Annotated in this window: 50 protein-coding genes and 1 tRNA gene; 13 read left to right on the top strand and 38 right to left on the bottom strand. The window is 59.8% G+C overall.

The window, feature by feature from the left end; genetic code table 11:
* Positions 1 to 158: 158 nt before the first annotated feature.
* Positions 159 to 929, top strand: a complete 771-nt coding sequence (locus JMN22_RS23690) for a phytanoyl-CoA dioxygenase family protein (RefSeq protein WP_198797973.1) — start codon at positions 159 to 161, stop codon at positions 927 to 929.
* Here JMN22_RS23690 and JMN22_RS23685 read toward each other — a convergent pair.
* From JMN22_RS23685 to JMN22_RS23675, 3 genes are all read right to left on the bottom strand, one after another.
* Positions 817 to 1,440, bottom strand: a complete 624-nt coding sequence (locus tag JMN22_RS23685) for an SMI1/KNR4 family protein (RefSeq protein ID WP_030137780.1) — start codon at positions 1,438 to 1,440, stop codon at positions 817 to 819. The two genes, JMN22_RS23690 and JMN22_RS23685, sit on opposite strands and share 113 nt — an antisense overlap.
* A complete protein-coding gene (locus JMN22_RS23680; protein WP_198797961.1) occupies positions 1,433 to 2,476 on the bottom strand; it encodes a sterol desaturase family protein in 1,044 nt (347 codons plus the stop codon). The genes JMN22_RS23685 and JMN22_RS23680 overlap by 8 nt, the downstream gene beginning before the upstream one ends.
* 122 nt (positions 2,477 to 2,598) lie before the next feature.
* On the bottom strand, positions 2,599 to 3,087 hold the full coding sequence (locus JMN22_RS23675; protein ID WP_030137778.1) for a GNAT family N-acetyltransferase: 489 nt from the start codon (positions 3,085 to 3,087) through the stop codon (positions 2,599 to 2,601).
* Between the two features lie 97 nt (positions 3,088 to 3,184).
* Between JMN22_RS23675 and JMN22_RS23670 the strand changes: the two genes are divergently transcribed.
* On the top strand, positions 3,185 to 3,760 hold the full coding sequence (locus tag JMN22_RS23670; protein ID WP_198797960.1) for a nucleotidyltransferase family protein: 576 nt from the start codon (positions 3,185 to 3,187) through the stop codon (positions 3,758 to 3,760).
* Positions 3,761 to 3,985: 225 nt separating this feature from the next.
* Here the strand turns inward: JMN22_RS23670 and JMN22_RS23665 are convergent, their stop codons facing one another.
* From JMN22_RS23665 to JMN22_RS23630, 8 genes are all read right to left on the bottom strand, one after another.
* Positions 3,986 to 4,564 (bottom strand): GNAT family N-acetyltransferase, encoded by a 579-nt coding sequence (locus tag JMN22_RS23665; protein WP_198797959.1) that lies wholly within the window; start codon positions 4,562 to 4,564, stop codon positions 3,986 to 3,988.
* Positions 4,565 to 4,611: 47 nt separating this feature from the next.
* A complete protein-coding gene (locus JMN22_RS23660) occupies positions 4,612 to 5,193 on the bottom strand; it encodes a hypothetical protein (protein WP_198797958.1) in 582 nt (193 codons plus the stop codon).
* 261 nt (positions 5,194 to 5,454) lie between these two features.
* Complete coding sequence (locus JMN22_RS23655) at positions 5,455 to 6,096, bottom strand: helix-turn-helix domain-containing protein (protein ID WP_198797957.1); 642 nt, start codon at positions 6,094 to 6,096, stop codon at positions 5,455 to 5,457.
* Positions 6,093 to 6,425, bottom strand: a complete 333-nt coding sequence (locus tag JMN22_RS23650) for a type II toxin-antitoxin system HigB family toxin (protein WP_030137773.1) — start codon at positions 6,423 to 6,425, stop codon at positions 6,093 to 6,095. The genes JMN22_RS23655 and JMN22_RS23650 overlap by 4 nt, the downstream gene beginning before the upstream one ends.
* Positions 6,426 to 6,643: 218 nt before the next feature.
* Positions 6,644 to 7,600 (bottom strand): 2-hydroxyacid dehydrogenase, encoded by a 957-nt coding sequence (locus JMN22_RS23645; protein WP_030137772.1) that lies wholly within the window; start codon positions 7,598 to 7,600, stop codon positions 6,644 to 6,646.
* A 30-nt stretch (positions 7,601 to 7,630) separates the two neighbouring features.
* Positions 7,631 to 8,389: an SDR family oxidoreductase gene (locus tag JMN22_RS23640; protein WP_030137771.1), complete on the bottom strand. Its 759-nt coding sequence runs from the start codon at positions 8,387 to 8,389 to the stop codon at positions 7,631 to 7,633.
* Positions 8,390 to 8,431: 42 nt separating this feature from the next.
* Complete coding sequence (locus JMN22_RS23635; RefSeq protein ID WP_030137770.1) at positions 8,432 to 9,127, bottom strand: fumarylacetoacetate hydrolase family protein; 696 nt, start codon at positions 9,125 to 9,127, stop codon at positions 8,432 to 8,434.
* Between the two features lie 102 nt (positions 9,128 to 9,229).
* On the bottom strand, positions 9,230 to 10,579 hold the full coding sequence (locus JMN22_RS23630) for an MFS transporter (protein ID WP_198797956.1): 1,350 nt from the start codon (positions 10,577 to 10,579) through the stop codon (positions 9,230 to 9,232).
* A gap of 546 nt (positions 10,580 to 11,125) precedes the next feature.
* On the opposite strand from JMN22_RS23630, the gene JMN22_RS23625 reads away from it, so the two are divergent.
* Entirely contained in the window at positions 11,126 to 12,058 is a 933-nt protein-coding gene (locus JMN22_RS23625) for a helix-turn-helix transcriptional regulator (protein ID WP_030137768.1), read from the top strand.
* 316 nt (positions 12,059 to 12,374) lie between these two features.
* A complete protein-coding gene (locus JMN22_RS23620; protein WP_030137767.1) occupies positions 12,375 to 13,289 on the top strand; it encodes a hypothetical protein in 915 nt (304 codons plus the stop codon).
* 58 nt (positions 13,290 to 13,347) lie between these two features.
* Here the strand turns inward: JMN22_RS23620 and JMN22_RS23615 are convergent, their stop codons facing one another.
* The 3 genes from JMN22_RS23615 to JMN22_RS23605 form a co-directional block, all read right to left on the bottom strand.
* The gene (locus JMN22_RS23615) at positions 13,348 to 13,845 is read right to left on the bottom strand and encodes a nuclear transport factor 2 family protein (RefSeq protein ID WP_236010397.1); all 498 of its coding nucleotides are present in this window, start codon (positions 13,843 to 13,845) and stop codon (positions 13,348 to 13,350) included.
* A gap of 119 nt (positions 13,846 to 13,964) precedes the next feature.
* Complete coding sequence (locus JMN22_RS23610; RefSeq protein ID WP_030137765.1) at positions 13,965 to 14,987, bottom strand: UV damage endonuclease UvsE; 1,023 nt, start codon at positions 14,985 to 14,987, stop codon at positions 13,965 to 13,967.
* Positions 14,988 to 15,213: 226 nt separating this feature from the next.
* Positions 15,214 to 15,303 (bottom strand) — tRNA-Ser (locus JMN22_RS23605).
* A gap of 307 nt (positions 15,304 to 15,610) precedes the next feature.
* Between JMN22_RS23605 and JMN22_RS23600 the strand changes: the two genes are divergently transcribed.
* The 3 genes from JMN22_RS23600 (at position 15,611) to JMN22_RS23590 (ending at position 18,480) form a co-directional block, all read left to right on the top strand.
* Entirely contained in the window at positions 15,611 to 16,300 is a 690-nt protein-coding gene (locus tag JMN22_RS23600) for a crotonase/enoyl-CoA hydratase family protein (protein WP_030137756.1), read from the top strand.
* A gap of 349 nt (positions 16,301 to 16,649) precedes the next feature.
* Positions 16,650 to 17,372: a lysophospholipid acyltransferase family protein gene (locus tag JMN22_RS23595; RefSeq protein WP_030137755.1), complete on the top strand. Its 723-nt coding sequence runs from the start codon at positions 16,650 to 16,652 to the stop codon at positions 17,370 to 17,372.
* Between the two features lie 136 nt (positions 17,373 to 17,508).
* Positions 17,509 to 18,480: a magnesium and cobalt transport protein CorA gene (locus JMN22_RS23590; RefSeq protein WP_030137754.1), complete on the top strand. Its 972-nt coding sequence runs from the start codon at positions 17,509 to 17,511 to the stop codon at positions 18,478 to 18,480.
* Positions 18,481 to 18,570: 90 nt separating this feature from the next.
* Here the strand turns inward: JMN22_RS23590 and JMN22_RS23585 are convergent, their stop codons facing one another.
* The 3 genes from JMN22_RS23585 to JMN22_RS23575 all read right to left on the bottom strand — a co-directional run bounded on the left by JMN22_RS23585 (position 18,571) and on the right by JMN22_RS23575 (position 22,761).
* Entirely contained in the window at positions 18,571 to 19,305 is a 735-nt protein-coding gene (locus tag JMN22_RS23585) for an amidotransferase (protein WP_030137753.1), read from the bottom strand.
* Positions 19,306 to 19,388: 83 nt separating this feature from the next.
* Positions 19,389 to 21,530 carry a 3-hydroxyacyl-CoA dehydrogenase NAD-binding domain-containing protein gene (locus JMN22_RS23580; RefSeq protein ID WP_198797955.1) on the bottom strand — a complete coding sequence of 714 codons (2,142 nt, stop codon included), beginning with the start codon at positions 21,528 to 21,530 and terminating at the stop codon, positions 19,389 to 19,391.
* Between the two features lie 25 nt (positions 21,531 to 21,555).
* Positions 21,556 to 22,761 carry an acetyl-CoA C-acetyltransferase gene (locus tag JMN22_RS23575; RefSeq protein WP_198797954.1) on the bottom strand — a complete coding sequence of 402 codons (1,206 nt, stop codon included), beginning with the start codon at positions 22,759 to 22,761 and terminating at the stop codon, positions 21,556 to 21,558.
* A 609-nt stretch (positions 22,762 to 23,370) separates the two neighbouring features.
* On the opposite strand from JMN22_RS23575, the gene JMN22_RS23570 reads away from it, so the two are divergent.
* On the top strand, positions 23,371 to 24,183 hold the full coding sequence (locus JMN22_RS23570) for a c-type cytochrome (RefSeq protein ID WP_030137750.1): 813 nt from the start codon (positions 23,371 to 23,373) through the stop codon (positions 24,181 to 24,183).
* Between the two features lie 180 nt (positions 24,184 to 24,363).
* On the opposite strand, the gene JMN22_RS23565 is transcribed toward JMN22_RS23570, so the two are convergent.
* From JMN22_RS23565 to JMN22_RS23500, 14 genes are all read right to left on the bottom strand, one after another.
* Positions 24,364 to 25,167, bottom strand: coding sequence for a transglutaminase family protein (locus JMN22_RS23565; protein WP_198797953.1), 804 nt, complete (start codon positions 25,165 to 25,167; stop codon positions 24,364 to 24,366).
* A complete protein-coding gene (locus tag JMN22_RS23560; RefSeq protein ID WP_030137748.1) occupies positions 25,164 to 26,114 on the bottom strand; it encodes an alpha-E domain-containing protein in 951 nt (316 codons plus the stop codon). Before JMN22_RS23560 ends, JMN22_RS23565 begins: the two co-directional genes overlap by 4 nt.
* A 10-nt stretch (positions 26,115 to 26,124) precedes the next feature.
* Positions 26,125 to 27,534, bottom strand: a complete 1,410-nt coding sequence (locus JMN22_RS23555; protein ID WP_030137747.1) for a circularly permuted type 2 ATP-grasp protein — start codon at positions 27,532 to 27,534, stop codon at positions 26,125 to 26,127.
* A gap of 278 nt (positions 27,535 to 27,812) precedes the next feature.
* The gene (locus JMN22_RS23550) at positions 27,813 to 28,154 is read right to left on the bottom strand and encodes a ribonuclease E inhibitor RraB (protein WP_030137746.1); all 342 of its coding nucleotides are present in this window, start codon (positions 28,152 to 28,154) and stop codon (positions 27,813 to 27,815) included.
* 202 nt (positions 28,155 to 28,356) lie between these two features.
* Entirely contained in the window at positions 28,357 to 28,593 is a 237-nt protein-coding gene (locus tag JMN22_RS23545) for a hypothetical protein (RefSeq protein ID WP_030137745.1), read from the bottom strand.
* A gap of 136 nt (positions 28,594 to 28,729) precedes the next feature.
* Positions 28,730 to 29,338 carry an START domain-containing protein gene (locus JMN22_RS23540; protein WP_030137744.1) on the bottom strand — a complete coding sequence of 203 codons (609 nt, stop codon included), beginning with the start codon at positions 29,336 to 29,338 and terminating at the stop codon, positions 28,730 to 28,732.
* Positions 29,339 to 29,393: 55 nt separating this feature from the next.
* A complete protein-coding gene (locus JMN22_RS23535; protein ID WP_030137743.1) occupies positions 29,394 to 29,648 on the bottom strand; it encodes a YkgJ family cysteine cluster protein in 255 nt (84 codons plus the stop codon).
* 147 nt (positions 29,649 to 29,795) lie between these two features.
* Entirely contained in the window at positions 29,796 to 30,269 is a 474-nt protein-coding gene (locus JMN22_RS23530) for a hypothetical protein (RefSeq protein WP_030137742.1), read from the bottom strand.
* 85 nt (positions 30,270 to 30,354) lie between these two features.
* A complete protein-coding gene (locus tag JMN22_RS23525; protein WP_181287978.1) occupies positions 30,355 to 31,797 on the bottom strand; it encodes an aminotransferase-like domain-containing protein in 1,443 nt (480 codons plus the stop codon).
* Positions 31,798 to 31,994: 197 nt separating this feature from the next.
* Complete coding sequence (locus JMN22_RS23520; RefSeq protein WP_030137740.1) at positions 31,995 to 32,804, bottom strand: OmpA family protein; 810 nt, start codon at positions 32,802 to 32,804, stop codon at positions 31,995 to 31,997.
* Positions 32,801 to 33,160, bottom strand: coding sequence for a DUF4398 domain-containing protein (locus JMN22_RS23515; RefSeq protein WP_030137739.1), 360 nt, complete (start codon positions 33,158 to 33,160; stop codon positions 32,801 to 32,803). Before JMN22_RS23515 ends, JMN22_RS23520 begins: the two co-directional genes overlap by 4 nt.
* A 9-nt stretch (positions 33,161 to 33,169) precedes the next feature.
* A complete protein-coding gene (locus JMN22_RS23510; RefSeq protein WP_030137738.1) occupies positions 33,170 to 33,994 on the bottom strand; it encodes a substrate-binding periplasmic protein in 825 nt (274 codons plus the stop codon).
* A 74-nt stretch (positions 33,995 to 34,068) separates the two neighbouring features.
* Entirely contained in the window at positions 34,069 to 34,998 is a 930-nt protein-coding gene (locus JMN22_RS23505; protein WP_198797952.1) for an electron transfer flavoprotein subunit alpha/FixB family protein, read from the bottom strand.
* Between the two features lie 2 nt (positions 34,999 to 35,000).
* Positions 35,001 to 35,750: an electron transfer flavoprotein subunit beta/FixA family protein gene (locus tag JMN22_RS23500; RefSeq protein WP_007908338.1), complete on the bottom strand. Its 750-nt coding sequence runs from the start codon at positions 35,748 to 35,750 to the stop codon at positions 35,001 to 35,003.
* Positions 35,751 to 36,295: 545 nt separating this feature from the next.
* Here JMN22_RS23500 and JMN22_RS23495 point away from each other — a divergent pair.
* Positions 36,296 to 37,960, top strand: a complete 1,665-nt coding sequence (locus tag JMN22_RS23495) for an electron transfer flavoprotein-ubiquinone oxidoreductase (RefSeq protein ID WP_030137736.1) — start codon at positions 36,296 to 36,298, stop codon at positions 37,958 to 37,960.
* Positions 37,961 to 38,144: 184 nt separating this feature from the next.
* On the opposite strand, the gene JMN22_RS23490 is transcribed toward JMN22_RS23495, so the two are convergent.
* Positions 38,145 to 39,035 (bottom strand): AraC family transcriptional regulator, encoded by an 891-nt coding sequence (locus tag JMN22_RS23490; RefSeq protein ID WP_198797951.1) that lies wholly within the window; start codon positions 39,033 to 39,035, stop codon positions 38,145 to 38,147.
* Positions 39,036 to 39,214: 179 nt separating this feature from the next.
* Here JMN22_RS23490 and JMN22_RS23485 point away from each other — a divergent pair, with 179 nt between their 5' ends.
* Positions 39,215 to 40,267 (top strand): NAD(P)-dependent alcohol dehydrogenase, encoded by a 1,053-nt coding sequence (locus JMN22_RS23485; protein ID WP_198797950.1) that lies wholly within the window; start codon positions 39,215 to 39,217, stop codon positions 40,265 to 40,267.
* A gap of 6 nt (positions 40,268 to 40,273) precedes the next feature.
* On the opposite strand, the gene JMN22_RS23480 is transcribed toward JMN22_RS23485, so the two are convergent.
* From JMN22_RS23480 to JMN22_RS23460, 5 genes are all read right to left on the bottom strand, one after another.
* A complete protein-coding gene (locus JMN22_RS23480) occupies positions 40,274 to 41,077 on the bottom strand; it encodes an IclR family transcriptional regulator (RefSeq protein WP_198797949.1) in 804 nt (267 codons plus the stop codon).
* A 60-nt stretch (positions 41,078 to 41,137) separates the two neighbouring features.
* Positions 41,138 to 42,448: an MFS transporter gene (locus JMN22_RS23475; RefSeq protein WP_030137732.1), complete on the bottom strand. Its 1,311-nt coding sequence runs from the start codon at positions 42,446 to 42,448 to the stop codon at positions 41,138 to 41,140.
* Between the two features lie 233 nt (positions 42,449 to 42,681).
* On the bottom strand, positions 42,682 to 43,830 hold the full coding sequence (gene dgoD, locus JMN22_RS23470; RefSeq protein ID WP_030137731.1) for a galactonate dehydratase: 1,149 nt from the start codon (positions 43,828 to 43,830) through the stop codon (positions 42,682 to 42,684).
* A 49-nt stretch (positions 43,831 to 43,879) separates the two neighbouring features.
* Positions 43,880 to 44,500, bottom strand: a complete 621-nt coding sequence (locus JMN22_RS23465) for a 2-dehydro-3-deoxy-6-phosphogalactonate aldolase (protein ID WP_030137730.1) — start codon at positions 44,498 to 44,500, stop codon at positions 43,880 to 43,882.
* A gap of 18 nt (positions 44,501 to 44,518) precedes the next feature.
* Positions 44,519 to 45,502 (bottom strand): 2-dehydro-3-deoxygalactonokinase, encoded by a 984-nt coding sequence (locus JMN22_RS23460; protein ID WP_198797948.1) that lies wholly within the window; start codon positions 45,500 to 45,502, stop codon positions 44,519 to 44,521.
* Between the two features lie 189 nt (positions 45,503 to 45,691).
* On the opposite strand from JMN22_RS23460, the gene JMN22_RS23455 reads away from it, so the two are divergent.
* On the top strand, positions 45,692 to 46,324 hold the full coding sequence (locus JMN22_RS23455) for a glutathione S-transferase family protein (protein WP_198797947.1): 633 nt from the start codon (positions 45,692 to 45,694) through the stop codon (positions 46,322 to 46,324).
* A gap of 3 nt (positions 46,325 to 46,327) precedes the next feature.
* Here the strand turns inward: JMN22_RS23455 and JMN22_RS23450 are convergent, their stop codons facing one another.
* Positions 46,328 to 46,810 carry a GNAT family N-acetyltransferase gene (locus JMN22_RS23450; protein WP_030137727.1) on the bottom strand — a complete coding sequence of 161 codons (483 nt, stop codon included), beginning with the start codon at positions 46,808 to 46,810 and terminating at the stop codon, positions 46,328 to 46,330.
* Between the two features lie 168 nt (positions 46,811 to 46,978).
* Between JMN22_RS23450 and JMN22_RS23445 the strand changes: the two genes are divergently transcribed.
* Together JMN22_RS23445 and JMN22_RS23440 are read left to right on the top strand one after the other, a co-directional pair.
* A complete protein-coding gene (locus tag JMN22_RS23445) occupies positions 46,979 to 47,323 on the top strand; it encodes a hypothetical protein (RefSeq protein WP_198797946.1) in 345 nt (114 codons plus the stop codon).
* Positions 47,324 to 47,353: 30 nt separating this feature from the next.
* On the top strand, positions 47,354 to 47,734 hold the full coding sequence (locus JMN22_RS23440; RefSeq protein ID WP_030137725.1) for a Rho termination factor N-terminal domain-containing protein: 381 nt from the start codon (positions 47,354 to 47,356) through the stop codon (positions 47,732 to 47,734).
* Positions 47,735 to 48,023: the final 289 nt, after the last annotated feature.

The raw sequence follows: 48,023 nt of genomic DNA, 5'->3' as shown, positions 1-48,023 counted from the left end.
GGGGGGGTGGGTGTGGGCCCCGGGGGGGGGGCGTCGGGGCCTTTTTTGGGCGCCCCCCCCCCCCCCGGGCCCCCACCCCCCCCCGCCACAGGGGTTCAGCGGTTTCCTGATCGGAATACTAACCTTCCAGATGCCCACACATGGACGTCTCGAAAACCATGCCCGACCGCAAACAACTCCACCGAGAGGGCTACGCCCTGCTCCACCAAGCCATCCCGACCGAATGGCTGGACCATCTTCGCGCCGTGTTCGATGCAGGTGTGAGGCCGTCGGAGCAATGGCCCGTGCCGCGTGACAGGGATTGGCGCTATTCGATGCTGGACGACGACCCGAAGATCCAGGCCGTGTGTCGGTTGCCCCAGCTTTTGGCGGTCGCGGGCGAGTTGATCGGCGAGCGGTTCTTCCTTTCGCAAGTGGAAGGACGCGAGCCCGTTGCCAATGGCGGCCACCAGCAGTTGCACCGCGACTTGTCGGCCCAGCGGCCAGGCGACATCGCCGTCGCCCTGGCTTTTTTTGACGATTACGGCCCCGAGAACGGCGCGACACGGCTCGTTCCTGGCAGCCATCGCCCCGTGTCGGACGCACTACCTTTCGACTTCCACGACGAGTCACGCTCCATACAGCTTTGCGGCCGTGCCGGTGACATCCTGGTATTCGATGTCGATCTGGTGCATGCGGGCAGCCTGAACCTGACCGGCAAACGCCGACGCTCCATTCTGATCAGCTATTTCTCAGAGGCATTATACGCGTCACACCTGGAAACCGTGGGGCTGCGCAATATTCGCATGGACACCCGGGATCGATTCGAACCAGGCTTCAAATCAGCCGATCCACGACCCTCGCATTCCACAACGCCCGACATCGCTCCCGCCACCCTGGACTCCCCTTGTCCAGCCACTCCAATGTCGCCTCGATGCTCTCAGGACTGATCATGAAATGATTGATGTGCTCCTCGATCCGCTCTTGCGAGAGAAACAGCGAGTCCAGGTAACCATTGAAAGAATCGGCCAGCACCACGTATTCATCACCTTGCTGACGGCGCCCAGTCCAGGCAGGCAAGCCCGCCACCATCGCCGCCACGTCCTGGCGCCCCTCCCGCAGATCCAGCAGCAAGACACTCGCGCCGCCGTCGCGACCGATCGGCAACAATCCCGTCGCGGGGAAGCCGGGCTGGGTGCGCAGTTGCTCCAGTTCAAAGGGATTGGATTCATACCCTTTGTCCGGATCCAGCCCGTACAGCGAAAAACTGAGCAATTCCTCATCGCCATTGGCCAACCTGGCCAGCACATCGTATTCCAGGTAAGCGCCGTTGCAGGTCTTGAGAAATTCGCGATAGTCGCCCGGCAAGCGGGCACCCAGGCTGGCCTCCAGTTGCGCAATGGCATGTTCGGTGGCGCCTTCACGGGTGTCGTCGAGGATGAGTCCACGGTAGTCAGTCATTAATATCTCGCAACGGTGTTGAGGACCCGCTATCAGTCGCCCTCAGCGCGCGCAGGCACTTGCGAGCAGTTTCGAAGAAAGGCGTGACAATCAGGCCATAAACCGTCAGGTACCGGTGATGATCTTGTCCTCCAATACCGAAACGCAAGGGCTCGGGCCGAGTGCTGGTGACATAGAGCGTGCCGAACATCCAATCCCACAGCGACAGGTTGACGCCGAAATTGCGGTTGAAATGACGCGGTGCATCGCTGTGGTGGATCTGGTGTTGCGCCGGGCTGTTCAGCACATGTTCCAGCGCCGGGCCGAAGGACAGCCAGACATGGGTGTGACGCAGATTCGCCGCCAGGCTATTGAAGATAAACACCAGGTACGTCACGCCGAACAACGTGTAACGGCTGACCTCACCACCACAGGCGTACCAGAAAGCACCCGCGAAGAGGCCCAGGCAGGCAGTGACGCCAAGCTTCTCGACGATCTTCTCGACAAAATGCACCCGGCTCGCCGTGGCCGGTACCAGCACGGGTGCCGAATGATGCACCTTGTGAAACGCCCAGAGCCAGCGAGAGTGAAACGCCCGGTGCCCCCAGTAATGGACGAAATCCTTCACCAGGAACACCCCCAGCCCATAGAGCAATGCAAGCGAAAGGTTTTCCCCCAGGTGCGGACGCGCGCCCCACAGATTATTGAAAAAAGCCGAATAATCTCCAGAGCGCAGGATATACGGATCGACCAAGTGGACAATGGGCAGCACCAAGGCAACCTTGAGAATCGCCTGGACGAAGTAGTACCGATAGTCCAGCAGCGCCGAGCGATGCAGATTCACTCGGCTACCACCTATGAATTGCCAGAACGAACAAGCCTCGGTCAGGCGACGGCGCTTCCTATAACGAAACAGGCTATAGGCGACGCCGTACGAGGCGCAGAGAAACAGAATTCCGAACCGGCCGTTCAGGTTGAAAATGCTGAGGAACTGCTGGGTGATGGGTGCGATTACCCATGCGCTCAGGTGGTGATACACAAGGGAAAACGCATCCACGAACGCAAGCCTCTGCCGAAGGAGCGGTATTGTAAATCAGTCGCGTTGGGCGAGCTTGAGTTTTCAGTCTTTTTCCAGAGTTGGCTGCTCAAAGCAAAATGCAGGACGCGGCAGAGAAAAAATCATGCTTGGCCCCCTCTACCACGACGCATGTGGATGAGTGCGGTCCTACGATGATCTGGAGAAACTCGCTCTTCAACAGCAAAGGGCAAGAAACCCAGCTTTGGATAAAGTAGCAGGCCTGCCGTATTTTCGTTGAAGCAGGATATGCGCACCTCAGTGGCGTCATAGTGGTCGAACGCCAAGGCTGTCATCGTGTTCACGAGGAAAGTTGCAACGCCTTGACCTCGGGCATCTTGGGCAACGATGACGTTGCCGATACAGCAGGCTCCACCTGTTTCAGCCCGATAGAAATTAGCAAAACCGACAATACGGTTCCCGACCTCGACGACCGTCGAATCGAGTCGTTGAGCGATAGCGTCAGCCAACTGAACTTCAGTCAGAGGGTATTGGGCTTTCGGGAACATATAAAACAGTTCCCGGGCATCCAGCGCAAAGCTACAGATAGTCTTGATGTCATCAGCCGTCACTGGCCTACTTTGCAATTTCATCGGGCGTCCTTGAGGTCATGTGCTGGGATTTTAGCTCAGCTGATTTTGCTCAACCGTCTCTCGGTGTGCCAGGACCAGATCGATTCCAAGGATAGATATGACATTGACCGTCGAACGCTTGGTCAGCATAGCCATGACCAATCCAATCAACGCCTGCATCACCGCGCGCCTGCCTTCGCTCGGTTTGAACCAATGCATGCTCACCGCAGGCTGCCTGTTCCAGGCCGTTTGGAATCATCAGTCGCAGCGGCCAACGGCCTGGGGCGTGAAGGATTACGATGTTTTCTACTTCGACGCCGACCTGTCCTGGGAAGCCGAGAATCAAGTGATCAACGCCGCCCAACGTCTTTTCCAGGATCTCGACGTCAACATCGAGGTCAAGAACCAGGCTCGCGTTCACCTTTGGTACGGCCAGCGGTTTGGCAAGCCCTACCCTCAACTTCAGTCGGCCAAGGACGGCGTTGATCGCTATCTGGTTGCGGGTACGTGTATTGGACTGGATGTAGGAACAGGCGAAGTTTATGCGCCTTACGGCTTGGATGACGTGGAGCAAGGCGTTCTTCGTATCAACCCAAAGAATCCACAGCCAGATTTGTTCGATGAAAAGGCGAAGAGTTATCAGGCTCGCTGGCCGTGGCTCAGGATTCTGGAGAAAGGATGCAAATCTCCATAATCCGTGGCAAGGGAGCTTGCTCCCGCTGGGTGGCGAAGCCGTCCCAAAACGTTTTTTCAGAAAAACAGCTTCAACGGTCTGCCGACGGCGACGCCGCCGAGCGGGAGCAAGCTCCCTCGCCACGGAGTGTGTATCTATTAAGACTACGCATGTACTTGCTGCCGCCTTCGCGAGCAGGCTCGCTCCCACGGCAGATCGGCGGCGGATAGCCGCTCCCACCTGGGCTCATTCGGGTAAAAACGGGCGTATCTTTTGCGCAGCTTCGTTCCTGGACCACTCCTCACGCGTCAGCTCCCAAACCTCCTTGAGCAACGACCCACAAACAAAATCCCCCTGCTGCGTCCCGATCATGCGCATCCCCTCGTGCTCCGAAATCCTGCGCGAAGCCAGGTTGCCCACCGCCTTCGGCACTCGCATGACCGGACGCTCCAGCGCTTCGAACCAATAGGCATTGATCGCCTCGCAAGCCTCGCGCATGTAGCCTTTTCCCTGCCATTGCGGCGCCAGCCAGAAGCCTCGGTTGTTACCTGGCTGGTCGTACAGGCTGATGCTGCCGATGCATTGCGCGGGATCTTCGGTAATACGGATCATCCAGTGCCACTCGCTTCCGGCGGCGACAGCAGGCAGCGCATGGTCACGCACGTAGGTCAGCGCGCCGTCATCCGGGTAAGGCCAGGGCACGCGACTGTCGAGGTAGCGGACCACTTCCCAATGTGGGAATAGCCTTTGAATTGCCGGTGCGTCCGTCAGTTCAAGGGGCGTGAGAATGAGGCGGCGGGTTTGGAACGTGGGGGTAGATTCCACGATGAAGATTCCTTTTCAATACCGATGGCTATCCTGGGGGGGGCACCCTAAAGATTGTCCGTCACCCTGCACAGTTTGCTGTTCTTCAATGATGAAGGAGGAAGCTCCTTCATCCCCGCCGAGATTTTCCTGAGGGTAACCCCGCAGGTGTAACGGCCTGCGGCGTCCAGTTGGTAATCCTTCCCTGCCTCAGGAACAAAACTGAACATGTTGTAGCATTGCGCACCGATGTAATGAAAAGCGATGGGTTGCCCGGCCGGCACCAGTAGCTCAGTCATCACCGTCGAGGCTGGGTGCTTGTCAACGGCTGGCATGCCCAGGCTTTCACCATTGCGATTGGCGTAGCCATCCCGGAACGCCACCATGACCCCGGCGCCCGGCAGCCGGAAGTCCACGCAATCGGATTTGGGTACCGCCCTGACCATGCCGTCGCTGATCACTCGCAAGCGTGCTGTCTCGCCACCGCCGGGTGTTGAGTAAGGGGTGGAGAAAGAGCGGACATCCGACAGCGCTCCGCAGCCGGCGAGCAGGGTCAGTAAGGTGAGGCTCCAAATATGTCGCAGGACGCAGAGCGTATTGCGCGGGTAATTGTTGATTCGGAGGTTGAGGGGGCGCGGCGCTTGGCTCACGATGATGCTCCATGCAGGTCAGATATCCAGGGCCGACGACGGTCGAGAGGAACGCGATGCCAGCGCGGGATTTTATAGAGGGTTCGGGGACGCGCCGCAATGGCCGATGTATCGGGGCGCACGCGTGATGCCCCACGCTCATTGAACCTCATCTCTGGGCTGGTCCTCGCGGTAGTAGCGACGCTGAGCTGGCCGGTGCAGGTCATCCTGACGACACGGGCTCGACAAACTTCCCTGCCTCTTGATCAGCAGACGATTGCCCTACCCCTTTTCCGGCTTTTTGGCTGCCTTCGTGCGGCCCTTCGGGGTCACCACTTTGTATTCACCGGCACCGGCCTCTTCCACTGAATAGGCGGGCAAAGCGTTCTCATGCAAGACGTAATGACCTGAGGTTTTATTGACAGATAGAGAGACAGTTTCAATATGAGCCGCCAGCTTTGCCGAGGTCGCCGACAGGAACGCACCCGGCTCCATCCCAAACCGCTCTGACAGCGCATAAGCCATCTTGTGACTGATCGGCCGATCGCCATTGAGCACTTTGGACACCGCTGTTTTGTCACCGATTTCAGGAAGGTCGGAACCGGTGAGTCCGTGCGTCTCCATCAGGTCCTTGATCAGTTGCACAGGCGTGCAGGTCGCCTCAAAAGCAGCATTCAATTCACGAAACTGGGCGGAGTCGCGCTGGTAGGCCAGGATTTCGTCCTCAAGCTCAACGAGAATCCGCTCCTCGACCTTGCTCAGCTCGCGCCCGTCGGTGAGTTCATCGAGCAAGTCCGTCGCCCGTTCATAGTCGGCGGGGGTCCTGATGCCGTGTACAAACTCACCGCGCAGGCGATCCAGCACGGCGTGCAGTTCACCAAGCGTCGCGATCATGGTTTGAAAGTCGTTCCGGGCTGCGCTCATCGTCTTGTCCCTTTGTTCCTTGCATACCAACTGTTGGCAACGTCGTAATCGGCATGCGTGTAGATGTGTTTGACGTAGAACTTCTGCCGGGCATAGTTGACGCCGCCTATCACCCTGAGATTATTGCCGCCTACGTCGATCACCACCCAATTCATTGCGGCCCTGGGCTTGAACAAGTCAACGCCGTGGGTACCGAAAAGCTTTTGCAGGTCCGCGAACGCCTTGGGGCGCGCCATCCTCAAAATGCGCAGGCAACGATCAAGACCGGCCTTGTCGTTGGGGTACCGAATCGCAGCGTCGTCAAAACGTGATGGCGTGAGTATATCCATGGGCGTCCTTGTCTTTGGGCCGATGGTACTCTAGTTGTGTTTTTTAACAACTCTGATTGATTGGCAGTAGTGGGACGCATGCTATGACACTTAGGCGATTCGCGCCGGCTGCATTGGGGTCAGCGGGTTATCGCCTACACATCCAGAGACAAAATGAACCCTGCCGACCCAACCCGCCTGAAAATCTGGCAACCAGCGCCCCTGAAGGGGCAAACCTTTTACTCCGTCACACACCCCTGCGGCACTCTTCCCGCAAAACTGTCCACCAGGCTCGCCACCACCATCTCCCCCATCCGCGTGCGGGTCTGCAATGTCGCACTGGCGCGGTGGGGTTGCAGCACGACCTGTTCATTGCCGAACAATGCCTCAGGCACGTGCGGTTCCTCGACAAACACATCCAGCGCCGCACCGGCGATGTCTCCCGCGGCCAGCGCTGCCACCAGGTCGGCCTCGTCGACCAGTTTCCCGCGTGCAACGTTGATCAGGTAACCGCCCTTGCCCAAGGCACGCAGCACCTTGGCATCGATGATGGCTTCAGCCTTGTCGGCGGCCGCCGCGAGGATCAGGGCGTCGCTGTCGCGGGCCAGTTGCTCCAGGTCAGCCACGAAGGTGTGGTTCACGTCGCCCATGGGCCGCAGGTCGGTATAGCTGATCGGGCAACCGAACGCGGCGGCTCGGGTTGCCACGGCGCGACCGACCCGCCCCATGCCGACGATGCCGATGCGCATGCCGGACACCTGCCGCGCCAACGGCAGCGGGGCCAGTGGCGTCGGGCTCTGGGGCCACTGGCCGGAGCGCACGTAGCGGTCACCGGTGCATACCCCGCGACACACGGCAATCAACAAGCCAATGGCCAGGTCGGCAACGTCTTCCGTCAGCGCACCAATGGTGGCTGTCACGCGGATTCCGCGATCCCGGGCATAGGCCAGGTCCACCGCATCAGTGCCCACGCCGTTGACCGCAACGATTTCCAGCCTGGGGAGTTGTGCCATGAGCGCTTGGCTGATGCCCGTGTGCCCACCCGTGATCACGCCGCGAATGTTGCCGCCGTGCTCGCGCAAGTAGGCGGGTTTGTCGGCCTGTTCGAAATAGCGTCGAACGGTGAACAGCTCATTGAGCCGGGCATTAATTTCGGGAATCAGGATCGGGCTGAGTTGCAAGACTTCTGGCTTCATAGTGACCTCGTGACGAATTGGAAGGCGGGCTCAACCGCGACCGGCAAACGGCATGGCCGTGGCCATGACGGTCATGTTCAGGACGTTAGCCGACAGCGGTAGGCCGGCCATATAACGAACGGCATCAGCCACGTGCTTGACGTCCACCATGGGTTCCACCGCGATGCTCCCGTTGGCCTGGCGTACGCCCCTGGTCATGCGCTCGGACATTTCGGTGAGGGCGTTGCCGATGTCGATCTGGCTGCAGGCGATGTTGTACTCGCGCCCGTCCAAGGCCAGGGATTTGGTCAGGCCCAGCACCGCATGTTTGCTCGCGGTGTAGGCGCTGCTGAACGGTCGTGGGGTGTGCGCCGAAATCGAACCGTTGTTGATGATGCGTCCGCCCTGTGGTTGCTGTCGGCGCATCAGGCCGAAGGCGCCACGGGCACACAGGAAAACACCGTTGAGGTTGGTATCGATCACGTTTCGCCACTGCTCGAACGTCAGTTCATCCAGCGGCACGGCGGGGGCATTGACCCCGGCGTTATTGAAGATGACGTCCAGGCGTCCGTAGACCTCTTCGACGGTGGCGAACAGCGCATCTACGCTGGCCGGATCCCGCACGTCAGTCGGTACCGCCAGCGCTACGCGCCCCTCGGTTGCCGCCAGGTCGACCAACGCCTGCAACGGTTCCGCGCGGCGTCCCGCCAGGACCAGGGTGTACCCATCCTGCAACAGCCCCAAGGCCACGGCGCGGCCGATCCCGCTACCGGCGCCGGTCACCAGGGCAACTTTCAAAGTGTTCGACATGTCGTGTATTCCTTTTAAAAAATCGGTACGGCGAGGCCGGGTTCAGAGGCGCGGGCCGACGCGCACTTCCAACTGCCCGACGCCATCGATGCCGGCGTTGATCACGTCGCCTGGATGCAACACATCAACACCGGACGGGCTGCCCGTCATGATCAGGTCGCCGGCCCGCAGCGCCACCGATTGGGAAATCCTGCTGATCATTTCACTGACCGACCAGATCTGGTTGTCGAGGCTGTCACGCTGGCGCTCCTGGCCGTTCACGCTCAACCAAAGTTCGCCATCCGGATGCCCTGCCCTGGAGACCGGCACGATGGCGGTCATTGGCGCAGCGCCATCGAACACCTTGGCCCCTTCCCAGGGCAGGCCGTCGCGCTTGGCCGCCAGCTGGACGTCGCGTCGCGTCAGGTCAAGCCCGGCCGCGTACCCCCAGACATACGCCAGGGCCTGGCTCTCCGGGATATTCGCACCGCCCTCGCCGATGGCGACGACCAATTCGATTTCGTGGACGAACGCTTCTGTCATCGTCGGAAAAGGCACCTCCCCGACCGCATCGATCACACAGCTGGACGGTTTCATGAAAAACACCGGAGGCAGGCGGTCCTGGCCGCCCTGGGCGTCTGGCCACGGATAATTGCGACCGACACAAAACACCCGGCCAACGGGAAAACGCTGAGAGGTGCCGATCACCGGCAGGGCGACGGGCAAATCCGGAGTAAAGACGTATTCGGGCATGTTCATCCTGTTGAAAGTCCTGTTGGAAGCATCAGCGTACGGCGGCATTTCCCGACAAAGTTGGACGAATGCCGCCTCGTATTGGAAAAAAACAGTTTTTTCCTGTGCTCAGCGCGCCTTCAATTCGATGCGATACAAACGGCCGAGCAGCAAGGAATAAGACAAGGTGCCGACCAGCGCCACGCCACCGATGAACCAGAAGGCCAAGGCAAACGAGCCGGTCTTGTGGACGATCGCGCCAATCACGATGGGCGTGACGATGCCGCCGATGTTGGCGGCCAGGCTGGTTATCCCACCGGTCAGCCCGATCAACTCCTTGGGGGCGACTTCCGACACCGCCGCCCACGAGGAGGACGCGATCCCTTGGGCGAAAAAGGCGACGGTCAATACCGCAATGCAGATCACGTTCGAGTCGGTGAAATTCACCAGGACGATGGACATGCCCAGCATTGATCCCACCACCAGCGGCAACTTGCGGGCGAACGACAACGAATAGCCGCGGCGGATCAACAAGTCGGAAATGATCCCGGCCAGCAAGATGCCCACCGTCGCGCCCACGAACGGCAGCACCGCGAAGATCCCGGCCTTGATCATGGTCAGGTGGCGCTCCTCGATCAGGTACGTCGGGAACCAGGTCAGGAAGAAATACAACGCCGACGTGCTGGCGAACTTGCCGATGCAAATCGCCCAGACCTGGCGGTAGCTGAACAGCTCGACGATCTGCCGCCAGTTGAACCGGGTGCGCTCCTGGCTGCTCTTGACCAGCCCTCCCCCGGCTTCGATGTATTTGAGTTCTTCTTTGCTGACCTTCTTGCAGTTCATCGGGTCGCGGTACAGGTACAACCAGGCGATGCCGAAGACGATGCCAAGCGCACCGGTGCTGTAGAAAACGTGCCGCCAATCGTAGGTCGTCGCCAGCCACAGCAGCGCACCGGTAAACAGCGCCGTTCCCAAGTACTGGCCACACACGTAGATGCTACTGGCCAGGCCTCTTTCCCGCGCCGGAAACCACACCGTGACCGCCCGGCTGTTGGCAGGAAATGCCGGTGCCTCCATCGCACCGACAGCCAGGCGCAAGCCGAACAGCGAAGCGAAACCCGTGGCGAACCCCTGGCACACGGTGACGGTCGACCAACTGATCAGCGACACCCCGTAGGTGAACCGGGAACCGAAGCGATCGGCGATGAAGCCGGCGGGTACCAAGGCCAGCGCGTAGGTCCAGGCAAACGCGGAGAAGACCAGGCCCATTTCGATCTTGTCGAGCCCCAGGTCCTTGGCCAGGAATGGCGCGGCAATCGAAATATTCACCCGGTCTATGTAGTTGATGATCGTTGCAATCAACAGCAACGACAGCATGAACCAGCGCCGCCGCGACGGCAGACGCTCGGACGCCACGGCATCCCGGGCGTCGGCAATACCTGGCGGCGCAGTGGTCTGGGAGGTGTGTGAATTCGACATGAGGGGACCTCGTTATTGTTAGAAGGGTCGAGATATTGCGGACAGCCGAAGCCATTGCCCTCGATCTCCGGGGCAGGACAATCACAACGTGATGGGGGCTTGGTCAGCCGTTGTCAGGCGTTCGCAGCGGCCAGGCGACAGCGTTGGCCAGGAGGATCGGGGAGCAGTGGGAGGACGTTCATGATGGGCGCACCTTGGGTTGTTTTTGGATGGGTCGGGTTGCGTTGCCCCAACAGTGGTCGTACAACCAATCGAAATCAACCTGAGCGTTAGATCATTTTTTCCTGCAAAAACAACGTTGGACAAACCTGTCCAAAAAAATCGGCGCATACGGTAACTGCCGACAGTGTTCTATTCTCATAATAAGCTTTTGTTTTTTAAGTAAAAAATCAAACAATTATGAACGCAGTCATTTTGGACAGCTTCTCCAATTGCCTCCCTCTACAAAAAAGCCCCCTCCCTGATGTCATCGTATAACCACTTGTAAATCCCACGTCCCCTTGGCCACAATCCGGTCATCAAGCGCTTGTCGAGGATTCCAAGGCGATGTCATTACCGAACCGAGTCCCCACTTACGTCATGCAACAACGCAGCGAATTGACGGACTTCTATATCCGCGACAAAAAAGGACGACGCGCCGAAACCAGCCCGCACCGCCACGAATATTTCCAGATCCAGATCAACCTTGGCGGCGACACCGTGCAACACATCGGCAACGTCCAGCGGCCGTTCCCACGCAACACCCTGGCCTTCATCCTGCCCCACCGGGTGCATGTGATTCCGCACCCGGTGGACAGCAATTTCGTGGTGATCAATTTTTCCCAGACCTTCCTTCTTCCGCATTTGCAATGCGACCCGATGGACCTGGAAGAAGTCTCGATTCTGCTGGCGCCTGAACTGTCGCCGTTCCGCTTCCAGGAACACTTGGACTTCGTCCTGAGCGACGAGGCATTTGCCAAGATACGTGCGTTGATCGAACAGATGCGTGCATTGGACGAGAACCGTCAGTTCGGCACACGCGAGATGCTCAAGGGCTTGCTGCTGCAACTGATCGGCAGCGTCTGCGCCTTGTATGCCGAACCACTCAAGCGCTTGGCCGAAGAGAACGCCGCCGAAGTCAGCCGACGCGATGCATTGGGCAGGATGTCCGAATATTTGCGCAAGAACATCGCCGACCCCGACCTGAACCTGATCAAAGTGGCAGCGGCGACCTACCTGTCGCCGACGTACTTGACCCACTGGCTGCGCAAGGAAATCGGCAAGACCTTCACTGAACTGGTGCTCGAACGCCGGATGCATGCGGCGCGCAACTACTTGCTCAACGGAACACGGCCAGTGGGCGAAGTGGCGAGGTTATGTGGCTTCGCCGACGAGGCTTACTTCTCCAGGCGTTTTCGCCAGATACACGGCCAACCGCCAGGGCAGTTCAGGCGGCAGCAGTTGAACCCGGACAGTCCGCAGTTGCCGTTGAATACTTGATCAAACGCTAATCAAGCGATGTCTCCACCAGTATTTAATTTGCGCCCGACCTACTGGCAGATTGCCGCCACCTGAACTATACATTCCTCCACGCCAAGAGGGATCGACGATGAGCATTACTGCGCTAGCACGGCTGCTATATCAAATGCTCACACCGGGATCGAGCGACGCCGTTCTCTTTTCTGGTTTTCCCTTTAGCCCACCCGGAAAAAACACCGACCACGGGCGATCGTAACGACTACCAATTAGCTCCAGTTGGCTGCGCCCCCGGCCCAGCCAACAACCTGTTGCACTAACGACAAAAGGGAAGAGTCTGATGAGTTCATTCACGATAACGGCGTTGACCATACTGATGGCCAGCACAATTTCCGGTTGCGCGACATGGACCCACACAAGAGTGCTCGAAGCGGAAGAGAGAGTCATTATTTACTCAGAAATTGACTCCGTGGACAGTAATCCCAAAAAAATACAGGTCATGTGCTCCGAACCGAGTCCCGATGCCTTGAAAACCTTGGCTGCGTCCATGAATGTGGAGAAACAGGAAGTAGCAAAACTGGCGGCCGCCTATTCAGAAGCAGGTGCAAATATTGGCTTGAGAACCCATTCGATTCAGCTCCTTCGCGATCAGCTTTTTGCCATCTGCCAAGGTTATGCGAATAAAGGGATTTCCGGCCCTGCCTATCAAATGATGTTGACTCGCAACCAACGAAATACCGTCGCCCTCATGGCTATTGAACAACTCACAGGCGTTCTGCAAACGCCAGCAGTGAAGTTGTCGGGCTCGGCATCAATAGGTGCAAACCAGGAACTTATCGCCCTGAACCAAAAACTCAAGGTCGAGGCGGAAACGAAGTACAACGCACTCACAGCTGCTCAAAAAACGGAGACTGAAGGTCAAGGATTAAAAAAACAGATCGATGAATATACCGCGTCCATCGAAAGAGCCAAGAACGCGATCGTTGCAGCCACCGCTAACGCCGAGAATTCAGCGCAGGGCGGACGACCTGATGCGGCCACGATAGGCGCTATCGCAGAAAAAGTGAAAGAGATTGCTATTGAAATCTTGAGCCAAAATGACCTGTTTTACGTATGTCTGGACATGGATCAAACTTATGCAAACCTCAAAAAAGACCTCCCCGCTGCGCTAAGGGCGCGTTGTGATAAAGCCTATACAAATCTGGACCCAAGGAGCATTCAATCTGGATCCGGATCCGGATCTGCGACCCAATGAACGGGCCTATCTATCGAACTGATAATAAATAACGGACTTCCCACTTCACTGAAGAGCCCTAGGGGACAAGTTTGACCCGGTGCATGAGATCGTCGAGAGCATAGGTATCCAGGAAGGCGGTCACTTCGATGACTTGCCCATTCTTGAACGTCATATGCCACAGATAGGTGTTGTTGTAGGGTTTCTGATCCAGCGCCGTGGCCCTTCCATGCCAAAGAACAACCACGACGTCATCCTCGGCAATGATGCTTTGCACCGTGGGGACAATCGGCGTTGCCAGTCGCGCAGTGATTGACCGGACGACTTGGGCCAACTCAGCCTTGCTGGCGTACACACCGGAAACGGGGCTCGTCCCCGCCACGGTCCATCTGGCATCGGGCGCAAGCAGATCGAACACCGTGCCTTTGCCTTGCTGCCAATTTGTGAATGCCTCGCGCACCAGCGTCGCATTGGTTTGCTGGGTTGAAGTTGGCAACGCTCCAGCGATCGATGTCGAAAGTGCCAGGCACAGGACAATGGCATGAAGATGTAAGACTGAACTCATCGATAGTTTCATGATGTCTCTCGCAGCAATGCTATGGATTAAGGCTCTTTAAAAAGAACCTTAACGATATGCGCGCAGAAACCTTTGCTTAATACTGCTCGACGCTTGCCTGATGCTATTCGAGCCTGGTCTTAGCCATTCAGGACGTCTTCATAGAACGCCAGCGCAGCCACGTTCTTATCCTTCGCTTCCAACATGATGTCGAAGCGGTCCAAAAAACCGAGGGCGTACTGGTTCGTCCAGTGATTCCACATCTGCGCGCTGTGGCCGTACAGGTCTCGTTTGGACACGACCTTCAACAAGTTCTCCATCTCAAGCTTGTCGCCTGCATCGAAGCCCAACTCCTGTAGCCGCTCTGGTGGCTGGGAGTAATGCATCGTGGGCCGAACGCCGCGCCAACTGTCGATAACGCGTTGGACTCGCGGGGAATCCGGCGCGATGTAGTCGTTCTCATTGATCCAGCAGTGATGAATGTCCAGCACGACGGGGGCGAGGTCGGCGAGTTGCAGGCAATCATCCACGCCGTAGGCCTTTTCCTCGTTTTCAAACGTGATGCAGTTGCGCGACACCTCCGACAAGCGCGGCCAGACCGAACGAATCCCCTCGCCCCCCAGCCGCCCGGCAATGTGCACGTTGCATTTGAAATCCTGGAAACGCCGACCGAAGCCCATCATCCGGATCATGTCGGCGTGGTATTCAAACTCGGCGAGGCTGTTTTCCACCACCGGCGGTTTATCCGAGCCCAGCACACAGTACTGGCCGGGATGAAAGGACAGCCGGATATCCGCTGAACGCGCCAGCTCGCCAATGGCGGCGAAGCGTTTGGCAAGTTCGCGCTGGATGCCGGGGTCTTGATAGAAAGCGCTCACCTTCGGATGACTGTAGAACGGCAACAGGTCGCTGCTCAGTCGAAGCATGCGCAGGGTCGGTGGCAGCTCGGCGACGTAGGCGATGAGGCGCAACTGCGCGTCGAGATTGTGCGTGACGATTTCCAGAAGCTTGTCGCGGGCGATTTGCACGGAGACGCTGTCCATCCAGCGTAATGTCGTGGTGCGGGGGTTGAAGGGAGCTTCGATGGTCTTTAACGCAGCCGCAGAAAGGCCGCGATCAGGGTGGCGGTATTGGCAGGCGAAGCCGATGCGGGGGTGGGTCATGGGAGGTCCTGGCCGTTGAGTCCGTGTCGGCGGTAGACATCCTGGTGATTGAGTTGTCGTTTTTGGATTGGCTATTGGGTGACGAAGCTAATTTGCCTGTTGCGCCGGTTTTCGCTAAGTCAGGACTCCGTTCCCAGATTGTTCCCATATCGCCCTTTTCCAGACACCAAAAACCACAAACCCCCGACTTTCTCTAGGAAAATCAGGGGTTTGTGTTTGTAGAATGTGGCGGTGAAGGAGAGATTCGAACTCTCGATACAGTTTCCTGTATACACACTTTCCAGGCGTGCTCCTTAAGCCACTCGGACACTTCACCGTGTCTCGGCAAACTGTTCAGTCTGTCGAGGCGCGCTAATGTAGTCGAAAGCCTTTGCGATGGCAAAGGTTTTTTTCAGAATTTTCATGCGGTTAAGGCTGGCCCGGGTTTCAAACCGGCTGGGGGATGGCAAACCGGCCAAACTCTGGCCTGGTCTGTGGGCCGCGCGACGGAAACAGGCGCGGCCCTTGGGGCGGGGCGGGCTGTTTATAGAAGGCAGGGCTGACCGGTGAGTCAGTCACGGCGCTTTACCTGGCCTGCGACGGTGGGTAACGTCTGCTCCACTTCTCTTACAAGGAATAGCGTCATGAGCGACCTGATTGCCTACCATCTCGAAGACGGTATCGCGACCCTGACCTTGAACAATGGCAAGGTCAATGCCATTTCGCCTGATGTGATCGTCGCGTTCAACGCCGCGCTGGACCAGGCGGTGGCCGATCGCGCGGTGGTGATCATTACCGGGCAGCCGGGGATTCTGTCGGGCGGTTACGATTTGAAAGTGATGACTGCCGGCCCGAAGGAAGCGGTAAGCCTGGTGGCGTCCGGCTCGACCCTGGCCCGCCGCCTGTTGTCGCACCCCTTCCCTGTCGTCGTCGCGTGCCCTGGGCATGCCGTGGCCAAGGGTGCGTTCCTGTTGTTGTCGGCGGATTACCGCATTGGTGTCGAGGGGCCGTTCACCATCGGCCTGAACGAAGTGCAGATCGGCATGACCATGCACCACGCCGGTATCGAGCTGGCCCGCGATCGCTTGCGCAAGTCGGCGTTCCACCGTTCGGTGATCAATGGCGAGATGTTTAATCCGCAGAGCGCCGTGGACGCGGGTTTCCTCGACAAGGTGGTCTCGCCTGATGAGCTGCAGGCGGCGGCATTGGAAGCCGCGCGTCAGTTGAAGAAAATCAACATGACCGCCCACAAGAACACCAAGCTCAAGGTCCGCAAGGCGCTGCTGGATGCGTTGGACAGCGCGATTCTGCTGGATCAGGAGCATATGGGCTGAACCGTGGCGAGGGCGCTTGCTCCCGTTCGGCGGCATGTAGGAGCTGCCGAAGGCTGCAATCTTTTGGTCTTCCGTTCGCTTGAAATTCCAATGTCAGGTGAAAGATTGCAGCCTCGTTGCACTCGTCAGCTCCTACAGGCCAAGTGAAAGCAGGCGCCCCGCCACGGGTCAACCGGATCTTTTTCCACCCAAGGTGGACCTGACCCTGCGGCCGCTCTAACCCGCTTTCTACGCGCTATTTAGAAACATACGCTTAAACATCGCCTATCTCCTACCTCTACAGGGGCAATTGCCGAAAACAGTGCACATCCGTACACTGCGCCACCTTTTGTCCCGGCGGGGCTTGTTGATGTTGTTTACGTTGCGTATGTGTTTGATGGGCCTGCATTTTGTCCTGGCGGGGGTGGTGGGTGTGATTCTTGGCCTGTGCCGGCCGTTCAACCCTGACAACAGCCGTTTATGCGCCCGGCTGTATGCGTTGCCTGCCATGTGGTTCCTGCGCCTGCGGGTCAAGGCCGAGGTCGACACGCTGGTAAACAAATCCCAGAGCTGCGTGATCATCGCCAATCATCAATCCAACTACGATCTGTTCGTATTCGGTAATGTGGTGCCGCGCCGCACGGTGTGCATTGGCAAGAAAAGCCTGAAATGGGTGCCGCTGTTCGGTCAGTTGTTCTGGCTGGCGGGCAATGTGTTGATTGACCGCGGCAATGCGATCAAGGCGCGCAAGGCGATGCTCACCACCACCCATACGCTGCAGCATGAGGACACCTCCATCTGGGTATTCCCGGAAGGCACGCGCAACCTGGGCGAAGCGTTGCTGCCGTTCAAGAAAGGCGCATTTCAGATGGCGATTGCCGCCGGGGTGCCGATTATCCCTGTGTGTGTCAGCACCTATATCAAGCACATGCGCCTTAATCGCTGGCGCAGTGGTGACATTCTCATACGCTCGCTGCCGGCGATTCCTACAACAGGTCTGAGCATGGAGGACATGCCCCGCCTCATCGCCCAATGCCGCGAGCAGATGCAAGCGTGCATCGACACGATGGACCGGCAGTTGCAGGTCGCCTGACAGGAAACCCGCCCATACGGCGGGTTTTCTTTTGCGGCGAACCCAGCGAATTTCACTGACTCTCAAGCAACATGGCGCGCTAAGCTGGACGGTGCCTGTATCACTGCCAATTTCCAAGAAGAAGTGAACCATCATCATGGGTAGAGTCGTTGCGGCTGCGGTTTATAGCGCCGGTAAGAAAGTCACCAATATAACCCTCGACGAAGGCAGCGCCTGGGCTGCGAAACCAGGACATTTCGTTTGGATCGGCCTCGAAGAGCCCAGCACGCTGGAACTGACCAACCTGCAACGCCAGTTCAACCTGCACGAGCTGGCGATCGAAGACGCCATGGAGAAACACAGTCGTCCGAAGCTGGAGACCTTTGGCGATGCGCTGTTCATCGTCACGTATTCGCCGGTGCGCAAGGACGGCAAGCTGCAGTTCATCGAAACCCACATATTCGCCGGCAAGGGCTACATCATCACCGCCCGCAACGGTCACTCGGCTTCCTACGCCCATGTCCGGCAGCGCTGTGAGGCACGTCCACTCCTGCTGGAACATGGGGAGGATTTCGTGCTCTACGCGATTCTCGATTTCGTCATTGAAAACTACCAGCCGGTAGGCGAAGCCATTCATGCCGAGATCGATGAACTTGAGCGCAACGTGCTCTGCAGCGCCCTGAACGAGCGCGACATCCAGAACCTTCACAGCCTGCGCCGCGACGTGCTGCGCCTGCGTCGCTACGCGGCGCCGATGGTGGAGATCAGCGAAGAACTGCAGCGCTTGGATTTTCCGTTCATCGACAAGAACATGGGGCCGTATTTCCGCGATGTGCAGATCCACGTCACGCGGCAGATGGAAGACCTGGCGACCCTGGCGGACATCGCCAGCCAGACCATCGAAATCGGCGTGCTGCTCGAAGCTTCACGCCAGAGCGTGGTGCAACGCAAGTTCGCGGCCTGGGCGGCCATCCTGGCGTTTCCCACCGCAGTGGCCGGGATCTATGGGATGAACTTCCAGAACATGCCGGAGTTGGGCTGGCATTACGGGTATTTCGCCGTGCTCGGGTTTATCGCTGTGGGATGTACAGCGTTGTGGGGGAGTTTCAAGCGGTCGGGGTGGTTGTAGGTGTTTTCCAGTGGGATTTGCGCGACCTTCATCGCGAGCAAGCTCGCTCCCACACTTGGTCAATCATCAAGTGCGGGAGCGACCTGAGCATCAGCCCTGAGCCGCTTCGGCCTGCGGCTTGTGCGCAACGAAACGCATCATCCATTCAGCCACCGTCGTGCCGTGGTGTTCCTGTTCAAGGCTTGCCACGCCCTGGCTGTAGATCTTCTCGCCGAGGTGCTGCTGGCGGATCTCCAGCAAGGCCCGGGAATAGTCGTGGATGAATTCCGGGTGACCCTGGAAGCACAGGACCTGGTCATTGATGTGATAGGCCGCGAACGGGCAGAAATCGCTCGAGGCGATGACCGTGGCATTTTCCGGCAGCTCGGTCACCTGATCCTGATGACTGATCAACAGGGTCAACTCTTCCATCACCGGGCTCATCCACGGCGCCTTGGCCGCGAGTGTGTAGCGATGGGTGCCCACACCCCAACCCTGGCTGGCCCGTTCGGTCTTGCCGCCCAGCAGCAACGCCAACAGTTGATGACCAAAGCAGACGCCCAGCAACTTGTCGCCACGCTGGTAGCGGTCCATGAGGTAGGTCTTGAGGGTCTGGATCCACGGATCGGTGCCGAAGGAGTCGGCCTTGCTGCCGGTCACCAGGTACGCGTCGAACTGTTCGTCATCGCTGGGGTATTGCCCTTCCATCACGTTGTAGACGATGAAGTCAGCCGCGATGGGCTGTTGCGAGAACAGGCGCTGGAACATCTGCCCGTAACCCTGATATTGATCGACCAGTTCCGGACGCAGGATATCGGTTTCCAGTATGCAGATGCGTAGCGACATAAAAAATACCTGACACGATGATGGGAATATTGCACACCCCAGAGCCTGCCTTGAAACACCGTCCCAAGGCAAGCCCCCCGCCGTCAGAACCGCGCGTGCCTGGCGGCTTTTTCCAACAACAAGGCCGGCGGCGAGAAACGTTGGCCATATTGTTCAGCCAAGTATTGGCAGCGGGCGATAAATGCCGGCAAGCCGTACTGGTTGATGAACTGCAACGCGCCTCCCGTCCAAGACGCGAATCCGATGCCAAGGACCGAGCCAATATTGGCATCTGCCGTTGAAGTGACGACGCCTTCCTCCACGCAACGCACGGTTTCCAGGGCCTGGATGAACAACAGTCGATCACGTATATCCTGAGCCTGGATTTGCCCGGCGGTGTTCTCGAAACGCTCCTTGAGCACCGGCCAGAGGTACTTCTGCCCTTGCTCTGGATACTCGTAGAAACCGGCCCCGCCCGCCTTGCCCGGTCGCTTGTATTCGAGCAGCAGGTCGATCACGGCGAATGCGGGATGCTCCGTCGGCGTTTTCCCTTCCGCTTGTAAGTCTTGGGCGGTTTGCTTGCGGATATGGCTCATCAGGCTGAGGGAAATTTCGTCGGAAACAGCCAACGGCCCAACCGGCATACCGGCCTTTTGCGCCTCGGTTTCGATCATCGGCGCACTCACGCCTTCGCCGAGCATGGCGATGCCTTCATGGATGAAGGTACCGAACACCCGCGACGTGAAAAAACCACGGCTGTCGTTGACGACAATGGGCGTCTTGTCGATTTGCCGGACGAAATCGAAGGCTCGGGCTAGCGTCTCATCGCTGGTACGAGCCCCCCGGATGATTTCGACCAAGGGCATCTTTTCCACCGGGCTGAAGAAATGCAGGCCGATAAATTTGCTTTCATCTGGTATGGCCTTGGCCAGGCCGGTGATGGGAAGAGTTGACGTATTCGACGCGATCACCGCATCAGGCCCTGCCACCGCTTGGGCTGCGGCAGTCACGTTGGCCTTCAGGGCACGGTCCTCAAAGACCGCCTCGATGATCAATTCGCAACCGGTCAGGTCGGCATCGCTGTCGGTGGGGTGGATTCGCGCCAACGTGGCGTCACGCTGAGCAGCGGTGAGCTGGCCGCGTGCGACTTGCTTGTCCAGCAGCGTCGCGCAACGAGCCTTGGCTTTTTGCGCGGCGGCCAGGTCGATGTCCTTGAGCACCACTTCTATGCCCGCTGCGGCACTGACATGGGCAATACCCGCCCCCATCATCCCGGCGCCGAGCACCGCGACTTTTCTTGTCAGAAAAGGCGCAAAACCGTGTGGGCGGGAACCGCCAGCCTTGATCTCGTTGAGTTGAAACCAGAAGGTGCCGATCAGGTTCTTCGCCACCTGGCCGGTCACCAGTTCGGTGAAGTAACGGGTTTCGATCAGATGGGCCGCGTCAAACGTCACCTGCGCCCCTTCCACTGCGGCGCAGAGAATTTTCTCCGGGGCCGGCAGGCAACCCTGGGTCTTGCTGCGCAGGATCGAAGGTGCGATCGCCAGCGTCTGGGCGACGGCAGGATCGGACGGTGTCCCGCCCGGAATCCGATAGCCTTTCGTATCCCAAGGTTGCACTACGCTCGGGTTGGCGAGAATCCAGGCGCGAGCCTTGGTAAGCAGGTCGTCGCGGTCCGCCGCCAGTTCATCGATCAGGCCGGCCTGCAGTGCTTGTTGCGGTCGAATCCGCTTGCCTTCGAGCAGATACGGCAATGCCTTTTCCAAACCAAGCAAGCGCACCATCCGCACCACGCCACCGCCGCCCGGCAACAGGCCAAGGGTCACTTCCGGCAGGCCGATCAGCACCGACGGGTGATCCAGCGCCACGCGGTGATGACACGCGAGGCAGATTTCCCAGCCACCGCCCAGGGCCGCACCGTTGATAGCGGCAACCACCGGTTTGCCGAGGGTTTCCAGTGTGCGCAGTTGTGCCTTGAGACCCAGCACGGTTTCGTAGAAGGCCTTGGCCTGGGATGGTCCGACCTGAATCAGCTCGTTCAGGTCGCCACCGGCAAAAAAGGTTTGCTTGGCCGACGTGATGATCACGCCGGCGATCGAGTCTTTCTCGACGGCGAGACGCGCAACGCAGGCCGCCATCGCCTCGCGGTACATCGCGTTCATGGTGTTGGCGCTCTGGCCTGGCATATCCAGCGTCAGGACGACGATCCGGTCCGGGCCGGTTTCGTAACGAATGGCATCGGTCATGAAAAATGTTCCTTGAAATCCAGGCTCAGAGGCGTTCGATGATGGTGGCGATGCCCATGCCACCGCCGACACACAGCGTCGCCAGGCCATAACGCAGGCGACGCGCCTCCAGCTCATCCAGCAGCGTGCCGAGGATGGCGCACCCGGTGGCGCCCAGCGGATGGCCCATGGCGATGGAGCCGCCGTTGACGTTGACCTTGGCGGGGTCGATGACCATGTCCTTGATGAATTTGAGCACCACCGAGGCGAAGGCTTCGTTGACCTCGAACAAGTCGATGTCCTCGACCCGCAGCCCGGCTTTCGCCAAGGACTTGCGGGTGGCCGGGGCCGGGCCGGTGAGCATGATGGTCGGCTCGGTGCTGATGACGGCGGTAGCGACGATTCGGGCCCGGGGTTGCAGGCCCAGCTCGCGTCCCTTTGCCTCGGAACCGATGAGCATCAGCGCCGCGCCGTCGACGATGCCCGAGCTGTTGCCTGGGGTGTGCACGTGATGGATCCGTTCGACATGGCTGTAGACCCGCAACGCCGTCGCGTCGAAGCCCATCTGCCCCATCGCCTCGAAACTCGGCCGGAGTTTGCCCAGGCCTTCCAGCGTCGAGTCGGCGCGAATGAACTCGTCATGGTCCAGCAGCACGATGCCGCTCTGGTCCCGCACCGCCACCAGGGATTTATCGAACGAACCGTTTTCCCGCGCCCGCGCGGCTTTATGCTGGGACTGCAATGCAAAGGTGTCGACGTCCTCGCGACTGAAACCTTCGAGGGTAGCGATCAGGTCGGCGCCGATGCCCTGGGGAACGAAATGACCATGCAGGTTGGACTGCGGGTCCAACGCCCAGGCGCCGGCATCGCTGCCCATCGGCACCCGTGACATGGACTCGACGCCGCCAGCCACCACCAGGTCTTCGAAACCGGAACGCACTTTCATCGCAGCCAGGTTCACCGCTTCCAGGCCCGAGGCGCAAAAGCGGTTGAGCTGCACGCCGGGCACGCTGACATCCCAATCGGCCACCAAGGCAGCGGTTTTGGCGATATCCGCGCCTTGATCACCTATCGGCGTCACGCAGCCGAGCACGATGTCGTCCACATGGCCCGTGTCCAGGCTCATACGCTGGCGCAACGCGGTCAACAGGCCGCTGACCAGGTTCACCGGCTTGACGGTATACAGGGCGCCGTCAGGTTTTCCTTTGCCACGCGGCGTGCGTAATGCGTCAAAAATAAAAGCTTCGGTCATGACATCCTCGAACCGCCGTGGGGACAAAACTACACCTGCAACCATAAGCCCAGCGGCGCTGGATTCAATGACTCCAGCGCTCAACGACGTTGACAGCCACGCTCAGACGAACGGTAGCGTGCTATCGGGTTAACCGATTCAGGTAAGCAAGCTGTCTAGCAAAAGGGCCTGCAGGAAGGTGGCAATAGGCCTCATGTCTTTTTTATAGCGTTCAGCAAGAAGTCCATATGAATTGGATCTAAGCCAAGTCGGCTGCGGCCCCTAATGTAAAGCTTGTACAAGAAAAGTCGTCGGGTTTTGCCGGGGCGCTTGTCAGACAGGAAGTGCAATGCCAGCCGTCATGGAGTAATGCAGGCTGGCCTCAGGAAATAACAAAAAAGGCGGGTCAGCCATGTTCAAACATTCGAAAGTTCGCCAAGCCGGACTCATTCTCTTCGCCACGACACTGCTGTTGATCTTGCCGAATATCACCAAGGTCATCGGCTGACGGGCGCATGGTGTCCACACCATTCATGAGTTGCATCATCCACGCCGGTAAGCGAACGCTGTTCCAGCGACGGTGGTTGTGCCACCCTTTGCGCTTCCCTCTCGACATGGAAGGCGACTCATTTGAAAGTCCTCATCGTGATGGGGGCGCTGCTGCTCAGCTCGCCCCTTTATGCCGCACAGCTGGTGTTGGAGCTGGGCGCGAATACGCGTACGTGGCAAACCGAGGCGCTGCTCAAGCATCCTGAAGCGCGGACGGTCCAGATTGCCGAAGATGTCTCCTACAAAAAGCCGATGAATTATCGCGCCGTGCCGCTGGCCGCGCTGTTGACCGGTGTCCAGGCGAACGACCATCTCCAGGCCGTGGCGCTGGACGGCTTTGCCGCCGAACTGCCCGCCGCACCGTTGCTCAACAAGACCGGCGCGAGGGCGTGGCTGGCCATCGAAGACCCGGCCAAGCCATGGCCGCCGCTCGGGGACGGCAAGAAAAGCGCCGGACCGTTCTATCTGGTCTGGACCGATCCTCAAGCCGGCCATATCAGCCCTGAACAATGGCCGTACGCGGTGGCAAGCATCAAGCGCCTGTCAGCGGTGGCCGATCGCTTCCCTGCCCTGCTGCCCTCGCCCGACCTGGCCAAGGATGATCCGGTGAACAAGGGGTTCGAACTGTTCCAGAAGAACTGCCTGGCCTGCCACCGCCTCAACGGCGCGGGGGATGCGCAGTTCGGTCCGGACCTGAACATTCCTTTCAACCCTACGGAATATTTCTCGGGGGATTTCCTCAAGCGCTACATCCGTGACCCGCAGGGCATGCGTCACTGGCCCCAGGGGAAAATGCCCGGATTCTCGGCGACAGTGCTGCCGGATTCGGAGCTGGATTTGCTGGTGGGGTATTTGAAGCATATGGCGGGGCGCAAGCAGCCGTTGGGTCAATAGATCAGCTTGTTTTGTCTAAGCCAGTCCCGCTGGCCCTTGTAGGAGCTGTCGAGCAAAGCGAGGCTGCGATCTTTTCCAGACATTTGAGCTCCAAGCCAAGGATCTAAAGATCGCAGCCTCGCTTCGCTCGGCAGCTCCTACACAGCGGGAGCAAGCTCGTCGCCACAAGAGCTGGATCGTTTACTGCTGCTGCGCCGTAATCACCGGAGCCGGCGTCACCAGCACCTTGGCGTGCATCTGTTCAAACCCGCCGCCACGGCGCATGCCACGCACCGGGCAGGCGTCCAGGTAATCCAGGCCTACCGCCAATTTCAAGTGTCGCTCCGGACGGGCCAGTTGGTTGGTCACGTCGAAGCTGTACCAGGCGTCATCGAGCCATGCTTCGGCCCAGGCATGGCTCGCCAGGTGTTCGCTGTCTTCGTTGAACAGATAACCCGACACATAACGCGCCGGCACGCCCAGGCTGCGGGCGCACGCCAGGAACGCATGGGCATGGTCCTGGCAAACTCCGCTGCGACCGGCAAACGCCTGGGCCGCGCTGGTCTCCACTTCGGTGGAGCCCGGTGTGTAGGTCATGTGTTGGTTGAGCCCGTGCATCAAATCGATCAGCGCCACACGATCGCGACGCTGCTTGCACTGCGCCTGGGCGAAGGAGCGAAGGGCTTCGTCCGCTTCGGTGAGCCGGGTGAAACGCAGGAAGGGCAGCGCCGATTGGCTTTCCTGCTCGGCTTCACGCGACGGGTCGATATCCACCTGGCCACGGGCACCGATGATGATGGTTTCGTGGGGCTCGTCCAGCGTCAGCACATGAAGGATGTTGCCGAACGGATCGAGCTGCGACCGCACCGGTCGAGGCAGGTCCAGCTGCCAGCTCAGCACGTGCTGGCGTTCGCTGTCGTGCGGCGTCAGGCGCAGGTACTGAATGCTTGCGCGAACCTGGTCTTCATAGTGGTAGGCCGTTTCGTGGCTGATCGAGAGTCTCATATGACCTCCAGGTAGGAACTGTGAATGGCATTGCCCAGTTCACGGACCAGTGGGATGAATTCGGTGAGCCAGGCGTGCAGCCCACCGTCGAGGATTTCATTGATGCCGGTATAGCGCAGGCGTGCGTCCATCTCCGCCGCCAGGCGTTGGGCCTGCCGACCGTTGCTGCCGGGCAGGCTGGCGAGAATCTGGTCGATCTCTTCGGTGCAGGCCCGCAAGGAGCGCGGGACGTCGGCACGCAACAACAGCAGTTCAGCCACATGCCGGGCACCGGGGGCGTCACGGTAGATTTCGGTGTAGGCCTCGAAGGAAGACAGCGCTCGCAACAACGCGCTCCATTGATAGTAGGCGTGGGCGGTGCCGTCGTTGACAGCATGGGCCTGGTCGCCGGCCATTTCGTAGCGGGCGTCGAGCAGGCGCAGGGTGTTGTCGGCCCTTTCGATGAACGTTCCCAGGCGTATGAACCTGAACGCATCGTTGCGCATGATGGTGCCGTAGGTGGCGCCGCGAAACAGATGGGACCGCTCCTTGATCCATTCGCAGAAACGGCTCATGCCGTAGCGACCCAGGCCCAGCTCGGCGATCTGGCGAATTTCCAGCCAGGTGGCGTTCACGTTTTCCCACATGTCGGCGGTGATTCGGCCACGCACCGCATGGGCACTGGCACGTGCGGAACCCAGGCAACTGTAGATACTGGCGGGGTTGGCCGCCTCCAGGGCGAAAAAATGCAGCAGGCGCTCGGCGTGCAGATCGCCGTGCCTGTCCCGGTAGTCATCCAGCGTGCCGGTAATGAGCAATGGCATGGCCAGTTCATGCAAGCCGTCGCCGCGCCCATCCTGGGGCATCAATGACAGCGAATAACTGACGTCGAGCATCCGCGCGAGGTTTTCCGCGCGCTCCAGGTAACGCGACATCCAATACAAGTCCGAGGCGGTCCTGCTTAACATGGCAGCTCCTTCATTCCTCGACCACCCAAGTGTCCTTGGTGCCTCCGCCCTGTGAAGAATTCACCACCAGGGAACCTTCGCGCAGCGCCACGCGGGTCAGGCCACCCGGCACCACGCGGGTTTCTCGCCCCGCCAGGACAAACGGACGCAAATCGATATGGCGCGGCGCGATGCCGTTTTCGACAAAGGTCGGGCACGTCGACAAGGACAACGTGGGTTGAGCGATGTACGCATGCGGCTTGGCCTTGATCCGCTCGCGGAAGGCGTCGATCTGCGCCGTCGTCGAGGCTGGCCCCACCAGCATGCCGTAACCGCCGGAGCCTTGGGTCTCCTTGACGACCAGGTCCGCAAGGTTCGCCAGCACATGGGACAGTTCAGCGGGGTTACGACATTGCCAGGTGGGGACGTTGTTCAGGATCGGCTCCTCGTCCAGGTAGAAACGGATCATGTCGGTGACAAACGGATACACCGATTTGTCATCCGCCACACCTGTGCCGATGGCGTTGGCCAACACCACATTGCCCGAACGGTAGGAGGACAGCAGCCCCGGCACGCCGAGCATCGACTGCGGATTGAAGGCCAGCGGATCGAGGAAGGCGTCATCGAGGCGACGGTAGATCACGTCAACGGCTTTCGGTCCGTCCGTGGTGCGCATGAAGACCTTGTCGTCACGCACGAACAGATCCGCGCCCTCCACCAGCTCGACGCCCATCTCACGGGCGAGGAAGGCGTGTTCAAAAAACGCACTGTTGAAACGCCCGGGCGTCAGGACCACGACGCTTGGGTCGTCCAAGTGACTGGCGCTTTTCAGCGTATCGAGCAGCAGGTTCGGATAATGGTCGATCGGTGCGATGCGTTGGGCGGCGAACAGTTCGGGGAACAGGCGCATCATCATCTTGCGGTCTTCGAGCATGTAGCTGACGCCGCTGGGCGTACGCAGATTGTCCTCGAGCACGTAGTACGTGCCGTCACCGTCGCGCACCAGATCGACCCCGCAAATGTGGGCATAGACATCGCGATGCAGATCCAGCCCCTGCATCGCCAGTTGATATTGATCGTTGGCCAGGACCTGCTCGGCCGGAATGATGCCGGCCCGAATGATCCGCTGTTCGTGATAAAGGTCGGCCAGGAACATGTTCAGCGCCTTGACCCGCTGGATACATCCACGTTCGACCATTCGCCATTCACTGGCGGGAATGCTGCGCGGAATGGTATCGAAAGGGATCAGGCGCTCCGTTCCCTGCTCATCGCCGTAAAGCGTGAACGTGATGCCGGCGCGATGAAACAACAGGTCGGCCTCGCGTCGCCGTTGTGCCAGGAGCTCGTCGGGCGTTTCGGCCAGCCATTGGGCGAACGCTCGATAATGTGGGCGGACCTGGCCGTCGGCATCGTACATTTCATCAAAACCAGTGCGGATCATGCCGTACTCCTTGTCACCCCGGCTCAGGCGTCGCAAGGCCCGTGCCAGCGGCATAAACGCTTTATGATCAACAGCTTGGTTTATCCCTCGACAGGCCGGGCACCCTTGTGGTGCAGCGGATATCCCTATCCGGCTTGCCTCGCTTCATTGCGATGCAGGACGTCGCTATCCCTGAGCATAGTCAAGATAGAGAGGCCATAGTGATGAACAGCGGACATGCCAGACATGAAAACGGCCGACACAAAGGTCAGCCGTTGCTGTGAGGCACAAGGAAAATGTCAGGCCTGCAGGCGCCGGATCTCCTGCTTGACGCCCCAACCTTCGATGATGCCCCCCAGGGGCTCCACCACGGCTTCGAAGTTCAGCTCGAAGTCGCCGATGTCATCATAGGTGGCGTACATCACCCGGCTCAGTTCCAACGACCAGGCTCCATCTTCGCGAGCACTGATCTGCGCATTCAACGATTCGCCGCGAAAATGACCCGCCGCCCTGCGCGCCCGCTCCTCGTCGGGGAAAATGGCGTAGAACTCGATGGGATGGAATTGGGAGAAATCGAAACCGCCCTCTTTCATGCGGCGCAACACGCTGGTGCTGATGTCTTCTTGATAGGCTGTGCTCATGAAACGTCCTCCTCAGACCGATGGATAGACTTTCCGTCTTCCCGTGCGTGCAACCTGCGGTTACAAGCAGTACGGCATCAACTGACCGTCGGGACACAAGCATGTAGCTGACAAGACCGGACCTTGGCGATCCTTTCGCTGATCTCGATTGCAGAGTAGCTTCAAGTCATCGCCGCTGCCAAGCGGGACCAGACAAGGATTTTCATGAAATCGGTTTAATGCTGATGATTTCAATGCTGTTTTGGGTTTTGAGACTTTTGAGCGTAGGGTCTTCGGTGCGACCTTCCAGGTCGTTGAGGTCAAGCTTGGCGGGTACCGGCAGCAGCTTCTGCCGGATCAACTGGGCAGCCTGCTCCATGGTGGGCTCCTGGTCGTAATCGAACTGCTCGGCGATGGCTTCGCCGTGATCGTCAACGAAAGTGATTTCCCACTTTGGCATCGGTGTCTCCTTGATCAATTCATGGCAGGGCTTGCCTTCATCTCGACATTGACGGCGAAACAATCGTTCCGCTGAGCTGCCGACGGCACAGATGAAAAAACCGCCTCGAGGGCGGTTTCTTCATAGACGATAGCCGTTATTTTTCGGCGCGCTCTTTCAACGCCTTCAGCGTGTTGAACGGCGCGTCCACCACGAACTTGTTGGCCACCAAGGATGGTACGCTACCGCCCGGCTCGGTATGGACTTGATAGATCACTTCGACCTGATCCGCGCCCTTGGGGGTGAACTTCCAAAAACCGTCGACCTTGGTCACACGCACAAAGCCCTTCTCCTCAAGCAAGTACTCAGGCAAGCCCTTGAGCTGACGGGTCAGGCTGCCATCGGCGCCCTCCTCGGTGGTGACTTCCAGCACCGAGTCCCGGGGCGTCACCGGCCATGGCGTGTTGAATTGGGTATAGGTCCAACTCCGATTGCCTTCGTGCTTGAGCAGCTTCTGGCTCTTGCATTCATGAATCCAGGCGCAGGCACCAGGCACGTCTTCCTGCAGGGCTCGCAATTTCGCCATGGTGGTCTTCATGACGGTCACGCCACGGTAGGCCTTGTATTTGGAACCGGTCACTTCACTGAGTGACACCTGGATACCTTCCTTGTCCTTGGCGACCTGCCAGTCCTCTGCCTGTGCGGTAGCCGTCGCCAACAACACGGTCAAACCACACAACACAGCCATACGATGCAGCGAACCCATAGGTTGTTTTCCTTATTGTCCAAGTTCGTTCATGTCAGTCTTGACGATTGCCCCACTACGCTGCCGTGACCTGCTCCCACCATCCAATCAACCGAATGGCTTCGTCGCTGCTGCTGCCGCAGACCTCGATGTCGGCCACAAACGCCGAGCACACCGCCGGGCGCTCCGGTTGGCCGAAGATCTGGCACAGATTATCGACCGACAACTGTACGCAACGTTCTCCCGCCGGCTTGCCCTGGGGCATGCCCGGGATGGGCGAACTGATGGAAGGGGCGATGCAACAGGCGCCACAGCCCTCACGGCACTTCATGACGAGGAATACCTCACGACAGGTAATGATTGGTAACAACAACAGAGTAACGGCTAAAACAGGTGTTTTAAATTACCGTCCCCGTGTTTTTTCGCAGAAGGTGCGATGACTGGGCAGTCAACGACGAACAGCAGGACTGCGCCCGGCCTATTGCTTGAATTCGAACTCGAGCGCGGCGCCTTCCACCTCGTTGCGCTCCTGATTGCGCAGCGGCAATTGCATCTCGTTGCTCAACAGGCGGCCGTTAAGCTGGAACGGACCGGGCTTCTCTCCGAACATCGCCGGCAGCAGTGGCTCGCGCTTGGGTAATGGCGCCTTGCCCGGAGGTTGCAGCTCTTCGACCATGCCATGGGGCAGGCTCAGATCCAGCTTGGCCGGAGGCAGTGGCGTCTTGGCGACTTCGTGGGCGGATTTGCTCTTGGAAGCGATAGGCGCGCGCTTTTTTTTCGCGGGTGCTGTTTTCTTGGCGGGAGCCTTCTTGGCCGCTGCGCTCTTCGGCGTGTCCTTGGTAATACTGGCGGCCGGCTTCTCCTGCGCTGAAGCCGCCACGGCGACGCCTCCCATGTGGAAGGCACTCAACAGGCCGATCAAAACCCAGACAGCAGGAACAATGGTTTTCATAAACACAACGGCACTTACGGCAGAGACCCTAATGCTGGCCTGATAATGAGGCGCTGACAAGCACATCGAAGCGACACACGGCTTGCTACAGATATCCGTTGGCGGTCTCCTGGCATAACTGCTTCGCCAGCAGCCCCAGCGTCATCAGGGCCCGCTCCGCCTCACGGTTCCAGGGTGTGCCGCAGTTCAGACGAATGCAATGGTTGAACTGTTCGGTATTACTGAAGATCAACCCCGGCGCAATACTGATGCCTTGCTGCAACGCCTGTACATGCAATTCCTGGGTATTGACCCGCCCCGGCAGGCTGACCCACAGGATGAAGCCGCCGGTGGGACGGCTCATTTGCGTGCCTTCCGGGAAATACTGCTGGACCGCCAGTTGGAATGCGCTGAGGTTCTTGCGGTACTCCTGACGGATGTAGCGCAAGTGCCGATCGTAGCCGCCATTCTCCAGATACGCCGCGATGCCCATCTGCGTGACGCTGCAGGCCGAATGAGTGCTGAACGTCTGGAGCCGCTGGATTTCCTGCTGGAACTTGCCAGCAATCATCCAACCGATGCGTACCCCTGGGGACAAGGTCTTGGAAAAACTCGAACAGTAGATCACCCGGTCCAATCGATCATAGGCTTTCAGCGCCTTGGTACGGCCCTGTTCGAACATCAATTCACCATAGATGTCGTCCTCGACGATCTGGATATCGAAGTCCGACGCCAGGCGCAGCAGTTGCTTTTGCCGCTCCTCCGGCATGGTGCCGCCAAGGGGGTTGCTCAGGCGCGTGGTCAATACCAACGCCTTGATCGACCATTGGTTGGCCGCCAACTGCAGGGCCTCGAGGCTCATGCCGGTGACCGGGTCGCTGGGAATCTCGATGACCTTGAGGCCCAGCAGATCCGCCAGTTGCAGCAGACCGTAATAGGTCGGCGACTCCGCAGCGATCAGGTCCCCTGGCCGGGTCAGCACGCGCAAGGACATTTGCAGCGCATCCACGCAGCCGTGAGTGATCACCACTTCGGAAGGGTCCACCACGACACCGGCGTCACGCATGCGAATCGCCACCTGGCGGCGCAACGGCTCGAAACCGGGGCTGAACATGTAGCTGAACGCCCGCGGGCTGTGGAAACGCGTGACCTTGGCCAGTTGCTGATGCAGCGCCCGGACAGGCAGGTAGTCGACGCTGGGTACCGCTGCACCCAGGGGGAACACACCTTCGCGGCGCGACTCGACCAATACCTGCTGGATAATGCTGCTGCGCGTCACCAGGCCAGGGCGCTCGACCCGGGCGATGTCCGGCGTCGGCGCGGTCAGCGCTGGCGTCTGATGCACGTAATAGCCCGATTGCGGCCGCGCGCGAATCAACCCCTGGTCTTCAAGATTGGCGTACGCCTGCAGCACGGTGGCATGGCTGACGTTGAGCTGCGAGCTCATCTTGCGCACCGATGGCACCCGTTCGCCGGGTTGATACACACCGCGCCGGATGTCTTCGGCCAGTTGTTGAGCAATACGTTGATAGAGCAGGAGGTTGGTCATGACGCAGCACTCGATTTCACGGGCATTTTATTCTTGTCGGAAACTTTACCGGAACAGTTTAGAAGTGTACTGGGACAGTTGCCAGATTACCCGACAGTACAGTGCAGTGACAGCCCAACTGTACTCACTCGCCGCCAATCTCCAGGCAAAAAAAACCCGGCGCCTTTGAGGGGCCGGGTTTTCCAGCGACGCAGCCCTCAGCGGGCGGCGCCGAGCTGGCCTTTTTCGTCGGAGAACACGATCTCAACGCGTCGGTTCTGTGCCCGGCCGCGCTCGGTTGCATTGACGTCGACCGGGTACTGATCGCCGTAGCCTTCGACCTGGATGCGCTTCTCGTCGATGCCCAGGTCCACCAGCACGTCCGCCACGGCCTGCGCGCGATCACGGGACAGCTTGAGGTTCTCCTGCTTGCCGCCGGTGCTGTCGGTGTAGCCTTCGATACGCACCACGCGTTTGGGATTGAGCTGCAGGAATTGCACGATCTTGAGCACCACACGGTTGGCCGAGTTCTTCAACTCGGCCTCACCCGTATCGAACAGAACGTCACCGAGGGTCATCACCAGGCCCCGGTCAGTCTGGGTGGTGGCCATCGCCAGGATCTGTTCTTCCAGCAACTTGCCCTGCTGCTGGACGCTTTGCAGCTTGGATTCGCGCAAGGCCAGTTGCAGGCGCTGACGTTCCAGCTCGAGTTTCAACGCACGCTCCTCGTTGAGCACCTGGTTGCTGTGTTCACGAGCGATCTGGCTGTAGCGCTGGCTCAGGTAGGCGTAATGCTGCACATCCTCGCCACTGCCCCAATACGTGGACAAGCGGTCGGCACGGGCCAGCGACTCGCCGGCGCGAATCACGTCCTTGGGGGCGGCACGCAATACATTGGAATCTTCCTTGACCTTCTGGAAATCGGCGCTCGCCTGTTCCAGCGTCGCTTCGCTACGCTGGCCCGCGCAGCCGTACAAACTGGCCAGTCCTGCGAGAACCAAACCGCCGAATACATGGGAGGGCTTCATTGGGCATCCTCCCTCAACTGTTTGCGCAAGCGCTTGATGCGCGTATCGAGCACGTTCAGTTTCTCCTGGCTCTTGAGAGTCAGCACCTTCGCTTCGGCCAGGCGTGCATCCAGTTCGGCCTGTTCGGCCCGCATGCGGGCCTTTTTGTAGGATTCGTCGGCCATGTTGCCTTTGGCGCGGGCAAATTTTTCCTCGGCGAGTTTCAATTCAGGCACTTCATCGGCGGTGGCGCCTACTGCGTGGGCTTGCTCGATGGCTTGCTCAGTCAAGCGGATCTGTTCATTCGGCGCCGGATCGGCTGCACAACCCGCCAGAGCCAGAACGGCCAGGGCAGCGAAAAGAGGTCGAATAGTCACTAATGTTCCCTACTGTTTTGGGGCACTGACAGTGGGTTGCAACTGTGTTCGCCAACGCTCCAGATTGCGCTGCAACACAGCCTCTGTCAGGCCGGACGCGGCCAATTCTGTCATCTTTTGCGCCAGCTGTCCGCGTAACCATGGGTCGTTGCAGGCGGAGTTATGGGAAACCGCGAGGAACAGGCCCGGCTTGTCCACCGGTTGCGGCGCAGCTTGCAGGTCATTCGCCATTCCCAAGGTCTGCGCCATCGCCAGGCCTGAGTAGCGCCCAGCCAGTACATACTCCACTTCGCCCAGGAGCAATTTCTGAAAGGCCTGGGTCAGGTTGGGCGTGCGGGTCAGGGTTAGATTCTGCTCAGCGAAGACGCCAAATCCCTGTGTCATTCGAGCCTTCTCCGACAAGGCGCCGGGATGCCCGTGAAGATCCTCTGGCCGCTCGATCACCAATGTCGAATCCTTGCGGGTCCACACCAAGTAATCATTCTCCAGCAAGGGCGGATGCACGTAATCCAGCACTTCGAGGCCAGTCGTGGTCAACGGGGCGTCGGTGAGCAGGTCCATGCGTCCGCTGCGCACTTCGTCCAGCGCCTGGGCGCGCTTGCCGGCGTATAGAATTTCAATCTTGATGCCCAGCGCTTTCGCCACTTGCTCCAGCAGATCGGCGCCGGCACCAATCAAATGCTTGGGATCCTGGGGGTCTTGCCATAGATACGGCGGCGCATCGGGGCTGCCGGTGGCGATCAGGCGCTCGCATTTGCCAGCGGCGACCGACAGGCCTGGCGCGCACCCCAGCGCCAACAGCAACGACCAGCCAGCCAAACGGCGAAGATCCATCGCACCACACTCCCGTCCGCAGAAATAAAAAGCCCGGCCAAAGGGCCGGGCTCTTTATAAGTGAAGATGCTGGATTAGACCAGCTTCTCCAGCTCAGGTACGGCTTCGAACAAGTCCGCGACCAGGCCGTAGTCGGCCACTTGGAAGATTGGCGCTTCTTCGTCCTTGTTGATCGCAACGATCACCTTGGAGTCTTTCATGCCGGCCAGGTGCTGGATCGCGCCGGAGATACCGACGGCGATGTACAGCTGTGGCGCAACGATCTTGCCGGTCTGGCCGACCTGCATGTCGTTGGGTACGAAACCGGCGTCGACCGCGGCGCGGGAAGCACCGACGGCGGCGCCCAGCTTGTCGGCCAAGGCGTACAGGTGCTTGAAGTTGTCACCGTTCTGCATGCCACGGCCGCCGGAAACGACGATCTTGGCAGCGGTCAGTTCAGGACGGTCGGACTTGGCCAGTTCTTCGTTGACGAAGCTGGAGATGCCGGCGTCATGGGCAGCGCCTACGGCTTCAATGGCAGCCGAGCCACCTTCGGCGGCAACCGGGTCGAAACCGGTGGCGCGAACGGTGATGACTTTGACCGAGGCAGTCGATTGCACGGTGGCAATGGCGTTGCCGGCGTAGATCGGACGCTTGAAGGTGTCGGCGCTTTCGACCGAGATGATCTCGGAGATCTGGTCGACGTCCAGAGCAGCGGCGACGCGAGGCAGGATGTTTTTACCGTTGGAGGTCGCGGCAGCCAGGATGTGGCTGTAGCCCTTGCCCAGCTCGGCCACTAGCGGCGCAACGTTTTCCGGCAACTGGTGCGCGTAGGCGGCATTGTCGGCGTTGAGGACTTTGCTCACGCCAGCGATTTTCGCAGCGGCTTCGGCAACGGCGCCAGCGCCCTGACCGGCTACCAGGACGTGGACATCGCCACCGATTTTGGCGGCGGCAGCAACGGTGTTCAGCGTGGCCGGAGCCAGCGCTTTGTTATCGTGTTCGGCGATTACCAAGATAGTCATTTTTAGATTACCTTCGCTTCGTTTTTCAGTTTCTCGACCAGTTCAGCCACCGACTTGACCTTGATGCCCGCGCTGCGTGCAGCCGGCGCTTCGACTTTCAGGGTCTTGTTGGTGGAGGCGGTGGAAACGCCCAAAGCGTCAGGAGTCAGCACTTCAAGCGGCTTCTTCTTGGCTTTCATGATGTTTGGCAGGGACGCGTAGCGCGGCTCGTTCAAACGCAGGTCGGTGGTGACGATGGCCGGCAGTTTCAGGGAAACGGTCTGCGCGCCGCCGTCGATTTCGCGGGTCACGGCAACGCTGTCGCCGGACACTTCGACTTTCGAAGCGAAGGTGCCCTGGCCGTAGCCGCTCAACGCAGCGAGCATCTGGCCGGTCTGGTTGTTGTCGCTGTCGATGGCCTGCTTGCCGAGGATCACCAGCTGTGGCTGCTCCTTGTCGACAACGGCTTTCAACAGCTTGGCAACGGCCAGGGAAGTCAGGTCTTCGGCGGATTCGACGAGGATGGCGCGATCGGCACCCAGCGCCAGCGCAGTGCGCAGTTGCTCCTGGGCAGTGGTCGGGCCGATGGAAACGACGACAATCTCAGTCGCCACGCCTTTCTCTTTCAGGCGTACGGCTTCTTCTACGGCGATTTCGCAGAAAGGGTTCATCGACATCTTGACGTTGGCGAGGTCGACGCCGGAGTTGTCCGCCTTGACGCGAACCTTGACGTTATAGTCGACCACTCGTTTGACAGCTACAAGAACCTTCATGGATTCCTCGTTACTCTCCGGTGAAAAGAAAGTCGCCCGGGCGAACCTGGCGGTTGATGATCATGGGCGCAAGGGCACCTCTAAAAACGCCGGCATGAACCACACATGACCTTGCTCACGGGAGTGAAGACCATTCGTCAGTGATGACCGATGAGTCATTCATTATCGCGGCGTGTAAACTGCGCGTCCAAACTTCGCAATTCGTCACTTTGTGCTGCCTTCGCCCTGTCTTTAGAGGTGCTCTTGAAACCAACAGTCAGCCTACGGCGAGCGCAAAACCGCCCGTATCTTGACCGGAACGCCTATTCCGGTCAATACGGCAAAATGGTCAGTCATAAGCCGTACGTCAGTGATTTATCTGGGCTCCGACGATTTCAAACAAACGTTTGTATTGGACCCTGAGAGTGGTGTAGATATAATGCGCCGCTTAGAGAGAGAGCCGCGTCTCATCCATTGTCGCTTTCGTCGCTTCGCGAAGGAAACAACGGATGCAACGCCAAACCTCCAATTAGAAAAAACTGTGAGCCTTGAGTAGGAGATAGCCTGTGGAACGCGAATACATGGAATTCGACGTGGTCATCGTCGGTGCCGGCCCCGCTGGCCTGTCTGCCGCCTGCCGACTGAAACAGAAGGCCGCCGAAGCCGGTAAGGAAATCAGCGTCTGCGTGGTCGAAAAAGGTTCCGAAGTCGGTGCGCACATCCTCTCCGGCGCGGTGTTCGAGCCCCGCGCCCTGAACGAACTGTTCCCGGACTGGAAAGAGCTCGGCGCGCCGTTGAACACGCCCGTCGTTCGCGATGACATTTATGTCCTGAGAAACGCCGACGCCGCGAGCAAAATCCCTGACTTCTTTGTGCCCAAGACCATGCACAACGAAGGCAACTATATTATTTCCCTGGGCAACCTGTGCCGCTGGCTGGCCCAGCAGGCCGAGAACCTGGGCGTGGAAATCTACCCGGGCTTCGCCGCCCAGGAGGCGCTGTTCGACGAGAACGGCGTGGTGCGAGGGATCATCACCGGCGACCTGGGTGTCGACCGCGAAGGCCATCCAAAGGAAGGCCTCTATACACCTGGCATGGAATTGCGTGGCAAATACACGCTGTTCGCCGAAGGCTGCCGCGGCCACATCGGCAAGCAACTGATCAAGCGCTTCAACCTGGACAGCGAAGCCGACACCCAGCACTACGGCATCGGCCTGAAGGAAATCTGGGAAATCGATCCGGCCAAGCACCAACCAGGCCTGGTGGTCCACACCGCCGGTTGGCCGCTGGACATCATGGGCACCGAGAACACCGGCGGCTCCTTCCTCTATCACCTGGAAAACAACCAGGTGGTGGTCGGCCTGATCGTTGACCTGTCCTACAGCAACACCTTCCTGTCGCCCTTCGACGAATTCCAGCGCCTCAAGCATCACCCGGTGCTCAAGCAGTACCTCGAAGGCGGCAAACGCGTCAGCTACGGCGCTCGCGCAATCGCCAAGGGCGGCCTGAACTCGCTGCCGAAAATGGTCTTCAAGGGCGGCGCGCTGATCGGTTGCGACCTCGGCACCCTGAACTTCGCCAAGATCAAGGGCAGCCACACCGCGATGAAGTCCGGCATGCTTGCCGCCGAGGCCGTGGCCGATCGCCTGTTCGCAGAATCCGAAGGCGGTGATGAACTGACCGCTTACGTCGACAGCTTCAAGAACAGCTGGCTGTATGAAGAACTGTTCGCCAGCCGCAACTTCGGTGCAGCGATCCACAAGTACGGCGCAATCATCGGCGGCGGCTTCAACTGGCTCGACCAGAACATCTTCGGCGGCAAGATCCCGTTCACCCTGCGTGACACCACGCCGGATTACGCCTGCCTGAAACCCGCGGCCGAATGCAAGAAGATCGACTACCCGAAACCGGACGGCAAGATCAGCTTCGACAAGCTCAGCTCGGTGTTCATCTCCGGTACCAACCACGAAGAAGAACAGCCTTGCCACCTGAAGCTGACTGACCCGAGCATCCCGATCAGCAAGAATCTGCCGTTGTACGACGAACCGGCGCAGCGCTACTGCCCGGCCGGCGTGTACGAGGTGATCACCAAGGAAGACGGTGAAAAGCGCTTCCAGATCAACGCCCAAAACTGCGTTCACTGCAAGACCTGCGACATCAAGGACCCTGCGCAGAACATCACCTGGGTCACGCCGGAAGGCGCTGGCGGACCGACTTACCCGAACATGTAAGCCAACACGCTGGACATCGAGGCTCCCGCAATGGGGGCCTTTTTGTTGCCTGCGATCCTGACAACCACACCGAACCAATGTGGGAGCGAGCTTGCTCGCGAAAGCGGTGTCTCAGTCGACATTTGTTCTGAATGATAAACCGCTTTCGCGAGCAGGCTCGCTCCCACAAGGAATCCTGAATGGATCAGGCGACGCGCTCTTCCCCAGGGTTGCGCTCGAAGTAACGCTTGTACTCCCGGCTGAACTGCGACGGGCTCTGATACCCCACCTGATGCGCAACCTGGGCCACGCCCATGCCCTCGATCAGCAGCAGCCGCTGGGCCTTGAGCAGCCGCAAGCGCTTGAGATACTGCACCGGCGACAACAATGTGCTGCGCTTGAAATGCTCATGAAAGGTCGAGGCGCTCATGTTCGCGCAACTGGCCAGCGTCTCGACGTTCAGTGGCTCGGTGAAATGCGCATGCAAATGGCTCAGGGCCACGGCAATCCGCGCGAACTGGCCTTGCTGCTCCACCAGCGCCCGCAACACATCGGCCTGGGGCCCGCGCAACGCGACGAACAGCAACTCCCGGAGCCGCACCTGGCCCATGACCTGACATTCCAATGGATCGTGCAAGCAGCGCAACAACCGCTCGACAGCCCCACGCATGGCGTCGTCGAGCACCGCGCTGGTCATCGACTCCGGTGTCTGCGGCGGCAGGTTCCGACCGGGCATCAATCCCATGGCCAGCACCAGCTCCCCCAGCATCGCCCGATCGATCGCAACGGAAACGCCATACAGCGGAGCATTGGGCATGGCGTAGGTTTCGCATTCGAACGGCACCGGCAACGCCTGGATCAGATAATGCCCGGCGCCATATTCCAGCGTGCGTGGCCCCAGGTAGGCCAGTTTGCTGCCTTGGGCAATGATCACCAGGCTCGGTTCGTAGAGCTGCGGGCCACGAGCGACGTCCTGACTGGCGCGCAGCGCGTGCACGCCAGGCAGGCGCGTAGGGACGAAACCGTCCCGGGTCGCCAAGGGTTCTATCAGTGAAACCAGCGTCGCGTTCGCATCGAGATGGCGGGTCAACAACATGGGCGAAAACTTCACGAAAAAAGGGATGAAACCATCATCGCAGGTCTTGCGTCACAAGAAATCAAATCCTGGCCAACGCCGGAGGATTAGGCATGACAGGCGTAGGAATCGCCATCGCCGCCTGCCGCCAGGACTCCCAAAATGGAACCCTCACCGTTCACTGCTTAGCGAGGTCCACCATGTACACAGCCATCGGATATGCCGCCCAATCGGCCACCACCCCCCTCGCCCCAATGAGTTTCGAGCGTCGCAGCCCGCGCGCCGACGACGTGGCGATCGACATTCTCTACTGCGGGGTCTGTCACTCCGACATCCACCAGGCCCGCAATGAATGGGGCATCGCTGTTTACCCATTGATGCCCGGCCATGAAATCATCGGAAAAGTCACCGCGGTCGGTGCGAATGTCACCGGCCATAAAGTCGGCGACCTGGTAGGCGTGGGCTGCATGGTCGACTCCTGCCGCGAGTGCGAAGCTTGCCGGTCCGATCTTGAGCAATACTGCCTGGAAGGCATGACCCAGACCTACGCCAGCCCGGACCGCATAAGTGGTGGCCACACAATGGGCGGCTATTCCGACAGCATCGTGGTCAGCGAGCACTTTGTACTGCGCATCCCGCAAACGCTCGACCCGGCCAGCGCCGCACCGCTGCTCTGCGCCGGCATCACCACTTACTCGCCGCTCAAGCACTACGGCGTGAAGGCCGGTGACAAGGTCGGCGTGCTGGGCATGGGCGGCCTGGGCCACATGGGCATCAAGTTCGCCAAGGCCATGGGCGCGGAAGTGACGCTGTTTACCCGCTCGGCAAGCAAGGCTGAAGAAGCCCGTCGCCAAGGCGCGGACCATGTGATTGTGTCTACCGACGCTGAACAGATGGCCGCCGCGGCCGGACGTTTCAACTTCCTTCTGGACACCATTCCGGTGCAGCACGACCTCAACCCCTACCTCGACACGCTGCATTTCAACGGCGTGCACATCATCGTGGGCTTGGTCGAGCCGGTCGACCCACCGGTACACGCGGCAAAACTGATCCTGGGCCGCCGAGTACTCGCCGGCTCGCTGATCGGCGGTATCGCAGAAACCCAGGAGATGCTGGATTTCTGCGCTGAGCACAACATCAGCTGCGACATTGAAATGCTCGACATCCGCCAGATCAACGAGGCCTACAGCCGCATGATCGCCGGGGACGTGAAGTACCGCTTCGTCATCGACATGGCGACGCTCAAGGCCTGACGCTCGTCAGACCTTGGCACCCAGCTCCGCCGACAGCCGGGCTGTGACCCCTTTGACCAGGGGAATCAGCTCGGCCATTTTCTCCAGCGGCATGTACGGCACGGTGCTGGCGATGCTGATACCGGCGACGATGCGCTTGCCGGCGTCGCGGATCGGCGCCGCCACACATCGGATCGACGGCTCGTTGTCCTCCAGGTCGAAGGCATAGCCCCCCGCCACATACTCCACCATCCGTTGCTGGAACTGCTCCCAGGATTGCTCCTGGTGTTGTGGCCAGAATTGATTTTTCCCACCCGCCGGCAGGCTGATTTCATACAGCCGCTTCCATTGTTCCTGCGAGTCATCAAGCATCAGCGCCTTGCCGATCCCGGTCCGCGCCAACGGCATGCGATGGCCCACACGCGAGCGCATCTCCGGGCCGTTTCGCCCCGGATTCTTCAACAAGTACAAAACCTCGTCGCCCTCGCGAATCGCCAGGTGCACGGTGTCCCCGGTCAGCGCCGACAGCTCGTCCAGGTACGGCCCCGCCAGGCTCACCAATGGCAATTCTTCCCGGGCCTGGAAACCCAGTTCGATCAACTTCGGCCCCAGCAGATAGCCCACTTGCGGCACCACGCGCAGGTAACGTTCGTCCACCAGGCAACTGGCCAGGCGATGGGTGGTGCTGCGGGTGGTGCCGATCAGCCGGGCGATTTCCTTCAAGTCGCGGGCGCCGCTGGCGACCGCCTGGACCACGCCCAGGCCACGCAGCAATGTCTGCGTGCCAGTTGGTGCGGCATCCTTGATGATTTTTGGATCGTCTTGCTGCATGGCCGGCCTTCAACAGTGAGCGGGGGAACGGGCGGCATTATGGTCGCCCGCCCCGTCGGACTACAACTCGATGCGCTCGACCTTCCCGACCAGCAGGATGTAGGACAACGCGCCCATCAATGCCAGCACGGCGATGTAGGTAATGGCCGGGGCAAACGAGTCGCCGCTGGCGAGGAAGCCAATGACGATCGGCGTGGCGATGGCCGCCAGGTTACCGATGAGATTGAACACCCCGCCGGTCAAGCCGAGCAGCCGCGCCGGCGCCAGGGTCGATACCAGCGACCAGGTGATGGACGCCAGGCCATTGCCAAAGAATGCCAGGGCCAGGAACGCGATCACCAGCGGCGTCGACTCGACGAAGTTGGCGCCGATGATCGAGGTGGAAATCAGCAAGCCACCAATGATCGGCAGCTTGCGCGCGAACCCCACCGTGGCGCCGCGACGGATCAGCCAGTCGGAGAAAAACCCGGAACACAGCACGCCGATAAACGCTGCGAGGAACGGCAACGATGCCAGCAGGCCGGACTTGATGAAGTCCATGCCGCGATATTTCACCAGGTAAGTCGGGAACCACGTCAGGAAAAACCACAGCGTGGAATTGAGGCAAAACTGGCCCAGGTAAATGCCCCACAACTTGCGTTGGGTCAGGACGATGCCGAGGTCGCTCCAGTTGAATTTAGCCTTGGCCTTGGCAGTCTCGGCCTGGATATCCACCAGTCCGCCGCCCTCGCGGATCAGCTCGATTTCGGCGGCGTTGGCGCCTTTGAAATCCCGTGGCTCGCGATACACCGCGTACCAGATCACCGCCCAGAGAATACCGACCGCGCCCGTGGCGACAAACACCATGTGCCAACCAAACGCGTGTTGCAGCCACGCCAGCACGGGCGTCAGGAATGCCAGGCCGACAAATTGCCCGGAGGTATAGAAACCAATGGCCGTGGCCCGTTCGCGCTCAGGAAACCAAGTCGTCACCACGCGGCTGTTGATCGGATAAGCCGGCGCTTCCAGCGCACCGACGGCCATGCGCAGAACGAACAAGGCGATGAAACTGGCGGCGAAACCGAGCATCACCGTGGCCGCCGACCACAGCAACAACGCCACGCTATACAGGATGCGCGGCGGCACCCGGTCCACCAGCCAGCCACCGGGGATCTGCATGGCTGCATAGGTCCAGCCGAACGCCGAGAAAATCAGCCCGACGTGGATCGGGTCAATGCCCAGGTCGCTGGTCAGTGCGGGGGCGGCAATCGAGAGGTTGCTGCGGTCCAGGTAGTTGATCACCACGGTGATGAACAGCAGGACCATGATGAAAAAACGCTTGCGGCTGGGCGTCACCAACGACGCCTGCGCGCTCAGGGTGTGCGCTTGCATGTGAGGTGCCTCTTTTTATGTTTATTGAGGAACGGGCGTACCGAAGAAGATCTCCCTGTCTGCGAAGAACAAACTGTGGGAGCGAGCTTGCTCGCGATGACGGTGTCAGTTGACGCATGTGTGACTGATACATCGCCATCGCGAGCAAGCTCGCTCCCACAGGGGATCTGGGGCGCTCATGCGTTTTGCATTCACCACAGGCCCACAGGGATCTTGGGTGGGTCAGGCGTGACTCACCACTCGGCAAAACTGCCATCGGCATGACGCCAGATCGGGTTGCGCCAGCGATGGCCGATGGCCGCGCGCTCGATGACGTATTCCTCGTTGATCTCGATGCCCAGGCCAGGACCGTTCGGGATTTTCACGAAGCCTTTGTCGTAGTCGAACACCTGAGGATCCTTGATGTAATCCAGCAGGTCGTTGCTCTCGTTGTAATGGATACCCAGGCTCTGCTCCTGGATAAACGCGTTGTAGCAAGCCGCGTCCAGTTGCAGGCACGCCGCCAAGGCAATCGGGCCCAGCGGGCAGTGCAGCGCCAGCGCCACGTCATAGGCTTCGGCCATGTTGGCGATCTTGCGAGTCTCGGTAATGCCGCCGGCGTGGGACGCATCCGGCTGGATGATGTCGACGTAGCCTTCGCTGAGCACCCGCTTGAAATCCCAACGCGAGAACAACCGCTCGCCCAAGGCAATCGGGGTGCTGGTCAACGGCGCCAATTCCTTCAGGGCTTCGTAGTTTTCGCTGAGCACCGGCTCTTCGATGAACATCAGTTTGTACGGATCGAGTTCCTTCATCAGCACTTTGGCCATCGGCTTGTGCACACGGCCGTGGAAGTCCACGCCAATGCCGACGTTCGGCCCGACCGCATCGCGCACCGCCGCCACGTTCGCCAAGGCGAGGTCGACTTTTTCGAAGGTGTCGAGAAACTGCAGCTCTTCGGTGCCGTTCATTTTCACAGCCGTGAAGCCGCGTCCGACGGCCTCTTTAGCCGCCCGAGCGGTGTCCGCCGGACGGTCGCCGCCGATCCAGGAGTAGACACGGATCTTGTCGCGCACCTGGCCGCCCAACAAATCGCTGACAGACACGCCCAGGGCCTTGCCCTTGATGTCCCACAAGGCCTGGTCGATACCGGCCAGGGCGCTCATGTGCACAGCGCCGCCACGGTAGAAGCCGCCGCGATAGAGCACCGTCCAGATGTCTTCGATATTGCGTGGATCTTTGCCGATCAGGTAGTCGGACAGTTCTTCAACGGCGGCCGCCACTGTGTGGGCACGGCCTTCGACCACGGGCTCGCCCCAGCCAGTCACGCCTTCGTCGGTCTCGACCTTGAGGAAGCACCAGCGCGGCGGAACGATAAACGTGGTCAGTTTGGTGATTTTCATCTTGTTGTCTCTCTTGTCAGATGCAGCGCGCGGGGCGCTGGAAAAGTCTTCAGTTCAAGGCATTCCATGCGGCTACGTAGGCCTTGGCGCGCTCCGCCACTTCATCCGCTGTCAGGCCCGGCTTGAACAACCCGGAACCGAGGCCGAAACCTTTCACGCCGGCTTCGACGAACACCGCCATGTTGTCCGGGGTAATCCCGCCCACCGGCACCAGCACTGTCCCGGCCGGCAGCACCGCGAGCCAGGCCTTGACCACCGCCGGGCCCATTTGCTCGGCGGGAAACATCTTCAGCACATGGGCGCCTTCGGCCAGCGCGGCAAAGGCTTCGGTGGGCGTGGCAACGCCGGGAGACAGGTACAGCCCCGCCGCTTTCGCCGCCCGCAAGACCTTCGGATCGCTATGAGGCATGACGATCACTTGGCCGCCCGCGGCCTTGACCTGCTCCACCTGTTCCGGCGTCAGCACGGTACCTGCGCCGATCAGGCAATCGGCGGGCAAAGTACTGCGCAGGATGCGGATACTTTCGTACGGTTCGGGGGAATTGAGCGGCACTTCGATGACGCGAAATCCAGCGGCATAAAGGACTTCACCGATAGATGCCGCTTCCTCGGGGCGCAGGCCGCGCAGAATCGCGATCAGCCCGTTGTGCGCCAGCGCTTGTGTGAGCATGTCAGGTCTCCAGTAGGTTTAACGCGATGCGCTGGTTTCCAGCAGCCCGGCCGCCACGGCCAGTTGCCACAAACCGCGCTCGGTGGCCTGTTCGGCCAGGGTCACCCGGGCGAAACCGCAGGCGTCGAGGGCCCGCTGATAACGGGCACACAGTTGAGAGTTGCCGATCAGCACCACGGTCGGCAGGTGGACGCTGTTGCGCCGATGACGTTGCACGGCGGCCAGGGCCGTCAGCTCATGGCCGATCAGGACACCCGACAGATAATCGGCCTGGGCGCTCGCGCCGAGCTCACCCGTCAGGCCCAGGCTGCGAGCGCTGAACACGGTGGACAACGGACCGATCTCCCCATCCGCCGACAGCGACACCTGCACGCCGCGATCAAAAGCCACGCCGTCGAACGCCGTGCCACGCTGCTGGGTGCGGCCGAGAATGCTGTGGTCACTGAGCACGGCGAAGATCTCGCCAGTCATGAAGGTATCGAAATGGACGATGCAGCCCTCGGTCACTTCCACCCATTTCGAATGGCTGCCAGGCAAGCCGATCAGCACCGCTTCGTTCGGCAGGCTGTGCAACGCACCGAGCACCTGGGTTTCTTCGCCGCGCATCACATTGGGCAGCCGGGAGCGTTGGATCACTCCTGGCACGATGTGAACATCGACACCACGAAGGCTCCGAATGACTTGTAGGGAATGTCCGAGATTGGCGACGTTTGCCGGCGTGTCGCAGTAAGGCGCTTCCCGCCAACCCTGGGCGCTGCCGACCATGCCGCAGGCAATGACGGGCAAGCCTGGCTGCGCATCCAGCCAGTCGCCGCAGGCTTCATCGAAGGCCAGCTCAAAACCATCGGTGCAGACCTGGCCGGCCACGGTTCGCGGCCCGGACGGCAACTGCATGATCCCCGACGACAGCGAACGCTGTTCGAGCACCTCGCCTCCAGCGGCAAGTTTATAAGCCCGTAATGAGGTGGTCCCCCAATCGAGCGCGATCAATTGCGCCTGCATCCGCTTCACCTGTTTTGTTTATTGGGCAGTGAGTGAGGCGGACTATAAACCCGGGCGCAATAAAATCTCAATATATAAATATCACTCCCATATATTGGGATACTCGTAATAACCGCAAAACCATCGCCATCCAGCCAAGACCCTGCTACGTTTTCTGACCGGACGCCAAACAACTCAGGGAAAAAAGTGATGGGACAAACGCTGAAAATCCTCGGACGCACTTCCTCGATCAACGTCAGAAAAGTCTTGTGGACTTGTCAGGAACTGGACATCGACTATGAGCGTGAAGACTGGGGCATCGGTTTTGCCTCGACCCACGACCCGGCGTTCCTGGCGCTCAACCCCAACGCCCAGGTGCCGGTGATCATCGATGAGAACGGCGTGCTCTGGGAGTCGAACACCATCTGCCGCTACCTCGTAGGCAAGCATAGGCGCGACGATCTGCTACCCGCCGAACCTGCCGCACGGGCGCGTGTAGAGCAGTGGATGGATTGGCAAGCCACCGAGCTCAACCCGTCATGGGGCGATGCGTTTCACGGACTGGTGCGCAAGCACCCGGATTTCCAGGACCCACAACTCATCGCCGCCGGCGTCAAACGCTGGAACGACAAGATGGGCTTGCTGGAACAACAGCTGAACCACACCGGCGCTTACGTGGCCGGCGCGGACTTTTCCCTCGCGGACGTGCTCATCGGCCTGTCCACACATCGCTGGCGCCAGACGCCCATGGAGCGTCCGGACTACCCTGCGGTGGCCGCTTATTGCAAGCGGCTCGAACAACGGCCGGGATTTGCCGAATACGCGTCCGACGCGTACTCATGAACTTCAGTTGCCGTTAGCGAAGTCCCGGAGCACCTTGCCATCCATTCGATAGCGCACCCACTCTTCCTGGGGTTGCGCGCCGAGGGACTTATAGAAGTCGATGGCCGGGGTGTTCCAGTCCAGTACGCTCCACTCGAAGCGACCGCAATCGTTGTCGCAGGCGATCTTGGCCAGATGCCGCAAGAGTGTCTTGCCCGCCCCGCCACCGCGCTGTTCAGGTGTGATGTACAAGTCTTCGAGGTACAGGCAATTGCTGCCCAGCCAGGTGGAATAGCTGAAGAAAAACACCGCGAAACCTATCGGTACGCCATCGCGCAGGCAGATCAGGCCGTGGGCGGTCGCGCCTTCGCTGAACAGGCTGCGCTCGATGTCCGCAACGCTGGCAATGACTTCGTGGCGGGCTTTTTCGTAATCGGCAAGCTCGGTGATGAACGCAAGGATTTGCGGCGCATCGCTGGGTTGCGCGGGACGGATCTCGATCGACATGAACGGGCCTTGTAGCCAATTGAAAGCGCCATACTAAGCCGCCAGGCGCCGCTCGTCACATCTTCTACAGACAAACTTCCACGGTGCCGTTCGTCGCCCCTCAGGCACCAACCCCGCTCCAGCGCGGCCAAAAATCTGGCAAGCATTCCAAAAAATGGAGGCGACACCATGATCAATTCAAGGCTGACAGCATTCACCTTCGCGGCATTGTTGTCCTCGGCGGCATTCGCGGCCACGACCTCGGGGACCGGGCCGACCGACCCGGTTCAGGCACCGAACTCGCCCGCCACCCAAGGCTTGCCCAAATTGAACACCGACGGCACCGGCGGCACGCTGAACAATGGCCAGCCACCCGCGACGGGCACCGATCCACGGGTCCAAGGCAACGACACGGGGCGTCAGGGCGGCATGAACACCCCCGACTCCACTGCCCCCGACAACGCCGAGACCGGCGTGGGTTCGAAAACCACTACCGGAGGCTCGGGCTCCGAAGGTGGCGCCGCCAGCCAGTAGGCTCTACTCGGACACTGAGGAGGACATCCCATGCCTCGTGGAAGCAAAGACAAATACACCGACAAGCAAAAGCGCAAGGCCGAGCACATCGAAGAGAGCTATGAACACAAAGGTGTGTCGGAGGGCGAGGCCGAGGCTCGGGCCTGGGCCACCGTCAACAAGCAGTCGGGCGGCGGTGAGCGCTCCGGTGGCTCCGGCAAGAAAAAACCCGCCGAAGCGAAACAGTCCGACCGCAAGGAATCAGCCCGCCGCGCCGCCAAGTCCCGCGAGGGTCATCCGCGCACCAGCAAAGCCTCCCACGAGGCCCAGACGGTGGACAGCCTGATGAAGGAAGCCCGGGCGAAAAACATTCCCGGGCGTTCGAAGATGCGCAAGCAGGAACTGGTCGAAGCGTTGCGCAAGGCCGGGTGATGGTTGGCGTCAGGGAGGACGCCTTCGCGAGCAAGCTCGCTCCCACACGGGTTCTGCGCTGCGCCGAAGTTCTGAGCCTGGCACAAAAACCTGTGGGGGCGGGCTTGAACTGGTCAAGTAATCCCGGACACCGATTACGGTGTTTATGCCGCTTTTTGCTCCATGGCTATTGGCGACAGGTAGTTGTTGTAGCTGTGGAGCCTAGTGCGGTTGTAGTACATGAAGAAACGCACCATGTCCGTTTTTGCCTCCTCGATCAGGCCGTAGCCGTTGCGAGGTACCCACTCTG

Origin of the sequence: Pseudomonas sp. HB05 (genome assembly GCF_016756915.1) — a bacterium.
GTDB lineage: Bacteria > Pseudomonadota > Gammaproteobacteria > Pseudomonadales > Pseudomonadaceae > Aquipseudomonas > Aquipseudomonas alvandae.
The sequence above is the reverse complement of the archived record's forward strand: the minus strand, read 5'-3'. Positions and strand labels throughout refer to the sequence as shown.

What these genes read in the sequence shown, in the direction of transcription:
- JMN22_RS23510 (WP_030137738.1), bottom strand. Translation starts at nt 33,994, where the DNA reads ATGGATCTTCGCCGTTTGGCTGGCTGGTCGTTGCTGTTGGCGCTGGGG.
- JMN22_RS23590 (WP_030137754.1), top strand. Translation starts at nt 17,509, where the DNA reads ATGGGTAGAGTCGTTGCGGCTGCGGTTTATAGCGCCGGTAAGAAAGTC.
- JMN22_RS23620 (WP_030137767.1), top strand. Translation starts at nt 12,375, where the DNA reads ATGAGTTCATTCACGATAACGGCGTTGACCATACTGATGGCCAGCACA.
- JMN22_RS23530 (WP_030137742.1), bottom strand. Translation starts at nt 30,269, where the DNA reads ATGAAAACCATTGTTCCTGCTGTCTGGGTTTTGATCGGCCTGTTGAGT.
- JMN22_RS23550 (WP_030137746.1), bottom strand. Translation starts at nt 28,154, where the DNA reads ATGAGCACAGCCTATCAAGAAGACATCAGCACCAGCGTGTTGCGCCGC.
- JMN22_RS23440 (WP_030137725.1), top strand. Translation starts at nt 47,354, where the DNA reads ATGCCTCGTGGAAGCAAAGACAAATACACCGACAAGCAAAAGCGCAAG.
- JMN22_RS23450 (WP_030137727.1), bottom strand. Translation starts at nt 46,810, where the DNA reads ATGTCGATCGAGATCCGTCCCGCGCAACCCAGCGATGCGCCGCAAATC.
- JMN22_RS23675 (WP_030137778.1), bottom strand. Translation starts at nt 3,087, where the DNA reads ATGAAATTGCAAAGTAGGCCAGTGACGGCTGATGACATCAAGACTATC.
- JMN22_RS23635 (WP_030137770.1), bottom strand. Translation starts at nt 9,127, where the DNA reads ATGAACATGCCCGAATACGTCTTTACTCCGGATTTGCCCGTCGCCCTG.
- JMN22_RS23575 (WP_198797954.1), bottom strand. Translation starts at nt 22,761, where the DNA reads ATGACCGAAGCTTTTATTTTTGACGCATTACGCACGCCGCGTGGCAAA.
- JMN22_RS23565 (WP_198797953.1), bottom strand. Translation starts at nt 25,167, where the DNA reads ATGAGACTCTCGATCAGCCACGAAACGGCCTACCACTATGAAGACCAG.
- JMN22_RS23500 (WP_007908338.1), bottom strand. Translation starts at nt 35,750, where the DNA reads ATGAAGGTTCTTGTAGCTGTCAAACGAGTGGTCGACTATAACGTCAAG.
- JMN22_RS23505 (WP_198797952.1), bottom strand. Translation starts at nt 34,998, where the DNA reads ATGACTATCTTGGTAATCGCCGAACACGATAACAAAGCGCTGGCTCCG.
- JMN22_RS23485 (WP_198797950.1), top strand. Translation starts at nt 39,215, where the DNA reads ATGTACACAGCCATCGGATATGCCGCCCAATCGGCCACCACCCCCCTC.
- JMN22_RS23625 (WP_030137768.1), top strand. Translation starts at nt 11,126, where the DNA reads ATGTCATTACCGAACCGAGTCCCCACTTACGTCATGCAACAACGCAGC.
- JMN22_RS23630 (WP_198797956.1), bottom strand. Translation starts at nt 10,579, where the DNA reads ATGTCGAATTCACACACCTCCCAGACCACTGCGCCGCCAGGTATTGCC.
- JMN22_RS23445 (WP_198797946.1), top strand. Translation starts at nt 46,979, where the DNA reads ATGATCAATTCAAGGCTGACAGCATTCACCTTCGCGGCATTGTTGTCC.
- JMN22_RS23580 (WP_198797955.1), bottom strand. Translation starts at nt 21,530, where the DNA reads ATGACCGATGCCATTCGTTACGAAACCGGCCCGGACCGGATCGTCGTC.
- JMN22_RS23490 (WP_198797951.1), bottom strand. Translation starts at nt 39,035, where the DNA reads ATGTTGTTGACCCGCCATCTCGATGCGAACGCGACGCTGGTTTCACTG.
- JMN22_RS23610 (WP_030137765.1), bottom strand. Translation starts at nt 14,987, where the DNA reads ATGACCCACCCCCGCATCGGCTTCGCCTGCCAATACCGCCACCCTGAT.
- JMN22_RS23645 (WP_030137772.1), bottom strand. Translation starts at nt 7,600, where the DNA reads ATGAAGCCAGAAGTCTTGCAACTCAGCCCGATCCTGATTCCCGAAATT.
- JMN22_RS23460 (WP_198797948.1), bottom strand. Translation starts at nt 45,502, where the DNA reads ATGCAGGCGCAATTGATCGCGCTCGATTGGGGGACCACCTCATTACGG.
- JMN22_RS23600 (WP_030137756.1), top strand. Translation starts at nt 15,611, where the DNA reads ATGAGCGACCTGATTGCCTACCATCTCGAAGACGGTATCGCGACCCTG.
- JMN22_RS23690 (WP_198797973.1), top strand. Translation starts at nt 159, where the DNA reads ATGCCCGACCGCAAACAACTCCACCGAGAGGGCTACGCCCTGCTCCAC.
- JMN22_RS23655 (WP_198797957.1), bottom strand. Translation starts at nt 6,096, where the DNA reads ATGAGCGCAGCCCGGAACGACTTTCAAACCATGATCGCGACGCTTGGT.
- JMN22_RS23585 (WP_030137753.1), bottom strand. Translation starts at nt 19,305, where the DNA reads ATGTCGCTACGCATCTGCATACTGGAAACCGATATCCTGCGTCCGGAA.
- JMN22_RS23560 (WP_030137748.1), bottom strand. Translation starts at nt 26,114, where the DNA reads ATGTTAAGCAGGACCGCCTCGGACTTGTATTGGATGTCGCGTTACCTG.
- JMN22_RS23685 (WP_030137780.1), bottom strand. Translation starts at nt 1,440, where the DNA reads ATGACTGACTACCGTGGACTCATCCTCGACGACACCCGTGAAGGCGCC.
- JMN22_RS23540 (WP_030137744.1), bottom strand. Translation starts at nt 29,338, where the DNA reads ATGGGTTCGCTGCATCGTATGGCTGTGTTGTGTGGTTTGACCGTGTTG.
- JMN22_RS23555 (WP_030137747.1), bottom strand. Translation starts at nt 27,534, where the DNA reads ATGATCCGCACTGGTTTTGATGAAATGTACGATGCCGACGGCCAGGTC.
- JMN22_RS23545 (WP_030137745.1), bottom strand. Translation starts at nt 28,593, where the DNA reads ATGCCAAAGTGGGAAATCACTTTCGTTGACGATCACGGCGAAGCCATC.
- JMN22_RS23640 (WP_030137771.1), bottom strand. Translation starts at nt 8,389, where the DNA reads ATGTCGAACACTTTGAAAGTTGCCCTGGTGACCGGCGCCGGTAGCGGG.
- JMN22_RS23525 (WP_181287978.1), bottom strand. Translation starts at nt 31,797, where the DNA reads ATGACCAACCTCCTGCTCTATCAACGTATTGCTCAACAACTGGCCGAA.
- JMN22_RS23535 (WP_030137743.1), bottom strand. Translation starts at nt 29,648, where the DNA reads ATGAAGTGCCGTGAGGGCTGTGGCGCCTGTTGCATCGCCCCTTCCATC.
- JMN22_RS23480 (WP_198797949.1), bottom strand. Translation starts at nt 41,077, where the DNA reads ATGCAGCAAGACGATCCAAAAATCATCAAGGATGCCGCACCAACTGGC.
- JMN22_RS23455 (WP_198797947.1), top strand. Translation starts at nt 45,692, where the DNA reads ATGGGACAAACGCTGAAAATCCTCGGACGCACTTCCTCGATCAACGTC.
- JMN22_RS23670 (WP_198797960.1), top strand. Translation starts at nt 3,185, where the DNA reads ATGACATTGACCGTCGAACGCTTGGTCAGCATAGCCATGACCAATCCA.
- JMN22_RS23650 (WP_030137773.1), bottom strand. Translation starts at nt 6,425, where the DNA reads ATGGATATACTCACGCCATCACGTTTTGACGACGCTGCGATTCGGTAC.
- JMN22_RS23595 (WP_030137755.1), top strand. Translation starts at nt 16,650, where the DNA reads ATGTTGTTTACGTTGCGTATGTGTTTGATGGGCCTGCATTTTGTCCTG.
- dgoD (WP_030137731.1), bottom strand. Translation starts at nt 43,830, where the DNA reads ATGAAAATCACCAAACTGACCACGTTTATCGTTCCGCCGCGCTGGTGC.
- JMN22_RS23475 (WP_030137732.1), bottom strand. Translation starts at nt 42,448, where the DNA reads ATGCAAGCGCACACCCTGAGCGCGCAGGCGTCGTTGGTGACGCCCAGC.
- JMN22_RS23615 (WP_236010397.1), bottom strand. Translation starts at nt 13,845, where the DNA reads ATGAAACTATCGATGAGTTCAGTCTTACATCTTCATGCCATTGTCCTG.
- JMN22_RS23465 (WP_030137730.1), bottom strand. Translation starts at nt 44,500, where the DNA reads ATGCTCACACAAGCGCTGGCGCACAACGGGCTGATCGCGATTCTGCGC.
- JMN22_RS23520 (WP_030137740.1), bottom strand. Translation starts at nt 32,804, where the DNA reads ATGAAGCCCTCCCATGTATTCGGCGGTTTGGTTCTCGCAGGACTGGCC.